General features: G+C 64.2%; 53 protein-coding genes and 1 pseudogene (1 of these 54 running past the window's edge). 22 read left to right on the top strand and 32 right to left on the bottom strand.

The genetic code is table 11. The features are described from left to right. From AC0YKC_RS02565 to fabA, 4 genes are all read right to left on the bottom strand, one after another. On the bottom strand, positions 1–369 hold the 5' end (the start) of the coding sequence (locus tag AC0YKC_RS02565) for a putative bifunctional diguanylate cyclase/phosphodiesterase (RefSeq protein WP_320297734.1). It extends 1,185 nt beyond the left edge of the window; only the first 369 of its 1,554 coding nucleotides appear in the window; it begins with the start codon at positions 367–369; the stop codon falls past the left edge of the window. A 102-nt stretch (positions 370–471) separates the two neighbouring features. Next, the gene (gene fabI / locus AC0YKC_RS02560; RefSeq protein ID WP_095765954.1) at positions 472–1,284 is read right to left on the bottom strand and encodes an enoyl-ACP reductase FabI; all 813 of its coding nucleotides are present in this window, start codon (positions 1,282–1,284) and stop codon (positions 472–474) included. A gap of 31 nt (positions 1,285–1,315) precedes the next feature. Continuing rightward, positions 1,316–2,536, bottom strand: coding sequence for a beta-ketoacyl-ACP synthase I (gene fabB, locus AC0YKC_RS02555; protein ID WP_320297733.1), 1,221 nt, complete (start codon positions 2,534–2,536; stop codon positions 1,316–1,318). Between the two features lie 116 nt (positions 2,537–2,652). Then, complete coding sequence (gene fabA / locus AC0YKC_RS02550; RefSeq protein ID WP_488509766.1) at positions 2,653–3,168, bottom strand: 3-hydroxyacyl-[acyl-carrier-protein] dehydratase FabA; 516 nt, start codon at positions 3,166–3,168, stop codon at positions 2,653–2,655. Positions 3,169–3,414: 246 nt separating this feature from the next. Between fabA and irrA the strand changes: the two genes are divergently transcribed. Continuing rightward, positions 3,415–3,846, top strand: a complete 432-nt coding sequence (gene irrA, locus AC0YKC_RS02545) for an iron response transcriptional regulator IrrA (RefSeq protein ID WP_434725142.1) — start codon at positions 3,415–3,417, stop codon at positions 3,844–3,846. Between the two features lie 10 nt (positions 3,847–3,856). Beyond that, on the top strand, positions 3,857–4,237 hold the full coding sequence (locus tag AC0YKC_RS02540) for a DUF4260 domain-containing protein (RefSeq protein ID WP_434725143.1): 381 nt from the start codon (positions 3,857–3,859) through the stop codon (positions 4,235–4,237). Positions 4,238–4,371: 134 nt separating this feature from the next. On the opposite strand, the gene AC0YKC_RS02535 is transcribed toward AC0YKC_RS02540, so the two are convergent. Then, complete coding sequence (locus AC0YKC_RS02535; protein WP_488509764.1) at positions 4,372–5,187, bottom strand: oxidoreductase; 816 nt, start codon at positions 5,185–5,187, stop codon at positions 4,372–4,374. Between the two features lie 77 nt (positions 5,188–5,264). After that, positions 5,265–6,158: an NAD(P)/FAD-dependent oxidoreductase gene (locus AC0YKC_RS02530; RefSeq protein ID WP_488509762.1), complete on the bottom strand. Its 894-nt coding sequence runs from the start codon at positions 6,156–6,158 to the stop codon at positions 5,265–5,267. A 126-nt stretch (positions 6,159–6,284) separates the two neighbouring features. Between AC0YKC_RS02530 and AC0YKC_RS02525 the strand changes: the two genes are divergently transcribed. Both AC0YKC_RS02525 and AC0YKC_RS02520 read left to right on the top strand, forming a co-directional pair. After that, positions 6,285–6,971: a TetR/AcrR family transcriptional regulator gene (locus AC0YKC_RS02525; protein ID WP_320297728.1), complete on the top strand. Its 687-nt coding sequence runs from the start codon at positions 6,285–6,287 to the stop codon at positions 6,969–6,971. A gap of 80 nt (positions 6,972–7,051) precedes the next feature. Then, positions 7,052–7,211 (top strand): annotated as a pseudogene (locus AC0YKC_RS02520) (IS5/IS1182 family transposase); the annotation flags it as partial. A 98-nt stretch (positions 7,212–7,309) separates the two neighbouring features. Here the strand turns inward: AC0YKC_RS02520 and AC0YKC_RS02515 are convergent. After that, on the bottom strand, positions 7,310–7,867 hold the full coding sequence (locus AC0YKC_RS02515) for an SH3 domain-containing protein (protein WP_320297727.1): 558 nt from the start codon (positions 7,865–7,867) through the stop codon (positions 7,310–7,312). Between the two features lie 270 nt (positions 7,868–8,137). On the opposite strand from AC0YKC_RS02515, the gene AC0YKC_RS02510 reads away from it, so the two are divergent. Then, positions 8,138–9,139, top strand: a complete 1,002-nt coding sequence (locus tag AC0YKC_RS02510; protein ID WP_112100053.1) for a 2-hydroxyacid dehydrogenase — start codon at positions 8,138–8,140, stop codon at positions 9,137–9,139. Between the two features lie 4 nt (positions 9,140–9,143). Here AC0YKC_RS02510 and AC0YKC_RS02505 read toward each other — a convergent pair whose 3' ends face one another. From AC0YKC_RS02505 to AC0YKC_RS02455, 11 genes are all read right to left on the bottom strand, one after another. Continuing rightward, on the bottom strand, positions 9,144–9,557 hold the full coding sequence (locus tag AC0YKC_RS02505) for an aconitase X swivel domain-containing protein (protein ID WP_488509754.1): 414 nt from the start codon (positions 9,555–9,557) through the stop codon (positions 9,144–9,146). After that, positions 9,554–10,807, bottom strand: coding sequence for an aconitase X (locus tag AC0YKC_RS02500; RefSeq protein WP_488509752.1), 1,254 nt, complete (start codon positions 10,805–10,807; stop codon positions 9,554–9,556). Before AC0YKC_RS02500 ends, AC0YKC_RS02505 begins: the two co-directional genes overlap by 4 nt. Further along, a complete protein-coding gene (locus tag AC0YKC_RS02495; protein ID WP_488509750.1) occupies positions 10,804–11,292 on the bottom strand; it encodes a GNAT family N-acetyltransferase in 489 nt (162 codons plus the stop codon). The genes AC0YKC_RS02500 and AC0YKC_RS02495 overlap by 4 nt, the downstream gene beginning before the upstream one ends. Positions 11,293–11,296: 4 nt before the next feature. After that, positions 11,297–12,052, bottom strand: a complete 756-nt coding sequence (locus AC0YKC_RS02490; RefSeq protein ID WP_488509748.1) for a molybdopterin-synthase adenylyltransferase MoeB — start codon at positions 12,050–12,052, stop codon at positions 11,297–11,299. A gap of 31 nt (positions 12,053–12,083) precedes the next feature. Beyond that, positions 12,084–13,244, bottom strand: coding sequence for a DNA replication/repair protein RecF (gene recF, locus AC0YKC_RS02485; RefSeq protein WP_488509746.1), 1,161 nt, complete (start codon positions 13,242–13,244; stop codon positions 12,084–12,086). 28 nt (positions 13,245–13,272) lie between these two features. Continuing rightward, positions 13,273–14,391 carry a DNA polymerase III subunit beta gene (gene dnaN, locus AC0YKC_RS02480; RefSeq protein ID WP_140645319.1) on the bottom strand — a complete coding sequence of 373 codons (1,119 nt, stop codon included), beginning with the start codon at positions 14,389–14,391 and terminating at the stop codon, positions 13,273–13,275. A 201-nt stretch (positions 14,392–14,592) separates the two neighbouring features. Then, positions 14,593–16,068, bottom strand: coding sequence for a chromosomal replication initiator protein DnaA (gene dnaA / locus AC0YKC_RS02475; protein WP_430699286.1), 1,476 nt, complete (start codon positions 16,066–16,068; stop codon positions 14,593–14,595). 912 nt (positions 16,069–16,980) lie between these two features. After that, entirely contained in the window at positions 16,981–17,247 is a 267-nt protein-coding gene (rpsT, locus tag AC0YKC_RS02470) for a 30S ribosomal protein S20 (protein WP_140645317.1), read from the bottom strand. 196 nt (positions 17,248–17,443) lie between these two features. Further along, positions 17,444–18,217, bottom strand: coding sequence for an enoyl-CoA hydratase (locus AC0YKC_RS02465; RefSeq protein WP_434725151.1), 774 nt, complete (start codon positions 18,215–18,217; stop codon positions 17,444–17,446). Between the two features lie 46 nt (positions 18,218–18,263). After that, positions 18,264–19,154, bottom strand: coding sequence for a bifunctional DNA-formamidopyrimidine glycosylase/DNA-(apurinic or apyrimidinic site) lyase (mutM, locus tag AC0YKC_RS02460; RefSeq protein ID WP_488509743.1), 891 nt, complete (start codon positions 19,152–19,154; stop codon positions 18,264–18,266). Further along, on the bottom strand, positions 19,147–20,385 hold the full coding sequence (locus AC0YKC_RS02455) for a phosphopentomutase (protein ID WP_488509740.1): 1,239 nt from the start codon (positions 20,383–20,385) through the stop codon (positions 19,147–19,149). The genes mutM and AC0YKC_RS02455 overlap by 8 nt, the downstream gene beginning before the upstream one ends. A 132-nt stretch (positions 20,386–20,517) precedes the next feature. Between AC0YKC_RS02455 and AC0YKC_RS02450 the strand changes: the two genes are divergently transcribed. Continuing rightward, positions 20,518–21,456, top strand: coding sequence for a phosphate/phosphite/phosphonate ABC transporter substrate-binding protein (locus AC0YKC_RS02450; RefSeq protein ID WP_434725154.1), 939 nt, complete (start codon positions 20,518–20,520; stop codon positions 21,454–21,456). A gap of 4 nt (positions 21,457–21,460) precedes the next feature. Here the strand turns inward: AC0YKC_RS02450 and AC0YKC_RS02445 are convergent, their stop codons facing one another. The 3 genes from AC0YKC_RS02445 to AC0YKC_RS02435 form a co-directional block, all read right to left on the bottom strand. Then, positions 21,461–22,072 carry a TadE/TadG family type IV pilus assembly protein gene (locus AC0YKC_RS02445; RefSeq protein ID WP_320297715.1) on the bottom strand — a complete coding sequence of 204 codons (612 nt, stop codon included), beginning with the start codon at positions 22,070–22,072 and terminating at the stop codon, positions 21,461–21,463. 37 nt (positions 22,073–22,109) lie between these two features. Continuing rightward, on the bottom strand, positions 22,110–22,721 hold the full coding sequence (locus AC0YKC_RS02440; protein ID WP_430699285.1) for a TadE/TadG family type IV pilus assembly protein: 612 nt from the start codon (positions 22,719–22,721) through the stop codon (positions 22,110–22,112). Positions 22,722–22,862: 141 nt separating this feature from the next. Continuing rightward, complete coding sequence (locus AC0YKC_RS02435) at positions 22,863–23,282, bottom strand: pilus assembly protein N-terminal domain-containing protein (protein WP_320297714.1); 420 nt, start codon at positions 23,280–23,282, stop codon at positions 22,863–22,865. Positions 23,283–23,630: 348 nt separating this feature from the next. Here AC0YKC_RS02435 and AC0YKC_RS02430 point away from each other — a divergent pair, with 348 nt between their 5' ends. From AC0YKC_RS02430 to AC0YKC_RS02390, 9 genes are all read left to right on the top strand, one after another. Then, the gene (locus tag AC0YKC_RS02430) at positions 23,631–23,807 is read left to right on the top strand and encodes a Flp family type IVb pilin (protein WP_320297713.1); all 177 of its coding nucleotides are present in this window, start codon (positions 23,631–23,633) and stop codon (positions 23,805–23,807) included. 158 nt (positions 23,808–23,965) lie between these two features. Next, the gene (locus tag AC0YKC_RS02425) at positions 23,966–24,484 is read left to right on the top strand and encodes an A24 family peptidase (protein WP_320297712.1); all 519 of its coding nucleotides are present in this window, start codon (positions 23,966–23,968) and stop codon (positions 24,482–24,484) included. Positions 24,485–24,706: 222 nt separating this feature from the next. Further along, positions 24,707–25,519 (top strand): Flp pilus assembly protein CpaB, encoded by an 813-nt coding sequence (cpaB, locus tag AC0YKC_RS02420; protein ID WP_320297711.1) that lies wholly within the window; start codon positions 24,707–24,709, stop codon positions 25,517–25,519. Then, positions 25,516–27,042, top strand: a complete 1,527-nt coding sequence (locus AC0YKC_RS02415; RefSeq protein WP_320297710.1) for a type II and III secretion system protein family protein — start codon at positions 25,516–25,518, stop codon at positions 27,040–27,042. Before cpaB ends, AC0YKC_RS02415 begins: the two co-directional genes overlap by 4 nt. Positions 27,043–27,056: 14 nt before the next feature. Further along, a complete protein-coding gene (locus AC0YKC_RS02410) occupies positions 27,057–27,794 on the top strand; it encodes a CpaD family pilus assembly protein (protein WP_488509735.1) in 738 nt (245 codons plus the stop codon). A 45-nt stretch (positions 27,795–27,839) separates the two neighbouring features. Continuing rightward, positions 27,840–29,123, top strand: a complete 1,284-nt coding sequence (locus AC0YKC_RS02405; protein WP_320297708.1) for a CpaE/TadZ family protein — start codon at positions 27,840–27,842, stop codon at positions 29,121–29,123. Positions 29,124–29,153: 30 nt separating this feature from the next. Then, positions 29,154–30,653, top strand: coding sequence for a TadA family conjugal transfer-associated ATPase (locus AC0YKC_RS02400; RefSeq protein WP_434725155.1), 1,500 nt, complete (start codon positions 29,154–29,156; stop codon positions 30,651–30,653). 130 nt (positions 30,654–30,783) lie between these two features. Further along, positions 30,784–31,797 carry a type II secretion system F family protein gene (locus tag AC0YKC_RS02395; RefSeq protein WP_434725156.1) on the top strand — a complete coding sequence of 338 codons (1,014 nt, stop codon included), beginning with the start codon at positions 30,784–30,786 and terminating at the stop codon, positions 31,795–31,797. Between the two features lie 13 nt (positions 31,798–31,810). Further along, on the top strand, positions 31,811–32,827 hold the full coding sequence (locus AC0YKC_RS02390) for a type II secretion system F family protein (RefSeq protein ID WP_320297705.1): 1,017 nt from the start codon (positions 31,811–31,813) through the stop codon (positions 32,825–32,827). 86 nt (positions 32,828–32,913) lie between these two features. Here the strand turns inward: AC0YKC_RS02390 and AC0YKC_RS02385 are convergent, their stop codons facing one another. Continuing rightward, the gene (locus AC0YKC_RS02385) at positions 32,914–33,741 is read right to left on the bottom strand and encodes a tetratricopeptide repeat protein (RefSeq protein ID WP_434725157.1); all 828 of its coding nucleotides are present in this window, start codon (positions 33,739–33,741) and stop codon (positions 32,914–32,916) included. 125 nt (positions 33,742–33,866) lie between these two features. Here AC0YKC_RS02385 and AC0YKC_RS02380 point away from each other — a divergent pair, with 125 nt between their 5' ends. The 5 genes from AC0YKC_RS02380 to pdeM all read left to right on the top strand — a co-directional run bounded on the left by AC0YKC_RS02380 (position 33,867) and on the right by pdeM (position 40,145). After that, on the top strand, positions 33,867–35,231 hold the full coding sequence (locus AC0YKC_RS02380) for a leucyl aminopeptidase family protein (RefSeq protein ID WP_320297703.1): 1,365 nt from the start codon (positions 33,867–33,869) through the stop codon (positions 35,229–35,231). A 125-nt stretch (positions 35,232–35,356) separates the two neighbouring features. Continuing rightward, entirely contained in the window at positions 35,357–35,707 is a 351-nt protein-coding gene (locus tag AC0YKC_RS02375) for a MarR family winged helix-turn-helix transcriptional regulator (protein ID WP_320297702.1), read from the top strand. A gap of 48 nt (positions 35,708–35,755) precedes the next feature. Beyond that, a complete protein-coding gene (locus AC0YKC_RS02370; protein WP_488509730.1) occupies positions 35,756–36,613 on the top strand; it encodes a C40 family peptidase in 858 nt (285 codons plus the stop codon). A 264-nt stretch (positions 36,614–36,877) separates the two neighbouring features. After that, positions 36,878–39,409 (top strand): ligase-associated DNA damage response DEXH box helicase, encoded by a 2,532-nt coding sequence (locus tag AC0YKC_RS02365; protein ID WP_488510308.1) that lies wholly within the window; start codon positions 36,878–36,880, stop codon positions 39,407–39,409. A gap of 19 nt (positions 39,410–39,428) precedes the next feature. Next, complete coding sequence (gene pdeM, locus AC0YKC_RS02360) at positions 39,429–40,145, top strand: ligase-associated DNA damage response endonuclease PdeM (RefSeq protein WP_488509728.1); 717 nt, start codon at positions 39,429–39,431, stop codon at positions 40,143–40,145. Positions 40,146–40,148: 3 nt separating this feature from the next. Here pdeM and AC0YKC_RS02355 read toward each other — a convergent pair whose 3' ends face one another. From AC0YKC_RS02355 to AC0YKC_RS02340, 4 genes are read right to left on the bottom strand one after another with little or no spacing between them, the layout of a single operon-like run. Next, positions 40,149–41,087 carry a dimethyl sulfoxide reductase anchor subunit family protein gene (locus AC0YKC_RS02355; RefSeq protein ID WP_488509726.1) on the bottom strand — a complete coding sequence of 313 codons (939 nt, stop codon included), beginning with the start codon at positions 41,085–41,087 and terminating at the stop codon, positions 40,149–40,151. Between the two features lie 2 nt (positions 41,088–41,089). Then, positions 41,090–41,824, bottom strand: a complete 735-nt coding sequence (locus AC0YKC_RS02350; protein ID WP_434725162.1) for a 4Fe-4S dicluster domain-containing protein — start codon at positions 41,822–41,824, stop codon at positions 41,090–41,092. Further along, positions 41,821–44,751, bottom strand: a complete 2,931-nt coding sequence (locus AC0YKC_RS02345) for a molybdopterin oxidoreductase family protein (RefSeq protein ID WP_488509724.1) — start codon at positions 44,749–44,751, stop codon at positions 41,821–41,823. Before AC0YKC_RS02345 ends, AC0YKC_RS02350 begins: the two co-directional genes overlap by 4 nt. After that, positions 44,748–44,906, bottom strand: coding sequence for a hypothetical protein (locus AC0YKC_RS02340; RefSeq protein WP_488509722.1), 159 nt, complete (start codon positions 44,904–44,906; stop codon positions 44,748–44,750). Before AC0YKC_RS02340 ends, AC0YKC_RS02345 begins: the two co-directional genes overlap by 4 nt. A 123-nt stretch (positions 44,907–45,029) precedes the next feature. Between AC0YKC_RS02340 and AC0YKC_RS02335 the strand changes: the two genes are divergently transcribed. Beyond that, positions 45,030–45,917, top strand: coding sequence for a LysR substrate-binding domain-containing protein (locus AC0YKC_RS02335; protein WP_434725165.1), 888 nt, complete (start codon positions 45,030–45,032; stop codon positions 45,915–45,917). Between the two features lie 340 nt (positions 45,918–46,257). Here AC0YKC_RS02335 and AC0YKC_RS02330 read toward each other — a convergent pair whose 3' ends face one another. Both AC0YKC_RS02330 and AC0YKC_RS02325 read right to left on the bottom strand, forming a co-directional pair. After that, complete coding sequence (locus AC0YKC_RS02330; protein ID WP_488509720.1) at positions 46,258–46,383, bottom strand: hypothetical protein; 126 nt, start codon at positions 46,381–46,383, stop codon at positions 46,258–46,260. After that, positions 46,383–47,543 (bottom strand): ferredoxin--NADP reductase, encoded by a 1,161-nt coding sequence (locus AC0YKC_RS02325; RefSeq protein ID WP_488509718.1) that lies wholly within the window; start codon positions 47,541–47,543, stop codon positions 46,383–46,385. The genes AC0YKC_RS02330 and AC0YKC_RS02325 overlap by 1 nt, the downstream gene beginning before the upstream one ends. A gap of 152 nt (positions 47,544–47,695) precedes the next feature. Between AC0YKC_RS02325 and AC0YKC_RS02320 the strand changes: the two genes are divergently transcribed. Then, positions 47,696–48,172 carry a MarR family winged helix-turn-helix transcriptional regulator gene (locus AC0YKC_RS02320; protein ID WP_320297692.1) on the top strand — a complete coding sequence of 159 codons (477 nt, stop codon included), beginning with the start codon at positions 47,696–47,698 and terminating at the stop codon, positions 48,170–48,172. A 479-nt stretch (positions 48,173–48,651) separates the two neighbouring features. On the opposite strand, the gene AC0YKC_RS02315 is transcribed toward AC0YKC_RS02320, so the two are convergent. The 4 genes from AC0YKC_RS02315 to AC0YKC_RS02300 form a co-directional block, all read right to left on the bottom strand. Further along, positions 48,652–49,908 carry an Hsp70 family protein gene (locus AC0YKC_RS02315; protein ID WP_488509715.1) on the bottom strand — a complete coding sequence of 419 codons (1,257 nt, stop codon included), beginning with the start codon at positions 49,906–49,908 and terminating at the stop codon, positions 48,652–48,654. A 191-nt stretch (positions 49,909–50,099) separates the two neighbouring features. Next, on the bottom strand, positions 50,100–50,891 hold the full coding sequence (locus AC0YKC_RS02310) for a TIGR02186 family protein (RefSeq protein WP_320297690.1): 792 nt from the start codon (positions 50,889–50,891) through the stop codon (positions 50,100–50,102). Beyond that, positions 50,891–51,814 (bottom strand): sulfite exporter TauE/SafE family protein, encoded by a 924-nt coding sequence (locus tag AC0YKC_RS02305; protein ID WP_140629510.1) that lies wholly within the window; start codon positions 51,812–51,814, stop codon positions 50,891–50,893. The genes AC0YKC_RS02310 and AC0YKC_RS02305 overlap by 1 nt, the downstream gene beginning before the upstream one ends. A gap of 193 nt (positions 51,815–52,007) precedes the next feature. Next, the gene (locus AC0YKC_RS02300; protein ID WP_488509712.1) at positions 52,008–56,021 is read right to left on the bottom strand and encodes a peptidoglycan-binding protein; all 4,014 of its coding nucleotides are present in this window, start codon (positions 56,019–56,021) and stop codon (positions 52,008–52,010) included. Positions 56,022–56,193: the final 172 nt, after the last annotated feature.

Below are 56,193 nucleotides of genomic sequence, written 5' to 3'. Positions count from 1 at the left end.
GTCGATATCGATGTCGATCAGGAACACCGGCTCGCCGGTTCGGATCGTCCCGGAGGCGGCCTCGGCTATCTTGCCGACCATGGCCTGGCGCGACAAAAGGCCGGTCAACTTGTCGAAATGGGTTTCCTTGACGACATAGGCCACCGATTCATCGACGCCCGCGAAGAACGACAGCGCCGCACCGCCGGCGGCCAAGGCGCAGAGCGCGGCGATGACGCCGGCCATCGTTTCGGCCGGCATACCGGCCATGCCGTCGCCGAAGCCGAACCGCAGCCCCCATAGTCCAAGGATGAAACTGCCCATGCCCGAGCTGGCGATGGTGATCAGCCGGAACAGCGGAGTCCGTTTGGGATTGCTGACTGCAGGCATGCATTGTCCCTAGATTACGGGGCCTTATAGCGGATATCTCCTTAAAATGAGTTTCCGCCAATGCATCCAATTTTACTGGAGCGCTACTATCGCGACTGCAAACTATTCGCGCGTGCCGTCGTTCTGCTTCAGTTCCTCCAGTGCCGGCATCGAAACGATGTGATAGCCGGAATCGACATAGTGGATTTCACCGGTCACGCCCGACGACAGATCGGAGAGCAGGTAAAGTGCCGAGCCGCCGACTTCGTCGATGGTCACGGTCCGCCGCAAAGGCGAATTGCGCTGCTGGTAGGAGAACATGTGGCGGGCGTCGGACACGCCCGAGCCGGCCAGCGTCCGCACCGGCCCGGCCGAGATGCCGTTCACCCTGATGCCGCGCGGGCCGTAGTCGTTGGCAAGGTAGCGCACGCTGGCTTCCAGCCCGGCCTTGGCGACCCCCATGACGTTGTAGTTCGGCATCACCCTGACCGAGCCGGCATAGGTGAGCGTGATCATCGAGCCGCCATTGCCCATCAGCGCGGCGGCGTTGCGGGCGATCTCGGTGAAGGAATAGCAGGAGATCACCATGGTGCGCACGAAATTGTCGCGGCTGGTGTCGGCATAAAGGCCCTTCAGCTCGTTCTTGTCCGAAAAGCCGATGGCGTGCACCACGAAATCCAGCCCGCCCCAGGCCTTGCCGAGGGTCTCGAAGGTCGCGGTGACCGAGGCGCTGTCCTCGACATCGCAGGGCACGATCAGCGAGGCCCCCACCTTCTCGGCAAGCGGCTTGACTCGCCGCCCGAAGGCGTCGCCCTGGTAGGTGAAAGCGAGCTCCGCCCCGTGTTCCGACAGCTTTTTGGCGATGCCCCAGGCAATCGAATGGTCGTTGGCGACACCCATGACAAGCCCGCGCTTGCCCTTCATCAACCCTTCCATGCCTGGCAATCCTTATGAAAAATGCTGGCGTTTATGCGGAATAGCGCTGGAAAATCAGCGTTGCGTTGGTGCCGCCGAAACCGAAGGAGTTGGAGAGCACGGTGTCGATCTTGGCGTTGTCGATACGCTTGCGCACGATCGGCATGCCCTCGAATTCCGGATCGAGCTCCTCGATATGGGCGCTCTCGCCGATGAAGCCGCCCTGCATCATCAGGATCGAATAGATCGATTCCTGCACGCCGGCCGCCCCCAGCGAATGGCCGGTAAGCGACTTGGTCGAGGTGATATAGGGCATCTTGTCGCCGAACACCTCGCGGATGGCGCCCATTTCCCTGGAATCGCCGACCGGCGTCGAAGTGCCGTGGGTGTTGATGTAGTCGACCGGCGAAGACACCGTGGCAAGCGCCTGGCGCATGCAGCGCATCGCGCCTTCGCCCGAAGGCGCAACCATGTCGTAGCCGTCGGAAGTAGCGCCGTAGCCGACGATCTCGGCATAGATCTTGGCGCCGCGCGCCTTGGCGTGTTCCAGCTCCTCCAGCACCAGCACGCCGGCGCCGCCGGCGATGACGAAGCCGTCGCGGTTGACGTCATAGGCGCGCGAGGCGGCCGAGGCATTGTCGTTGAATTTCGACGACATTGCGCCCATGGCGTCGAACAGGTCCGACATGGTCCAGTCGAGGTCCTCGTGGCCGCCGGCAAACATCACGTCCTGCTTGCCCCATTGGATGAGTTCATAGGCATTGCCTATGCAATGCGCGGAGGTCGAGCAGGCCGACGAGATCGAATAATTGACGCCGTGGATCTTGAACCATGTGGCCAGGGTGGCCGACGCCGTCGACGACATGGCTTTCGGCACGGCGAACGGGCCGATGCGCTTGGGGCTGTTGTTCTTGATCGTGGTTTCTGCCGCTTCGACGATGGTGCGGGTCGAAGGCCCGCCGGAACCCATCACGATGCCGGTCCGCTCATTGGTGACGTCGCTTTCGCCTAAGCCGGCATCGGCGATCGCCTGGTCCATGGCGACGTGGTTCCAGGCAGCGCCCTGGCTCAGGAAGCGCATGGCGCGGCGGTCGATCATCGGGGTCGGATCGAGCGTCGGCGCGCCCCAGACCTGGCAGCGGAAGCCGTGTTCGGCGAAGGAATTGGAAAAGCTGATGCCCGATTTGGCATCGTAAAGCGAGCTCTGCACCTCGTTGGCATTGTTGCCGATCGACGACACAATGCCGAGCCCTGTCACTACGACCCGTCTCATTCGCAACTCCTTCCGGCGTATTCGGGCGAAAAACCTAGCCGGTTTTCGCCCTTGATCCTACGCAAATAAACTGACTTGGCGTCCATTGGCTACGCGGACGCCGTGGCGAAAAACGGTCAGGCGGCCGGCTGCTTGGACAGGCCGACCTTCAGATCCGTCGCCGCGTATATGGGTTCGCCATCCGCCTTGAGCCAGCCATCGGCGATGCCGAGCACCAAACGGCCGCGCATCACGCGCTTGAAGTCGACGCCGTATTCAACCTTCTTCACCGATGGCGTCACCATGCCCTTGAACTTCACCTCGCCGGTCGACAGGGCCATGCCCTTGCCGGGCTCGCCCAGCCAGCCGAGATAGAAACCGGTCAGCTGCCACATGGCGTCGAGGCCGAGGCAGCCCGGCATGATCGGGTTGCCGATGAAGTGGCAGGCGAAGAACCACAGGTCCGGCTTGATGTCGAATTCGGCGCGGATGAAGCCCTTGTCGAAGGCGCCGCCGGTCTCGCTGATCTCGGTGATGCGGTCGAACATCAGCATCGGTGGGTAGGGTAGCTGGGCATTGCCCGGCCCGAACAGGTCGCCGCGGGCGCAGGCGAGCAGTTCCTCGTAATCGTAGCTGGACTTTTGACCCGCCATCAAATTTCTGTCCCCGTGTTCTTCGCGGGCGGCAGGGCGCCCTTGTCGTTGGTTTCCTAACACACTCTGTTTGCGGCCGGAAACCGGCGTTTGCGCTTAACCCGTGCGCCTGCCCGGGTCAATGCGCGCTATTGATCGCATTCGGACTACAGAATATATGTCGGCTGATGTCCGGTTTTGGCTTTTGACGTCTTTTTGCCATGCTGGACCTGTTGATGGGCTGGGCAACAAAGCTTCGACGCGAAGATGGATTCGGGCTACCGGAAGGAAAATGTCGCTGTGGACAAGCGGGTTCGCGAAGCCGGCCTGAGGCCGACCCGCCAGCGCATCGCGCTGGCCGACCTGCTGTTCGCCAAGGGCGACCGCCACCTGTCTGCCGAAGAACTGCACGAAGAGGCGATTGCCGCCGGCGTGCCGGTTTCGCTGGCGACGGTCTACAACGCGCTCCACCAATTCACCCAGGCCGGTCTGTTGCGCATCCTGGCGGTCGAAGGCTCGAAAACCTATTTCGACACCAACACCTCCGACCATCATCACTTCTATGTCGAGGGCGAGAACCGGATTTTCGACATCGAGAGCGGACCGGTGACCGTCTCCAACCTGCCGGCGCCGCCGGAAGGCATGGAGATCGCCAATGTCGACATCGTCGTGAGGCTGCGCGCGAAACGCGGCAACTGATCCTGTGGCGATGCGGCCCGTCGACCTGATTGTCCGGTTTGAATGGGTCACAGTCGCCGCCTTGGCCATCGTTTGCTACGCAATGGCCCACTTTTCCTGGTGGTTGTTTGCGCTGTTTATCCTGGCGCCGGACCTGTCGATGCTGGGCTACCTCGCCGGGCCGCGCCTCGGCGCCGTCACCTATAACGCCTTGCATATCCTGATTGCCCCGCTGGTCCTTCTGCTCGCTGGCGCGTTGCTCGCCGGCCCGCTCACGACCGCGGTGGCGCTTATCTGGATAGCGCACATCGCCGTCGACCGTGCCCTCGGCTACGGCCTCAAGCTGTCCACCGGTTTTCAGGATACGCATCTCGGCCGCATTGGCCGCGACCGCAGCGGCGCGACCGGCTAGAGGTGTGTCGAGATTCAGGTCAGGCCGGCATCACCTGAATATCGGCAGGCCCTAGGCCGCGTACCCATAAACCCATGCGCTCTTAACTAAGGCTCTCCCTCCGGCTGCGAAACGAAAGCCGGTTGATCCTTGCATCAGACCGGCAGTCCGAACCGCTTTCGTAGACTCTTGTCGAATGCGGACGCGGGGACGAAACGGCGCAGGAAACTGATCTGACGCGCCGTTTTCCCAGCCGTATAGCGCCTCTTCGGAGCCGGATCGGTCGCAGCCGCCAATACGGTCTGGGCTACCACTTCGGGCGCATCGCCTTTCTCCATCTCCTTCCGTACCGCTCCATTCATGGCTGCGCGCGCCGTCTCATAGATATCCAGGAACTGGTCCGGCTTCGCGAGGTTCTCTTCGAAGGACGTGCGGGTATAGGCGGGCTCGACCAACGATACGCGAATTCCGAACGGGCGCAGTTCATGGTCGAGCGATTCGGAATAGCCTTCAACGGCATGTTTGGTCGACGAATAAAGCGCGAAAAAGGGACCCGGGATGAACCCCTGCACCGAGCTCAAATTAACAATTCTACCCTTTCCTTGGCGTCGCATTGTCGGCAACACCGCATTGGTCACGCGAAAGACGCCGAAGACGTTCACGTCGAAAAGCGCCTGCGCCTGAACCGTCGAGGACTCCTCCGCGGCGCCGAGAAGGCCCATGCCGGCGTTGTTAACGAGCAGGTCGAAGCGGCCGGCCTCGGCAAGGACGCGATCGACCAGTTTCGCCACGGACTCGTCGTCGGTAATGTCACAGGTCAGCATAGTAATACCGTCGGATCTCTCCGTCGCGGCGCGGCGGCTGGTTCCGAACACTCGAAAGCCCGCATTCCGCAAGGCTTTGGCGGTGGCGAGACCGATGCCGGAGGATGCGCCGGTCACCAGGGCGACGCCAGGACTGGTCCTATTCATGAGGGTCACTTCCCTTCTTGCTTAGATTGGAGCACCGCCGCTGGGCTTGGCCAATTGGGACCCGAGAAACTCTGCTCTCAAGTCAGCATCGACTGCTGGGCGAAGATGCCCGCCATCGCGCCTTGCCATGATGCCGTGGTGACCGAGGGTATGAGGGGGTTGGTGAGGTCCCCGGCGGCATAGACGCCGGCCATGCTGGTTTCACGGCGCTCGTCGACCTTGAGGACGATGCCGAGAGGTGTATCGAGCGTGGCGAGGCCCAGCGATTCATGCAGGCTTGCAGATGGCTTGTTGCGCGGATGCGCGAACAGGATGTCGACAGCCACATCGGGGCCGGTATTGAGCCTGACGGTGGCATTATGGTCCCCGTGACGGGCGATTTCGGCGATCCGGCCGTCGACGATAGGTGTGTTGCGACGCTCCAGATCGGCCCGGATATCGGGTGGAATGTCGTGACCATCGGAGAAGACCGTCAACCTGTCGGTCCAATCGTGGAACAGCCTGACCTGATTTAGCGACTGCGGGCCGGACCAGACGAGACCCCAATGCTGGCCGGCGACTTCAAAGCCGTCGCAATAGGGACAGGGCACGATGGACGTGCCCCAGCCTTCGGCGAAGCCCGGCACATCAGGCATCTGGTCGGCAATACCATAGCTCAGGATCAGCCGGCGCGCCTCTAGGCTTTCGCCATTGTCACTGAGAACGGAAAAATCGTCGATGCCGCCGGAGATGCCGTCGGCCCGGGCATTGAACAGCCTGATCGCCGGATAACGCGCCAGCTGCTGCCGCGCCTCGGCCAGGATGTCCAGCGGTGGCTTGTGATCGTGGCCGAGCAGACCATGCGAGCGGCCGGCGAAGCGATTGCGCGGCAGGCCGGTATCAAGAACAGTGACCTTGCGGCGGGCACGGCCTAGCTGCAGGGCGGCGGCGAGACCGGCAAAGCTGCCGCCGATGATGATGACGTCATCCATGGTGATAAGCTCCGTGTTGTGGATGGAGGGGGCGGCTGGTGCTGAAGCCTATCCATTGGCTTGCATATTTTAGGAACTGCGTGGTATCGTAATTCGAGAATTAGGATACTGTCAAGGACTTGAATTGTGGTAACCGAGAAAAACACTCGGGCCCGGCGCGGCCGGCCCGCCAACGAGGCGCTTGGACAAACGATCGTCGACACCGCGGGCGAACTTTTTGCCGAACTGGGTTTTCAAGCGACGACATTGGACAAGGTCGCCCAGCGAGCGAAGATATCCAAGCTCAGCATCTATCGGCACTTCGAGAACAAAGAGGCGCTGTTTGGCGCGGCGTTTGCAGCCCGCTGCCAGCAGTTAATACCACAGGCCCTTTTTGAAGGCGTCGAGGGTTCGGCCGAAGATCAGCTCATGGCGGTGGGATCATCACTGCTTCGCACGCTGTTGCGCCCGGACGTCCGCAATGTCGAAGCGATGGTCATGGCCGACATGACGAGTCAAAAGTCGTTGAGCAAGCTCCATTACGAAGCCGGTCCCGCCCATATCATCGCCCAAGTCGAGGCCCTGTTGCGTCAGTTGCATGCGATGGCGGTTCTGAACGTGCCCGATCCTCTCCGGTCCGCCCGCTTGTTTGCCGCGCTTTTCAAAGGATCCGATCTCCTGATTATCGCACGCTTCGATGAGCCCAGAGCAGAGGACGACAACGAAATCGAATCCTATTGTCGGTCGGCCGTCGCCATGTTTATCGCCGCGCACGGTGGCAACGACCACGCGGGAGGATATTCGCCTGCCTCCAGGTCAAAAAGCAAAATTTGAATCGTGGGTGACCGAGTCGGCCAGCAGGTCAAGGCAGGCCAGCAGATCAGGAAAATTGAGGAGTCGGCGCACGGTCCTATCTCTATCGCGCTCGCAACCAGGTCGAGCTGTTCTTCAACAGGATCAAACAATGTCGTCGGGTGGCGAACGCGCTACGACAGGCTCGCTGCCAATTACCGAGCCTTCGTTCAACTCGCGTCAATCAGGCTATGGCTGCGCCTTAATGAGTCCGCGCTCTAATGCATGTCGCGCAAAAGTGACCTCGGTTTTGCGGCAACGACATGCATCAAACAAAGGCCTAAAGCGCGTCGCCTGTATCCGTTTCAGCGCGACGCGCTTTAGTTCTTGAACTTCTCGCCGGGGTAAGCGCCCCACACCTGCGACTGGGCCATCCAGCCGGTGTGGCCGTCGAAGGTCATCTCGCACCATTGGCCGTCGCATTTCTTGATCGCGCCGATCACGCCCGGCTCGATGATGGCGACGACGCCGGCATCCTTGTCGGGCTCGTAGAGCAGGTTGATTCGCCCGCCCTTGCCGCGCTGCCAGGGCGCGACGATGGCGGTGCGGCGGCCGGAGAGCAGCGACTGGTTGATCCAGCCTTCCGAGCCGTCGGCATCGCGCACGCGGCGCCAGGTGTCGAATTCCTGGATGATTTCCATCGGCAGGCCGGCCTTCAGATACATCCAGTTGACGGAATAGTTGGCGCCGGGGCCGACGCGCGAGTTGACCCGGGCCGGTTTCAGGCTGACGAAACGCGGCAGCGGCAGGCCGCTTGGGCCAAGCGTTATGGTCTGCGCCGGCGCGGCCGCGCTCTGTGCGAACGCCTGCGGCGCGCAGATGAGGGCGCCAAGAAGGGCTGCGCTGAAGGCCAGGCGAAGCGACGCGAAACCAGACACTTTCGTTCCTTTCGGCGCCGGTCCGTCGGGACGGGCGCCCCTTTTTCTTTGTCTTCGGCGGCACTGCTTGTTACAGGAGTGAGCTGATGCCGCGACTGGCTACAAGTTTCGCCGGTCTTGGTTAAAGAGGTCTCAACGAGATCGGATTCGAGAGCATGATCCCGAAAAGTGGGAACCGGTTTTCGGAAAAGATCATGCTCCAAAAAAGAGTAGGATCAGGATGACGATTCAACGAAACGTCATCCTGATCCAGGAAGCTTCGGGGATAAAATGGCAGGCAAAAAACGGCCCCTCGTCGTCATCACGCGCAAGCTGCCCGACCCGGTCGAAACGCGCATGCGCGAACTGTTCGACGCAAGGCTGAATGTCGAGGACCGGCCAATGACGCAGCCGGAGCTGGTCGCGGCGGTCAAGGAAGCCGATGTGCTGGTCCCCACCATCACCGACCATATCGATGCCGCGCTGATCGCCCAGGCCGGCGAAAATCTCAAGCTGATCGCGAATTTCGGCAATGGCGTCGACAAGATCGACGTCGCGGCCGCCGCCAAGAAAGGCATTACCGTCACCAACACGCCGAACGTGCTCACCGAAGACACCGCCGACATGACCATGGCCTTGATGCTCGCCGTGCCGCGCCGGCTGGCCGAGGGCGCCAACGTGCTGACGGGCGAGAAGAAATGGGCCGGCTGGTCGCCGACCTGGATGCTCGGCCGGCGCATCTGGGGCAAACGTCTCGGCATCGTCGGCATGGGCCGCATCGGCACGGCGGTCGCAAGGCGGGCCAAGGCCTTTGGCCTGTCGATCCACTACCACAATCGGCACCGCGTGCTGCCGGCGGTGGAAGAGGAACTGGAGGCGACTTACTGGGAAAGCCTCGACCAGATGCTGGCCCGCATGGACATCATCTCGGTCAACTGCCCGTCGACGCCGGCGACCTTCCACCTGTTGTCCGGTCGTCGCCTCGCGCTGATGCAGCCTTCCGCCTATATCGTCAACACCGCTCGCGGCGACATCATCGACGAGGAATCGCTGATCAAGCTCATCCATGACGGCAAGATCGCCGGCGCCGGCCTCGACGTCTACGAGCACGAGCCGGCGCTGAACGCCAAGCTTTTGAAACTTGCCGCCAAGGGCAAGGTGGTGCTTTTGCCGCATATGGGCTCGGCCACGCTCGAAGGCCGCATCGACATGGGCGAGAAGGTGATCATCAACATCCGCGCCTTCTTCGACGGCCATCGCCCGCCGGACCGCGTCCTGCCGCTGAGAACCTGAAGGTTTAAACGGTGCCGGTCACTGCGCCGTCCGAAGCGACCGTCACGGCGGCTCCGCGGTAGGTATTGAACGCGCCGCGTTCGAGCCGCACCGCCATGGGCGTCTCCCAGCCCATTTCCCGGGCGACGATCAGGCCGAGCAGCAGGATGGCGTCCGGCTCGTGCAGCACCAGGGCGGCCGGCGCGCGGCCGTTATGGACGAGCTCCATCAGCACCGCCGAAGCGGATGACGAGCCGATCGTGCCTGGCAGGAACAGCACCCGGCCGGCAATGACTTCGCCATGCTGCGGGTGGCGGACATCGGCGATGCGGCCAGTCTTGGGGTCGACGCCGCCCCAGAAGCTGATCGGCCCCGTCAGCACCAGCGCCTCGCCTTCGCCCGCTCTGCCCGGCACCAGGATTTCGCCAGTCGCGCTCATGCGGCGATCTCCGTGAAGACCGGCCTGCCGAGGACCGCGCTTTCGACGCAGTCGGCGAGCGAGGCGTAGAGCACCGCATAGCCGGTGTTGCCTGGCGCGTAATGCGCGAACTTGCCCGAATTGGTCATCAACACCCCATTGCCGAGGTCCGGCATGATCGGTGTCACAACCACGCATGTATCGGCGACGATGACGACGCCGCTGGCCTCGAGCCTCTTTCGCCGGCCGTCCAGCTCCAGCAGGGCGAGCGCGTGGCGGCCGGTGCAGGCATAGATCGGCACCGCGAGCCTGCGTCCTGCGATCAGCCGCTCCAGGCTGTCGAACTCGGCGTTGGACAGATGCGGGCTGCCGATCGCCACCGCGTCGATGGTTTTGGCGGCGGCAGCGGTCGACAGGCCGGCGCGCGCCTTGGCCACCATGTCGGGCGTCACGCGGATCATCGCTTCCGGTTCCGGCCCGGCCAGGATGGTTTCGACGTCGGGTGCCTCGGGCGTCACGCCGGCAATATGGAACAGGCCGACCGCGCCCGACGACGCGGCCGCCGCGCCGAAGGCCTTCAACGCGTCCTCGCCGGGATGACTGGTCACGCCGGTGACGACACCGATCGCATTGCCGACCTCGCGGCCATAGAGGCTGCCCAGCACCGGCCACGCGATCTCCGAAGCGAGGAAGGATGGCGACAGACCCGAGACATCGAAGACAAGCCTCGCACGGCGGTTTTCGGGCCGATGCAGGCCATAGTCCGGCGCGCGGCCGACAATCGCGCAGGCGATGTCGAGAAAATCGCCGTAGCGGTTGGTGCGCGCGCCGAGGACCGAGTTGCAGAAGACGACCGCGTTGGACTCGCCCCAGGCCACGTCGCTGCCGAGCGCCGGCCTGTGTCCGGCCTGATAGGGCGCGCAGGTCCAGCTCTGCTCGCAGCCGAGCTTGCGATAGGCCTCCATCATCCGCCGAGCCATGCCGCGTTGCGGCTCCTCGAGGCGAATTCGCGAGCAGCCCATGAGGTCGAGCGCCCCGACATTGAGCGTCGAGCGCACCGCGACCCTCGCGCCGCCTTCGACCAGCCTCTCGGCAAACAACGTGCCGGAATCGCCATGATAGAGCGCGCCGTCGATATGGGTGGAAGCGATCGGGATGAGACGCGGCGCGCCGAGCAGGCGGGCGCTTTCGGCGACGATGCGCATCGCAATTGCCGCGCCGTCCCGGCCGGCGGCGATTGCCTGCTCTTCCGGGCTGAGTGAAAGGCTCACGACAGCACCTTGCGCATGGTGATGGAGGTCGGCCTGTCATAGCCCGCATGCGCCGTGCGCTCGGTCTCGCGAAAGCCGAGCCGGGCGAAGGCTGCATGGTTCGCGGTCAGTTCGATGCGGGTCTGCAGCTCGATCGCATCCTTGCCGCGTTCGCGGGCAAGATCTTCCGCAGCCCGCATCAGCCGGGTTCCGATGCCTTGGCCCTGGAACCCTGGCTCGACCGCGAGCTTGCCGACGTAGAAATCCCGCGCCCTCTCCAGCGCGAACACGCAGCCGACGATCCGGCCGTTCTCCACAGCCAGGAACGCCATCTCCCGCTTTGCCTTCTCGCCAAGGCTGTCGGCGGTCAACAGATGCGCCGATGACGACGGGTCGATGACACCGTCCATATAGGCAAAGGCGCGCCGGATCAGCGCGAGCAAGTCGTCCCAGCGGTCGAAGTCCGCGGCAAGCCCGACTATGGAGATGCCGACGCTCTGGTCCATGCGCTCACACGGCCTTGTAGCGGATGGTGTCGAAGCGGGCCGCGAGCCCATCATAGAGCAGCAGCCGGCCGATGAGCGGCTCGCCCATGCCGGTGATCAGCTTGATCGCCTCCATCGCCTCCAGTGTGCCGATGACGCCCGTCAGCGCACCGACGATGCCGGCAACGGCACAGGACGGCACCAGCCCTTCGGGCGGCGCTTCGGGGAACAGGTCGCGATAGCCCGGATTGCGCTTGCCGTCGGCTCCCGTCTCGAAAGGCTTCAGTACCGTCACGGAGCCGTCGAAGCGCCCGACGGCGGCGGTCACGAGGGGTTTCTTCTCGCCGGCGCAGGCATCGGCGACCGCGTAACGGGTTTCGAAATTGTCGGAGCCGTCGACGACGATGTCGTAGCGCGCGACGAGGGCAGGGGCGTTCGCTTCCGTCAGCCTCAGGAGATGCGATTCCACCGCGACGTTGGGGTTGATGCGCATGATCGCTTCCCGTGCGCTGTCGGTCTTGGCCATGCCGATCGTGTCTGTCCCATGGATCACCTGCCGCTGCAGGTTGGACAGCGAGACCGTGTCGTCATCGACGATGCCGAGCGTGCCGACGCCGGCCGCGGCAAGATATTCGAGCACCGGCGCGCCGAGTCCCCCGGCGCCGATCACCAGCACCCGCGCCCGTTTCAGCTTCTGCTGGCCCGGGCCGCCGATCTCGGGCAGCACGATGTGGCGGGCGTAGCGTTCGAGCTCTTCGTCGGTCAGCGCGGCATTGGTCATGGCAGGACCTTATCGCTGGCACAAGGCGTTGTCAGCCGGTCGGTCCGACGCTGCCGTGATCGACCGTCAGGAACTGCGCCCGGCCCTCGAGGCTGGAAAACAGCGCGGCATCCGTGCCCGTCATGAAGGCCTGGCAGTTCAGCTCCTCCAGGATGGAGAACAGCGCCGCGCGCCGGCCCGCGTCGAGATGCGCGGCGATCTCGTCCAGGAGGAGGATCGGCGTCAGCCCCGACATCTCGCCGGTCAGCCTGGCATGCGACAGCACGATGCCGACCAGCAGCGCCTTCTGCTCGCCGGTCGAACAGAGCTCGGCCGGCATCGACTTCGGCCGGTGCCGCACCACGAGATCGGAACGATGCGGGCCATCCAGCGTGCGGCCGGCGGCACGGTCGCGCTCGCGGCCATTGGCAAGCGCGCGGCGGTAGCGCTCCTCGACATCGACGGCCGGCGCGGCGGCGACCTCGCTTTCCAGGTCACCGGCAAGGCTGATGTCGGCTTGCGGAAACGGCCCGCTGCCGGGCAACCTGTCGATCATGGCGGCGAGCAGCCGCACCAGCTCGGCCCGCGCCGCGGCGATCGCCACTCCGGTCTCGGCCATCTGCGTCTCGATCGCATCGAACCATGCGCCGTCGCGGGAGCCTTCGGTAAGCAGGCGGTTACGGCCGCGCATCGCCTTTTCATAGTCAAGCGCGCGCTGGCCGTGGCCTGGGTCGATCGCCAGCACCAGCCGGTCGAGGAAGCGGCGGCGGTCCGCCGCCGGACCGGGGAACAGCCCGTCCATCGCCGGTGTCAGCCACACGACCCGCAGCCATTCCAGCATATCCTCCGCCGATCGCGCCGGCGCGCCGTTGATCCGCACCTTCCTGCCGCCTTCGCCGGCGGCCTCGCCCCCGGAAATCCCGGTGCCGATCTCGACCTGGCCTTCCGGCCCCTCGATGCGCGCATGCAAGGCGAAGCCGCCGTCGCCGCCTTCGCGCGCCACATCCGCATAGGGCGCGCGGCGCAAGCCACGGCCCGGCGTCAGCAACGAGATCGCTTCCAGGAGATTGGTCTTGCCCGCTCCATTGTCACCCGACAGCACCACGGCGCCGGGTGCGAGCTCGAGCGACAGCGCCGCGTAGTTGCGGAAGTTAGTAAGCGTTAGCTTACTTAGATAGCTTTGCTGCCGAAGCTGTTTCGCATCCGCGGTCACGGTGACATATCAGAGGTCCGTCTCGGACCTACACTCGCATCGGCATCAGCACGTAGAGTGCCGTCTCGTCGGCCATGTCATGGATCAGCGTCGGCGAACCGGCATCGGCCAGCATGAACTTGGCTTCCGAGCCGGTGAGTTGGGCCGCGACGTCGAGCAGGTATTTGGCGTTGAAGCCGATCTCGATCGGATCAGACGAATAGTCCGCCGCCAGTTCCTCCGTGGCGCTGCCCGAATCCGGGTTGTTGACGGCAAGTGTGACTTGACCTTCGTTGATCGAGAGCTTCACCGCGCGGCCGCGTTCGGAGGAAATGGTGGAAACGCGGTCTACCGCCGCAGCGAAGCTCTGGCGGTCGATGATCAGCTTCTTGTCGTTGCCGGTCGGAATGACGCGCTGGTAGTCGGGGAAGGTGCCGTCGATCAGCTTCGAGGTCAAAACGACGCTGCCGATGGTGAAGCGGATCTTGGTGTCCGACAGTTCCGTGGTCACCGCCACGTCCGGGTCGTCGACCAGCTTCTGCAGCTCGCTCACGGTCTTGCGCGGAATGATGATGCCGGGCATGCCTTCGGAGCCTGCCGGCGCGTCGATCTCGGCCCGCGCCAGGCGATGCCCGTCGGTCGCCACCGAGCGCAGCTTCAATTTGCCGCCCACCTCATGCGTGTGCAGGAAGATGCCGTTGAGATAGTAGCGCGTCTCTTCGGTGGAGATGGCGAATTGGGTCTTGTCGATGAGGCCCTTGAGCGCCGCCGATTCCAGCCGGAAGATGTGCGAGAACGAACCGGCCGAAAGCTCCGGGAAATCGGATTGCGGCAGGCACTGCAGACGGAAGCTCGAGCGGCCGGAGGTGACGGTCATCGCGTTGCCGTCCTCGTCCGTCTTCAGCATCACCTCGGCGCCGTCGGAAAGCTTGCGCACGATGTCGTAGAGTAGATGCGCCGGTACCGTCGTCGCGCCGCCGCGCTCGACCTTGGCGGGCGTCGCTTCCGTCACTTCAAGGTCGAGGTCGGTCGCCTTCATCTCGAGGCTGGCGCCCTCGGCGCTGAGCAGCACGTTGGACAGGATCGGTATGGTGTTGCGCCGCTCGACCACGCGGTGCACGTGGTTGAGGGACTTCAGGAGGTTTGACCGTTCCAGGATAACACGCATGACGAAACAGGCTCGCTTCAATGGATGAACGGGTCACCGGCAGGCGGTATCCCGTGAAAGCCCTGAAAGGCCTTCGGAATCTCTGTAAGCTGACAGTAAAAAGCCTGCGAACGCAAGCCCGCGACACCGGTTCCGGCCGGTAGCGCGGGCTTTCTGGGGATAAAGCCCGCGAAGCGCGTCGCCGGCTATTTCCACGCCCCTTCAGGCCTGGTCGTTGATCAGCCTTCTGAGCAGTTCGAGTTCCTGCGCCAGCGTGTTGTCCCCGCCCGAAAGGTCCTCGATCTTGCGCACGGCATGCAGCACGGTCGTGTGGTCGCGGCCGCCGAAGCGGCGCCCGATCTCCGGCAACGAGCGCGGCGTCATCACTTTCGACAGATACATCGCCACCTGCCGCGGCTTGACGATGGTGCGCGTGCGCCGGTTGGACAGAAGCTCCGTCTTCGACACGTTGTAGTGGCGCGCCACGATGCGCTGGATGTCCTCGATGCGTACCCGCTTCGGCTCGCCGGAACGGTAGATGTGGCCGAGGATCTCGTCGATGCGGTCGATGGTGATCTGCGGCTCGAAGGACTGGCGGAACAGAAGCTGGTTGAAGGCGCCTTCAAGCTCGCGCCCGCTGCCGGTCACCGTGCGCGCGACGTGCTCCAGGATCTCGTCCGAAATGTCGAGCGAGGTATCATCGGTCTTGGCGGTGGCACGGCGCAGCTTCAGCATGCCGAGCCGCATGGCGAAATCCGGCGCCGACATTTCCAGCGCCACGCCGCCATTGAGGCGCGAACGCACGCGCGGCTCCAGCGATTCCAGTTCCGACGGCGGCCGGTCGGCCGCGACCACCACCTGCTTGGCGCTGTCGAGCAGCATGTTGATGAGATGGCAGAACTCGTGCTGGATCGACTTGCCCTGCAGGAACTGCATGTCGTCGATGATCAGGAGATCGATGTCGCGCAGCTGCTCTTTCAGCGTCAGCGCGTTGTTGTCGCGGATCGCGGTGGCGAAGCGCCACATGAAATACTCCGCCGTCAGATAGACGACGCGCGACTTCGGGTTGTGCCGAAGCGATTCCGCTGCGATCGCCTGCAACAAGTGCGTCTTGCCGAGCCCGACGGTCGCATGCAGGAAAAGCGGGTTGAAACGCACCGCGCTCGACTGCGATTCCGCCACCGCCTTGGCCGCGGCGAAGGCCACTCTGTTCGACGGTCCTTCGATGAAGGAGGCGAAGGTGTAACGCGGGTCGAGCGGCGACCCCAGCACGTTGTGGCGGAACTCCGGTTCCGCGGACGCGCCCTGGCGGGGCGCCGGCGCCCGCTGTTCCACGCGTCCGGCGCTCGCGGTGCCGTTGGCGAGCGCGGTATGCGCCTGCTTGGTCATCTTGCGCGCCGGCACGATTTCCGGCTCGATAGGGTTGCGCCCCTGGCGCGTCGCGGTGCGCACGACGATCTCGATCTTGAGGATGTCCGGATCCTCGTGCCGCCACAGCTCCGCGATAAGCTCGAGATAATGGCCGTTGATCCAGGACCGCAGGAAAGCCGTGGGCACCGAGATGCGGACAACGCCGCGGGAAGCTTCGGCGACCTTCATGCGGCCGAACCAGCTCGAATAAACCTCGGCTCCGAGACGCGCCTTCAGCTGGGTCTTCACCCGCTCGAACTTCTGTTCCGCGTCGCTGGATGCCGCCACGTCGTGCCCCCCGGCAAAAGTTGCTGGAAATGGAAGCTCGCCCGCTAGCTCCCTCTCGATGCCGCTCTGCATGATCAAAGTCCCTTGTCTCTCGTACCCTTTTCCCGCCGGGGATGCGCCTCCTGCATCCTTGGTCCGGCGACCTCATTTCGCTGCGATGCCGCTGCCGCCGCCGGCAACGATCGCCGCAACACGCGCAAGGGACCAGCTGCCGGCTCCGCACGCCGGCTTCCGACAAAGACAAGGCAACACCGCACCCTCCGGCGAAAACGCCGGCGAGACATCGACTGCCATGTACAATTACGCCAGTCCCCTACCCGCACCGAAGAGACAAACCAAGCCACACGCGGAATTGCTCCACGTCATGAATTCTGCCATTTTGTGCTGGCCGATTCAGGCTGGGTCAGGGGCTGAAGCCCGTCCCTTCGATGGATGGACATTACCGAAATCGTTGTGGATAGGGCAAGGCCACGTCTAACGGTTTTTTAACGAATCTGGTTACCGGACGGGGCTTGAAATCGGGTGCCGCCACGGCACGTTTTGACAAAGCCATTGTGATTCAAACCCTTTTCCGGCGAATATGAAAAAGGCCGCCCGAAACGAAATATTCTGAAATAATTCTCTTGACAGCTACTTCTCCCCCGCCGCTCGACCTTGAGTTGAACAAGCTGTGGATGACCGGCTGTAAGTCTTTGAAAAAACTGCGGATTTTTTGCCAGGCAAATTTGGGCAGGTGCCGCGGGGAGGGCGTGCCGCTATCAATGGCGTTGAATATGCCGGCAAAACATTACTGGCCTTGGAATCGCACCACAAGCAGCGCTCGCGGGCATTTTTTTTAAGTACTTGCCGGCAAACGAAAAAACCCGGCCTGTGCGACCGGGTTCAACGTCGATGGATTAAGGATTGAGTCGGTCAGGCCGACAGCGTCTTGACCCGCTGGGCCAGCCGCGAAACCTTGCGGGAAGCCGTGTTCTTGTGGACGACGCCCTTGGTGGCGGCGCGCATCAATTCCGGCTCCGCCGCCTTGAAGGCTGCCACCGCCGCGGCCTTGTCGCCAGCGGCCAGCGCCTCTTCGACCTGGCGGACATAGGTGCGGACACGCGAGCGGCGGTTCTTGTTGACCGCGGCGCGGCGGGCGATCTTGCGCGTTGCCTTTTTGGCCGAAGATGTATTGGCCATGATGCCTCTCTTCTGATCTGGTGGGCGCCAGCGGGGTGCCGCGGGGCGCAAAAAACAAACGGGCAGCCACAGGGCCGCCTCGGTTGGTGCGGCTTATAGTTCAGCTTTTCCGGCGCGTCAACGCCACTTGTCGGTCTTTTTGGAGGCTGAAAGCGCGTCGGGTCATGGCCAGCTTTCCGTCATTGGGCAGCATGCCCTAGCGGTTGTTGAAATTCGGCTTCCGTTTCTCGACGAACGCGGCCATGCCTTCCTTCTGATCATCGAGCGCGAACAGCGAATGGAACAGGCGGCGCTCGAAGCGCAGCCCTTCGGCGAGCGTCGTCTCGTAGGCGCGGTTGACGGCCTCCTTGGTCATCATGACCGACGGCAGAGAGAACTCGGCGATCTTCGCCGCCGCCTTCAGCGCTTCCTCGGCGAGCTCGGCGACTGGCACCACCCGTGATACCAGTCCGCTGCGCTCGGCTTCGGCCGCGTCCATCATCCGCCCGGTCAGGCACATGTCCATCGCCTTCGACTTGCCGACGAAGCGGGTCAGCCGTTGCGATCCACCCATGCCCGGCATGACGCCGAGCGTGATTTCGGGCTGGCCGAACTTGGCATTGTCGCCGGCGATGATGAAGTCGCACATCATGGCCAGCTCACAGCCGCCGCCGAGCGCATAGCCCGCGACCGCCGCGATGATGGGCTTGCGCGTGCGCGTGAATTCCTCCCAGCCGATGAAGAAGTCCTGCGTGTAGGCGTCGGCGAAGGACATCGCCTGCATTTCCTTGATGTCGGCGCCGGCGGCAAACGCCTTTTCCGAGCCCGTAAGCACCATCGCGCCGATCCCGGGATCGGCATTGAAGGCGCTCGCCGCCGCCACGACCTCCGCAAGGACTTGCGAATTCAGCGCATTGAGAGCCTTGGGCCGGTTCAGCGTGATCAGCCCGACCTTTCCGCGCGTCTCGACGATAATGGTTTCATGGGCCATGGCTCGCTTCCTTTCCGCGGCAGAGATGATCGATACCGTTCCTAGCTTACCGCTGACAGGTCCGGCAATAGAAGGTCGAGCGGCCGCTTTGCACGACGCGCTCGATGTGGCCGCTGCAGCCCGGCTTCGGGCATGGCTCCCCCTCGCGATCGTAGACCGCGAAGGAATGCTGGAAATAGCCGAGCGATCCGTCGGCCTGGACATAGTCGCGCAACGAGGAGCCGCCGGCGGCGATCGCGTCGGCGACGACCGAGCGGATCGCCTCTGCGAGGCGCCCGCTTTGCTCTTTCGCCTTCCTGGCCGACCCGGCGATGGTACCGGCTTCGCGCAATGGCGAGAGGCCGGCGCGCCACAAGGCCTCCGCCACATATATATTGCCTAGTCCGGCGATCAGGCGCTGATCGAGCAGCGCTGCCTTGAGCGGCGATCTGCGATCCTTCAGCAGCGAGGCGAGCAGGGGACCGTCGAGCGCGTTGCCGGTTGGCTCGATGCCTAGCCCGGCCAGCATCGGATGCGTGTCCGGCGCCCCTTCGGCAAACAGCATGAAGCCGAAACGGCGCGGGTCATTGAAGACGACGCGGGAGCGCTCGTCCTTCGGCGAGACGACATCGAACACGACATGGTCGTGCGCGGTGCTTTTCGAGCGCTCGTGGTGGAAGGTGCCGGGGATGTCGCCGCCCTCGGCGGCCTCGACGCGGAACGATCCCGACATGCCGAGATGGCAGATCAGAACCGGGCCGTTCTCGATATGCATCGTCAGATATTTGGCGCGGCGGCCAAGCGCCGTCACGGTCTTGCCGGTAAGCCGCTCCGAAAAACGCTCGGGAAAAGGAAAGCGAAGGTCGGGCCTGCGCGCCTCGACCTTGACGAGCCGCGCCCCTTCCAGGACCGGCTGCAGTCCGCGCCGGACGGTTTCGACTTCGGGCAGCTCAGGCATGGCCGCCTATCGTCGCGAGGAAGGATGTTCCGTGGCGACCGGCGGCCAGGCCGAGGTGGTCCGCGACGGTTTCGCCGATATCGGCGAAGGTCGGCCTGAGCCCGATGTCGCCACCCGTCAGCCCCGGCCCGGTGCCGATCACCGGAATGCGTTCGCGCGTATGGTCGGTGCCGCGCCAGGTCGGATCGTTGCCATGGTCGGCGGTGAGGATCAGAAGGTCGCCCGGCCCGATGCGCGATAGCGCCTCCGGCAGCCGGCGGTCGAACGCCTCGAGCGCGGCGGCATAGCCGGCGACGTCGCGCCGGTGGCCGAACTCGGTATCGAAATCGACGAAATTGGCAAAGACCAGGTCGCCGTCGCCGGCATCGTCCATTGCGCCGAGCGCCTTGTCGAACATCGCCATGTTGCCACCGGCCTTGCGCACTTCCGAAATGCCGCGATGAGCGAAGATGTCGCCGATCTTGCCGACGGCGATGACCTTGCTGCCGCGCCCGGTCAGCCGGTCGAGCAGGGTCGGCTCCGGCGGCGGCACCGCATAGTCGCGGCGGTTGTGGGTGCGCAGGAAGGTGGCTTTTGTCTCGCCCACGAAAGGCCGCGCGATCACGCGCCCGATCTTGAGCGGATCGACCAGCCGACGCACCGCGAGGCAAAGCTCATAAAGCCGCTCCAGGCCGAAATGCGTTTCATGCGCGGCGATCTGCAGCACGGAATCGACCGACGTGTAGCAGATCGGTTTGCCGGTACGGATATGCTCTTCGCCGAGCCGTTCGATGATCTCGGTTCCCGGCGCATGGCAATTGCCGAGGATCCCAGGCACCTTGCCCTCGCGGATGATCGCTTCGGTCAGTTTGGCCGGAAAGGCTGGGACCGTGTCGGGAAAATAGCCCCAGTCGAAACGCACCGGCAGGCCGGCGATCTCCCAGTGGCCGGAGGGCGTGTCCTTGCCGCTCGACACTTCCTGGGCAGCTCCGTGGAAGGAAGAGGCAAGCAACGGCGTGTCGACGTCGAGCTTGAGTCCGGTCGCCGTCTGGGCCGCCCGGCCAAGTCCGAGCGACATCATGTTGGGCACGGCCAGCGGCCCGTTGCGCAGACCCGCCTGGTCGGCATGCCCGCCGACGCAGGTCTGAAAAATATGCCCGAACGTGTCGGCGCCGGCATCGCCATAGCGCTCGGCGTCGGCCGCGCCGCCGATGCCGAAAGAATCGAGAACGAACAGGAACGCGCGCGCCATGGGTATCTTTGTTGTCAGTCTGGGTTGCCAGACATAAGGTTCCCCGGCGGTGTTGGCAAATCGGAAACCAAACCGCAACGGCTTGTCGCCATAGTTGCGGCGAGGCGCGGATGCGGCGGGAGCGGACGAGGTATGGCAAGGCGCGGCAAAACCGCGGCAAGGCAGGCCCTGAAAATATGCGCGGCCGCCCTCGCGGCGTACTGCACCGCCTCCTGGCCGGCACGCGCCGACTGGCGTGACGACATCGGCACCTTCCGCATCGGCATCGTCGCCGAACCGGGCGGCGGCAACACCGTCCCGGGGCTCGCGCGCCTGACCGACGCCTATGCCAATGCGCTCGGCATGAAGGTCGAGTTCGTCGTTGCGCGCGACTACGCGGCGCTGATCGAGGCACAGGCGAGCGGGCGTGTGCAGTATGCGATCTATTCCGCTCTCGCCTATGCCACCGCCTCGGAGCGCTGCGGCTGCGTCGAGCCTCTGGTGGCGCCGGTCGATGCCGACGGCGCCGTCGGCATCCGTTCCATCCTGGTGACGCGCGACGGCAGGCTTCCCGACCTTGCGGCGATCGCTTCGCACCGGATCGCGATAGCGCCGGCCGAAAATGTCGGCGGCGCGTTGCTGCCGCTGGCGGCGTTATCGGCCGAAGGCGTCAAGATCGCACAGGACTCGCCCTTCCTGGCGCGCGCCGCTTCGGCCACCGCGGCCGAGACGATGCTGAGTGGCGGCGAAGCGGACGCGCTGTTCGGCTGGGAACCGGCCGATGCCGAGGGCCGGTCCACCCGTTCCGAGGGCACCGTCGCGCGGTTGGAGGCCGTCGGCATCCCCGAGGCGTCGCTTCGGGTGTTATGGACCTCGGGCCTGTTGCGCTATGGCCCGCACGCTGTCCGCAGCGATCTCGATCCGGAGGCAAAGCGGCGACTGACGGTCTTCCTGACCAATCTCAAGTCCCAGACGCCCGACGTGTACGACCTGGTTGAGGCGACGCATTCCGGCGGTTTCGGGCCGGCCGCGCAGAAGGACTATGCGATGGCCGTGGCGATCGTGCGGCAGGAAACGGCCGGGCAGGAATAGCGTATCAGCAGTCGCTGCAGGGAATCGTCGGACTCCGGCGCGGCCTTAGATAATAGGTTTCGCTCATCGATATGTTGCTGAAGGCCGAGGTCAGCCCGAGCGTCTGCGAATTGCTGGCGGACCAGGTGATGATCGGCTTGTAGCCGAGGTCGCTTTCCACGCGGATCAGGAAAGTGTTGCGGATTATCAGCGCCGACGGGACGGTGGTGATCGTGTTGGCGGCCGCGTCGGCGCTGTAGGTGGTGCCCACCACCTTGCGCGACCAGGCAACCTGCACCTTCGGCGACGCTTCGTCCGTGATCTGTATGCCTGTGATGATGATCGTCGGCAATGAACGGTTATAAGGCTGCAGCGTCGATGTGCCGATCTGCATCATTGCATCGAGGTTCGCCTTCACGACGGTCTGCTGCTGCGTGACGAGATCCGCGACCATGCTGCCGATACGGCTGACCTTCTTGCCGGTCTCGATGGCCTGCGAGGCCTCCATCGTGATGAAATACATGATGAGGAGCACCGGCACGATGAACGCGAACTCGATCGCCGCGACGCCGCGGCGATCGCGGCAGAACCGCTCCACCTTTGCCGAAATCCCCTGGAGTGCCCCCGCACTATGCATATCGTCCTCCACACCGCGGCTTAGCCGTCGAGCAGTCTCAATTGTCGTCGAATGGTTCGTTCTGCCAGGTCACGGACGCGAAATGCAGCGTTTTGCTGTCCTTCAGATTTGCCATCGACTTGGCCAGGAAATCGGTCATTACCGGCCATTTGTAGAACACCCGAAGCATGTTGATGGACTCCGCCAGTCCGGGCGAGACGGTAGGAGACATCGTATTCGCGCCCTGCGTCAGCACAATATCGCCGCTCACGATCTTGAAACCCGCCGTCGCGGCGTCCGCGAAGGTCGAGTATTCGCGCAGATCGACCAGCAGTGGAGCATCTGGCCCGGTATCGGTGCAGTTGTTGGAAACCATGATCTGCAAGCGATTGCAGATCAGTTGCTTGATCGAGGCTTCGGTGACGTTGTTCTGCTGAAGCTGCCCGGTGCGCAACTGACGGGCCACGTCGTCGGTGACGTTGGCCATCACCTCCTGGCCGGCGAACGAAATGCAGCTTTCGAGGATGGCGAAGACGAGAAGCGCGAAAGGGATGGCCAGCATCGCGAATTCCATCGCCGTGCTGCCGCGCCTGTCGCTGAAGAAGCCAGGGCGGGCTTTGGCGCGCGCCTTGCTGTCCATGCCGTTGCCGGATGTGGCATCCTTGCTCATATCAAAGTTCCTGCCGATCCCCTTTGCGGTACCGGCGGCAAGGTTAGCGAAAACCCATTGAGTTCCGGTATGGATGATCGTTAAATTCGCCGGGCAAGCCTTAAGCTGTCTTTAATGCCACTGGGCCTGCCCTCGCAGGGCTCAGTGCCCGGCGCTCATTTCGGTCTCGGAAGCTTTCTCGGCCTCGCTCTTGAACGCGCTCTCGCAATAGGGCGTGCAGGACATGGTCTGGACGTCGGCGCGTCTGTAGATGCGCACCGACGAGGCGGCCTGTCGCACGACGGTCACCTGCTCATCGACGATCGGGCTGCCGTCCGAATCGAGCACGACCAGATTTGTGACACCGAAGCCCTTGCCGGTGAGAACGATGGTCGAGGCGTCCTGCACCGAGGCGTCGGCGATCGCCGGATTGCCGATGACGACCGTGTCGGCCGCGCGTGACAATTTGACGATCTTGGCCTGGTTCATGGTGACTTCTATACCCGCGCCGGCCCTGGCCGGCATGACCAAGGCGGCAGTTGCCAGCAGCGCGGCGACTGGAAACAGCGATCTCGACGTCATTGAAGCGCTCCTGGCGGGCAGATTCTTCAACGGAACATGAACGAGATTGGTGAACCAACGGTTAAGCCGGGCCCGGCCATGATTAAGGATCGGCTCGCTTGGCGGGTCATGCGCCGATGGCGCTTACTGTTTTAGGAATATTGCACAAGCGCCGGTTTCCCCGGGTCCCGAGCTGGTTGGCGATGTTTAGCCCGCGGTTAACCACACAATGCGTTCGCCACCGGAAAGGAATCGGTAAGGCTGTTTATTAAGCCGATCGAAACGGCTTCTCCCTAGATTTGCAGCATCCGATCAACCGCGAAGAGAAGTTGACGGAAGTGCTGTAACACGTGGAGTAGGAGCTCTCGCATGTCTAATCTCATTGCACGTTTCGTGAAGGACGAATCCGGCGCGACCGCCATCGAATACGGTCTGATCGCCGCTCTCATCGCGCTCGCCATCATGGTCGGCGCTACCTCGCTCGGCAGCGCGCTGAACGCCAAGTTCGCCAACATCGCCGCTACCCTCAACAGCGCGGCTCCGTAATAAGGCCGCGTATCGCGCCTTTTCGACACACAGAAAAAGGGCCGCCGGCTGGCGGCCCTTTTTCATGTGGTCGGCCGATTTTGATCGGCCGGCCTCATCGATCGTTAATCCGGCGCGCCTAGGATGCCGCTGGAAACTGCCATGGGCGCGCCGCATCGATGCTTGAAGCCGTGATCTTCGTCGTCTTTCCGTTCTGCATGCTGTTCGCGGCGGTCTCGGACGCCTTGTCGATGACGATCGCCAATCGTGTTCCGGTGCTGTTGGTGGCGACATTCGCGCTTGTCGCGCCGCTCACCGGTATGGACTGGACAACCTATGGCTGGCACTTCGCAGCAGGCGCCCTCGTGCTTGCGGTGACGTTCGGCCTCTTTGCGCTCGGCGGCATGGGCGGCGGCGACGCCAAGCTTCTCGCCGCGACCGCTCTATGGATGGGCCTCAACATCAACCTGATCGGCTATCTGGTGACGTCGGCTTTCATCGGCGGGCTGCTTACCCTCGCAATCCTGGTTTACCGGAAATCGCCGCTCGCCATGTACACCGGCCACAACCGACTTCTGCGCCATTTCGCAGACCAGAGCGTTGGCATTCCCTATGGCATCGCGCTTGGCGCGGGTGGGCTGATCACTTTCCCGGATTCGCCGCTGATGGTCTGGGCGCTGGAGAGGCTCACAACCTGATGCATGTCGCCCACAAGTGCGTGCGCTGCGGTTCTGAGGCAACCATCAAAACAAAGGCGGCCTGGCCGCCTTTTTCGTTAACGGCGGGGCCGTTCAATCGAATTTGAGTAAACCTTAAATTAATCACGATCGTAAGCATTGCATTAACCTTGTTTTGACGATTGCGGCTGCAAAGTCCGGCCTTGCGAGGTGGTTTGCCTTGAGGCGAAGGGTATCGGACGAATGCCAGCATCCCGATTGATTATTCTGGGCGTGGCTGCGGTCGCGGCGGGTGGCGCGGGCTATGTCGCGAAAAACATGGTCGTGGCGCCGCCGCCTCAGGTCGTCGTCGATGCGCCCAAGCAGCCGGCAATCGCATTGCAGGATGTGCTGGTGCTTTCCGGCGACGTGGCGATGGGCAGCCAGCTCGGCACCAATATCAGCTGGGAACAATGGCCGGCCGATGGCGTCAACGCCAATTTCATCACGCGCGCCGCCGAACCTGACGCGATCGAAAAGCTAAAGGGCTCGGTAGCGCGCGTCGCAATGTACACCGGCGAGCCGCTGCGCCGCTCCAAGCTGGTCGGCGAGGGGCAGAGCTTCATGTCGTCGATCCTGCCTTCAGGGATGCGCGCTGTCGCCACCGCGATATCGGCCGACACGTCCGCCGGCGGCTTCATCCTGCCCAACGACTTCGTCGACGTCATCATGACCCGCCGTGCCGACACAGGCAACGGCGGCACCGGCTTCAACACCTCGACCATCCTCAAGAACATCCGCGTGCTGGCCATCGACCAGACCATCCAGGAAGACGAGGAAGGCAAGAAGACCAGGGTCGGCCAGACCGCGACGCTGGAACTGACGCCGCAGCAGGCCGAGATCATCACCGTGGCGCAGCAGATGGCGGACCGGCTCACACTGGCGCTGCGTCCGATCACCGACATCCATGAAAAGAGTACGGACGAGGCCGACTATCTGGTCAACGGCAGCGGCCGGCGCGGAACAGTACGGCTGATCAAGTCCGGTGAGGTTTCCGAGGTGGGAGCAAGGAAATGAGGCTAAACGGTAAACTGCTGCCCTCCCTGGCCGCCGCGGCGATCGGTTTTTTCCTGCTCGGCACCAGCGCCCCGGGACTGGTCGAAGCCAAGGCCGCGAGTGCCGGCGTGTCGGCTTCCATCGCCACGCAGCGCGTCAAGCTCGGCCTCAATAAATCAGTGGTCATCGACCTGCCTAACGACGCCTATGATATCCTCGTCGCCAATCCGGCGGTTGCCGATGCCGTGACCCGCACAGCGCGGCGCATCTACCTGTTTGGCAAGGCGGTCGGCGAAACCAACATCTTCGTTTTCGGCCCCAATGGCGAGCAGATCGTCAGCCTGGATCTGGCCGTCGAGCGCGACGTCGCCGGGCTGGAGGACTATCTGAAGCGCTTCATCCCGTCCTCGCAGATCAAGGTCGAGCTTCTCAACGACAACGTCGTCCTGACGGGCATGGTCGACACGCCTCTCGATTCCAAGCGCGCCGTCGACCTGGCGACCATCTTCGTGTCCGGCGGTGAAGCGACGACGGGTCAATATTCGCAGACCGCCGCCGGCGGCTCGGTCAATGGCGGCGTCGACATCAACAACCCCGACCAGGAGCGCCGGACCTCCAAGATCGTCAACCTCTTGCAGATCGTCGGCGACGATCAGGTGACGCTCAAGGTCACCGTCGCCGAAGTCAGCCGCTCGGTGATGAAGCAGCTCGGCGTCAATATGCTCGCCAGCGGCGCCAGCAACGGCATTTCGTGGGGCGCGCTCAGCGATCCTTACATGGGTCTTGGCAAACCGCTGTCTAATGCGGGCGTCGGTATTAGTTCGTCGGGGCTGCAGTCTTATATCAACGCAATGGAGCAGTCGGGGGTCATGAAGACTCTGGCCGAGCCGACCTTGACCGCCGTGTCAGGTGAAAAGGCGACCTTCAAGGTCGGCGGCGAATACAATATGGTGACCAGTGTTTCCGCCAACGTCTCCAACAGCAATCAGACTGGTCTGCAGAACTACTCGATCTCCAAGATCGAGTACGGCATCGGCCTGGAATTCCAGCCGGTGGTTCTGTCGCCGGGTCGCATAAGCCTGAAAGTCAGAACCTCGGTTTCCGAACCGACAACAGAAGGATCCGCGTCGGCATCCACGGACAATAGGAACATCGGCATGAACGCTTTGTCGCTTCGCAAGCGCCTGGCCGATACGACGGTGGAACTGCCATCCGGTGGTTCGATGATGATAGCAGGCCTGGTGCGAGACGATATCAGGCAAGCTGTCACTGGATTACCCGGCCTGACCAAGATCCCCGTGCTTGGCACGCTCTTTCGCAGCAAGGATTTCGTGCGCAACGAGAGCGAGCTCGTCATCATCATCACGCCCTATCTGTCGCGGCCGGTGGCGCGCAACGACCTGGCCAAGCCGGACGACAACTTCAATGCGCCGAGCGATGGCGCCGGCATGTTCCTCGGCCGCGTCAACCGCGTCTACGGCACCATGCAGACCGATAGACCGCCGGGCCGCTATCACGGCGTCGTTGGCTTCATCTACAAATGAGTGGGAATGCGGATATGTCCAAGTCAGCATCGAAGGTCATGACGGTCCGGACAGCATCCGGTATCGCAAGGATCCGTCGGCAGGTGGTCCCGGCACTGGCGGTCATGCTTGCGGCATCGCTCGCAGGCTGCGCCAACTGGCACCGCGACAGTGTCACGGTCGGCTCGATACCGGACGATTACCGCACGACCCATCCGATCGTCATCGCCGAGAAGAACCAGAAGATCGACCTGCCGGTCGGCGCCGGCGATCGCGGCATGACCGGCGCGCAGCGCGATACGCTGCTCGGTTTTCTCGACGGCTACGACAAGAGCGCCGCGCCGGCGCTGACGATCGCGATGCCGGCCGGGTCCGCCAACGAGGTTGCCGCCCGGGCCGCCGGCCGCGATTTCGCCAGGCTCGCCATGGCGGCGGGCGTCAAGCGCAACCGCATCGTGATGACATCCTATCAGTCGCCTGTGCCCGAGGCGTCCGCGCCGGTGCGTGTCGCTTTCGTCGCGGTGCGGGCCCAGACCGACAAATGCGGACGTTGGCCAGATGATCTGACGGAGACGTCGGAGAACAAGCACTATGCCGACTTCGGCTGCTCCTATCAGAACAACCTCGCGGCCCAGGTGGCCAATCCCAACGATCTGATCGGACCGCGCAAGCAGTCCGACATCGACGCCGAAAATCGCGGCGCGGTGATCGACAAGTACCGCGAGAGGGGTATCTCCGAGGAGTTTCTCAGCAATTCAGAAGTAACCTACTGAGCCGCGCCGGACGACGAAGAGAGCAGTCACGGAAAGAGCATGACGATGAGCAATCTTGCCTACGACACGCCCGCGGAAACCGGCGAACTTTCGCAGCAGGACATCGCCGCCATGCAGGCGCTGCGTCCCGTGCCGCGCATTTCGATCCAGGCCTTCTGCGAGACCGAGGGGGTCGCCAATCCCGTCGCGCGCGCCGGCGAGGATCGGCGGATGGCCAAGGCCCATCTCAAGGTCCATATGGGCGGTGTCCCGACCGCGATCGAGTTCTACCAGTCCGCGCCGACACCGAACCTGATCCTGCTGGAATCGCGCAGCGAGCCGCAGCAGTTGCTCGAACAACTCGGCCAGCTCGCGGAATATTGCGATCCGTCCTCCAAGGTCGTGGTCATCGGCCACTACAATGATGTCGGGCTATACCGGGAGCTTATCCGGTCAGGCATTTCCGAATATGTCATCGCGCCGGTCTCCATGACCGACATCGTCAGCGTCGTGTCGTCGATCTTCGTCGATCCGGAATCGGAGCCGATCGGCCGGTCGATCGCGTTCATCGGCGCCAAGGGCGGCGTCGGCTCGTCGACCATCGCTCACAATGTCGCCTGGGCGATGTCGTCCCTGTTCAAGTCCGAGGTCGTCATCGCCGATCTCGATCTCGCCTTCGGCACTGCCAACATCAATTTCGACCAGGATCCGGCGCAAGGCATCGCCGAGGCGGTGTTTTCGCCCGAGCGGGTCGACGAGGTCTATCTCGACCGCCTGCTCGCGCAATGCGCCGAGCATCTGTCGCTGCTCGCGGCGCCCTCCACGCTCGAGCGCGTCTATGATTTCGATCCGGAGGCCTTCTCGCAGATCATAGAGACGGCGCAGCGTAGCGCGCCGCTGCTGGTCCTCGATATCCCGCACGTCTGGAGCGGGTGGACGAAGAGCACCCTGATCAAGGCGGACGAGATCGTCATCACGGCCACGCCCGAGCTGGCAAATCTCCGCAACACCAAGAACATGGTGGATATGCTGAAGCGGCTGCGTCCGAACGATCCGCCGCCGAAGCTGATCATCAACCAGGCGGGCGTGCCGAAACGGCCCGAGATCGCGGCTTCCGATTTCGCCGAACCGCTCGGCATCACGCCGATGGCCGTGATCAACTTCGAACCGCTGCTGTTCGGCAATGCCGCCAACAACGGCCGCATGCTGAGCGAGATGGACGCCAAGAGCCCGGTCGTCGCCACCATCAACGAAGTAGCGCATGTGCTGACCGGACGCAGTGAAATCAAGGCAAGGAAGAAGGCAGGCCTGGGCTCGATCCTCGGCAAGCTCTCGCGCAACAAGAAGTGACGCTGATTGAGCGGCATCGGGTAGTCGATCATGTTTGGTAAAAGAGGCAAAGACGACGGCAGCCGGGCAACGCCCGAATTCCGTCCGCCGGCATCCGCTGCTCCCGCCGCCGCTCCAACGGCGACGATGACGGCCGAACGACCGGCCGCGCCGCCGTCCAGCACGCCGGCCGCGCCGCCGGCGCGCCGGCCCGTCGAGGCGCCGCCCATGGCGCCGGAGCCGGCAAGAAGGGTCCAGCGCGAGCGCTCGGAGACCTATTACGACACCAAGAGCCAGGTGTTTTCGGCGCTCATCGATACGATCGACCTGTCGCAGCTCGCCAAGCTCGATCCCGAGAGCGCGCGCGAGGAAATCCGCGACATCGTCAACGACATCATTGCGATCAAGAACTTCGCGATGTCCATCTCCGAGCAGGAAGAGCTGCTCGAGGACATCTGCAACGACGTTCTGGGCTATGGACCGCTGGAGCCGTTGCTTGCCCGCGACGACATAGCCGACATCATGGTCAACGGCTCCAAGAACGTCTACATCGAAGTCAATGGCAAGGTCGAACAGACCGGCATCCGTTTCCGCGACAACCAGCAGCTGCTCAACATCTGCCAGCGCATCGTCAGCCAGGTCGGCCGCCGCGTCGACGAATCGAGCCCGATCTGCGATGCGCGCCTGCCCGACGGCTCGCGCGTCAACGTCATCGCGCCACCGCTGTCGATCGACGGCGCCGCGCTCACCATCCGCAAATTCAAGAAGGACAAGCTGACGCTGGACCAGCTGGTCAAGTTCGGCGCCATCTCGCCGCAAGGCGCGGAAGTCCTCAAGATCATAGGCCGCGTCCGCTGCAATATCGTCATTTCGGGCGGCACCGGCTCCGGCAAGACGACGCTGCTCAACTGCCTGACCAACTATATCGACCGCGAGGAGCGCGTTATCACCTGCGAGGATTCGGCGGAGCTGCAGCTGCAGCAGCCGCACGTGGTCCGTCTCGAAACCCGGCCACCCAATCTCGAGGGCGAGGGCGAGGTGACCATGCGCGACCTGGTCAAGAACTGCCTGCGCATGCGTCCGGAGCGGATCATCGTCGGCGAAGTGCGCGGACCGGAAGTGTTCGACCTGCTGCAGGCGATGAATACCGGTCACGACGGCTCGATGGGAACGATCCACTCCAATAGCCCGCGTGAATGCCTCAACCGTATGGAATCGATGATCGCCATGGGCGGCTATACACTGCCGCAGCGCACGGTGCGCGAGATCATCGTCGGCTCGATCGACGTGATCATCCAGGCGGCCCGCCTGCGCGATGGCTCGCGCCGCATCACCCACATCACCGAGGTGGTCGGCATGGAAGGCGATGTCATCATCACCCAGGATCTCGTCCTCTACAACATCAAGGGCGAGGACTCGAGCGGCCGGCTAGTCGGCGAACATGTGTCGACAGGCATCGGCCGCCCGCATTTCTGGGACCGCGCCCGCTATTATGGTGAGGAGCAGCGCCTCGCCAATGCGCTCGAGGCAATGGAGAAGCGCGCTGACTGATGCATCTGGTGGTTGGAAGCAATTCCAGGAAAAGCGTGAAGCTGCTTTCCGTCCGGAACTGCGTCAAAACAAGGAGATAGGGCGGTTCGTCGTTTCTTTGAAACGCCGAAACGCCTAGGGGCCCCGGTCGATGTTCGGAATTGACACCACCGTACTGGCTTTCATCGTGCTCGCCGGCTTCAGCGCCGGCGCGGTGGCCTATGCGTTCCTGTTCACGCGCATCGACAACGAGAAGCAGGCCGGCAAGCGGCTTCAGACCATCAAGACGGCCGAAACCGACCGCTCGGTGGTGAAAGCCACGCGCGACCGCGCCGCGGAAGCGGTCAAGCGGCGCAAAAGTCTTCAGGACTCCCTCAAGCAGCTCGACGAGAAGCAGAAGACCAACGACCGCAACGTCAAGAAACCGCCGCTGAAGGCCCAGATCCGCCAGGCCGGCATGCAGGTTTCGCTCGAACGTTTCTATCTCTACTCCGCCGTCTGCGGCCTCGTGCTCACGGCCCTTCTCTTTTTTATCGGCGCGCCTTTGTGGGCTCTGCCCGGCGCCTTGCTGGCGGGCGGCCTCGGCCTGCCGCGCTGGTTCGTATCGTTTCGCCGCACACGCCGCGTCAAGGCCTTCCTGGAAGAGTTCCCGAACGCGCTCGACATCATCGTGCGCGCGGTCAAGTCCGGCCTGCCGCTCAACGATGCGATCCGCCTGATCGCCAACGAATCGCCCGAACCGGTCCGGTCCGAATTCCGACGCATCGTCGATTCCCAGCAGATGGGCATGTCGGTGCCTGACGCCGCCATGCGCATCTCCGAGACCATGCCGTGCAGCGAGGCCGGCTTCTTCGGCATCGTCATCCAGATCCAGTCGCAGGCCGGCGGCAACCTGTCCGAGGCGCTGGGCAACCTTTCGCGCGTCTTGCGCGACCGCAAGAAGATGAAAGCCAAGGTCCAGGCGCTGTCGATGGAAGCCAAGGCGTCCGCCGTCATCATCGGCGCCTTGCCCTTCGTCGTCGCCTTCCTCGTCTATTTGTCGAGCCCGAACTACATCATGCCGCTGTTCACCACCAACGTCGGCAACCTGATTCTCGGCTGCTCGGGTGTGTGGATGTCGATCGGCATCCTGGTGATGCGCAAGATGATGAACTTCGAAGTGTAGGGGCGCGGATCCGGTGACAGAGCAAGTCGTCAAAACACTCACCGACCCTTCCTTCCTGATCGCGATGCTGGTCGGCATCGCCGTGTTCGCGACCGTCTTCACGCTCATGCCGGCGTTCGGCGGCACGTCGCTCAAGTCGCGCATGAAGAGCGTGGCGCTCGAACGCGACAAACTGCGCGCCGAGCAGCGCCAGCGTCTTGCCAACGAAGCCGACCGCCGCCGCAAGGGCCTGCGCGAGGAACAGTCCATCGGCATGCGCAACATCGTCGACCGCCTGGATCTCAGGCGCGCGCTCGCCGATGAAAGCACGATCCAGAAGCTCAAGGTCGCGGGCTTCCGCGGCCAGAACCCGTTGACGCGCTTCCTCTTCTTCCGCCTCGTCCTGCCATTTGTCGGTTTTGCCCTGGCGGCCGTTTATCTGTTCGTGCTCGGCGGCCTGCCGCAGCAGCCGGCGTTCATCAAGCTGTTCGTCTGTGTCGTTGTCGCCTATGGCGGCTTCTACGCGCCGATCCTCTACGTCAACAACCGCGCGACCAAGCGCAAGCAGTCGATCCAGCAGGCGTGGCCGGACGCGCTCGACCTGATGCTGATCTGTGTCGAATCCGGCATGTCGGTGGAGGCGGCGCTGCGCAAGGTTGCCGACGAGATCGGCGCGCAGTCGGTGGCGCTCGCCGAGGAGTTCGTGCTCACCAACGCCGAGCTGTCCTATCTGCAGGAACGCAAGGTCGCCTATGAGAACCTGGCAAGCCGCACCGGCCTGGAATCGGTGAAGTCGGTGTCGCAGGCCCTGGTCCAGGCCGAACGCTACGGCACGCCGGTGGCGCACGCGCTGCGCGTGCTCGCCTCGGAAAGCCGCGACATGCGCATGAACGCCGCCGAGAAGAAGGCCGCGGCACTTCCGCCGAAGCTCACCGTGCCGATGATCCTGTTCTTCCTGCCGGTTCTGTTCGCCATCATCCTGGGTCCGGCCGGCATCCAGGTCAGCCAGCGCGGCATCTTCGGCGACCAGCACAGCTCCTCGAGCAAGTAGGCGAGCCCGTAAGCATCAATCAAAAAAGCCGCGCGGGGTCCGCGCGGCTTTTCATTGTCGAAGCGGTCGGCGCTTGGCAGCGTCCGTCAGTTCGTGGCGACTTTCGCCTTGCCCTTGTCCTGGTCCTTCAACTGGCTCCAGGCATTCTGCTGGGCGAGCATCTGCCGCAGATAGGCGATGTTGGCCTGCGCCTGCTCGGGCGACAGTTCCTGCGAGGCGATCTTCTCGGCCTCGTCGAAGCGGCCCTGCAGGCCGACGACCAGCGCGAGGTTCTGCCGCACCCGGCTGTCGGCGCCGGGCTGCTGCGCGGCCGAGCGCATATAGGTTTCCGCCGTGCGCAGGTCGCCCTCGAGCACATAGGACATGCCGAGATTGGACAGCACCGAAGGTTCGTTCGGCTTCAGTTCCAGCGCCTTGCGATAATCCTGCCGCGCTTCGTCCTTCTGTCCCATCTGGTCGAGAATGGCGGCTTCCGCCGAGACAAGCTTCCAGTCTGGATATTCGGGCGTCTGCGCGCGCCGCACGGCATCGAGGGCCGGCGCGAACTGGCCGTTGGCGGCAAGCGCCTTGCCGTAGGCCGCAAGGACCTCGCGATCCTTGGGATAGGCGATCGCCAGCTTGCGCATCACCGCCAGCGACTGGTCGGCATCGCCGTCCATCTGCAGCGCCGCCGAGAAATTCATCGCGATGCGCTTGTCGTTCGGATTGCTGGCGTAGGATTGGCCGAGCCTGGACGTGGCGGTACGCAATTCGCCGGACGACATCGTTTCCAGCGGCCTGCTGTCGGAGCGGGAGATGGAGCCGGTGGTGAACTTGCTGGTGCTGCCGCAACCCGCCACGCTGGCCGCCAGCGCCGCAATGAAGGCCGTGGTGATCAGACGCTTGGCTGTAAGGTTCAACGCTTTGGTCGGCATCGGCGCCCGGTCTCCATTCCTGTGCGGCCATTGGCTGGCCGTCTTCCCTCCCGCAGAAATATTCTGTTAACCCTAACGGACCGTTAAGAAGCGCCGACTCAGCTGTTTCGGCCGGAGATCATTGCATGCCTGTCGAACTCGTTGAGCAGAAGCCGGAAGCCGCCTTGCCTGTCTATCTGGTGGCAAAGGGCGCCCTTGAAGCCGCGGCCTTGCCGCCGTCCGCCATCGCTTGGGCGAGGGCCAACGGTTTTTCCGGCGAAGCGGGGCGCACGCTGGTCCTGCCGGGCGAGGGCGGCGGCCTTGCCGGCGCGCTGTTCGGCACAGGCGACGGCGAAAGCGTTCTTGGCCTCGGCGCGCTCGCACGAGCGTTGCCGGAAGGCGACTGGCATTTCGCGTCGAGCCTGGCGCAACCCGAACTCGCCGCGCTCGCGCTTGCGTTGGGCGGCTATGTCTTTACACGCTACGGCAAGAAACCAGGCAAGGCACTGCGCTTTGCGCTGCCCGAAGGTGCCGACGCCGCGCATGTCCGCCGCGTCGCCGACAGCGTGTTCCTGGCACGCGATCTCGTCAACACGCCGACCAGCGACCTGGGTCCGGTCGAGCTGGAGGAAGCCGCCCGAAAACTGGCGGCCGCCCACGGCGCCGATATCTCAGTGATCCATGGCGACGATCTCCTGGCGCGGAATTTCCCGATGATCCACGCGGTTGGCCGGGCCTCGACCGGCGCGCCGCGGCTGGTAGACATGAGCTGGGGGCCGGGCGATGCGCCGAAGGTGACGCTGGTCGGCAAGGGCGTCTGCTTCGATACCGGCGGCCTCGACATCAAGCCGTCCTCGGGCATGCTTCTGATGAAGAAGGACATGGGCGGCGCCGCCAATGTGCTGGGCCTCGCCTCCATGATCATGGCGGCGAAACTCAATGTCCGGCTGCGCGTGCTGATCCCCGCCGTCGAGAACTCGATCGCCGGCAATGCCTTCCGGCCCGGCGACGTGCTCAGGAGCCGCAAGGGCATCACGGTCGAGATCGGCAACACGGACGCCGAAGGCAGGCTGGTCCTGGCCGACGCGCTGGCGCTGGCCGATGAGGAACAGCCCGCTTTGCTGATCGACATGGCGACGCTGACCGGCGCCGCCCGCGTCGCGCTGGGGCCGGATTTGCCGCCTTTCTACACCGCCGACGAGACGCTTGCCGCGGACCTGGCCGCGGCATCCGTCGCGGTCGAGGATCCGCTCTGGCGCATGCCTTTGTGGCGCCCCTACGATGCAAAGCTCTCCTCGAAGATCGCCGACATCAACAATGTGACGACGGACGGCTTTGCCGGATCGATCACCGCGGCCCTTTTCCTCAAGCGCTTCGTCGAGAAGACGCACAGCTGGGCGCATTTCGACATCTTCGCCTGGAACCCGGTCGACCGCCCCTACGGCCTGACCGGCGGCGAGGCGCAAGGCATTCGAGCGCTGGAGCGCGTCATCGCCGGCCGTTTCGGCTAGACCATGATCCCGAACCGCAGGCCAGCGTAGCAAAAAGTGGGGATCGGTTTTCGAACAAGATCATGGTCCAACCAACAAATCTCCACTGAAACGGAACCGAAACAATTTGCCGGCATGCTTCGCGCATGTCGATCTCGATGCGCCCGAGCCAGGCCTTGCGACTGTGGCAGCAGGTGATGCTGGCCCAGGTGCGCGATGGCGCGCCGGATCTGACCATGCGCCAGACGGCGATCCTGTTCACCATCTATCTCGATCCGCCGCCGCACACCGTGCGCGGGCTGGCCGCCAAGCTCAACGTCACCAAGCCGGTCATCACCCGCGCCCTCGACACGATGGGCGCGCTGAAACTGGTCTCGCGCCACCGCGACGAGCTCGACAAGCGCAACGTGCTGATCCGGCGCACGGTGGAAGGCGCGCTCTTTGTCGAGCGCTTCGGCGATGGTATCGTCGCCAGGGCGCACGACCTTCCCATCTGATCTCGGCGCCCCATCTGAGTTCATTGCTGATTTGACTGGATTATCGATTTGACCGCCAGGGATGCCCGCCTTCACGCCTTCCGTTCCGACCTTGCCGATGCAAGGCTGAAGGGCGAGGTCGCCGCCGACCGCTTCGTCACCGGCCGCCCGGCCCGGATCACAGCGTCGGTCGCCGACCTGCGCAAGGCGCCGCGCCCCGATGCCGGAGTGAACACCCAGGCGTTGTTTGGCGACGACGTGCTGGTCTTCGAGGATGCCGAAGGCTGGGCCTGGGTGCAGGCCGAGAGCGACGGTTATGTCGGCTATGTGGCCGACAATCTCCTTGGTCAGCGCGAACATGCGCCAACCCACATCGTCTCCGTGCCGCGCACGTTTCTCTATCCCGGACCGGATCTGCGCTTTCCGACAAGTGGACAGCTGTCGATGGGCTCGACCGTGACGGTGACCGGCTCGGCCGAAACGCGCGGCACGCATTATGCGTTGCTGCCCTCCGGCCAGGCGATCGTCGCCGGCCATCTGCGGCCGATCGCCGAACCGGCAAAGGATTACGTCGCCGTTGCCGAGAGCTTCCTCGGCACGCCCTATCTCTGGGGCGGCGCCTCCGGCTTCGGCATCGACTGCTCCGGGCTGGTGCAGCTTGCGATGCGCATGGCCGGCAGGCGAGTGCTGCGCGACTCCGACATGCAGGCGAGCATCGGCACGCCGTTAGAGCCGGGTCCGGACTTTGCCGGACTTCAACGCGGCGACCTCGTCTTCTGGAAAGGCCACGTCGCTGTTATGACTGACGAAAAGGACATGATCCACGCCAACGGCCACACCATGCTGGTCTCGCGCGAAGGCCTGAAAGAGGCGGTCGACCGCATCGGCTATCTCTATGGCGGCCCGACGGGGTTCAGGAGGCCGTAGCGCCTTCACCTCTCCCCCTGTGGGAGAGGTCGGATTGCCCCGATTTGCTCTTCGCAAATCGGCTGGCAATCCGGGTGAGGGGTAAGCTTGGCGCCAAGCTGGAACACCCCCTCATCCGTCTCGGCGCTGCGCGCCGATCCACCGCCCGGGGGCGAGCCACGGGTCTCGCCCCGTCCTTCGACCCCACAAGGGGAGAAGGAACGCTGATCCCCTTTTGTTCCGATTTTCCTTGGCGATTTCGTGCCGCCGCGCTACCTGTTGCGGGTGACCGAGCAGCCGCGCCTTGCCGAACAGAATGCCGCCGTCCTGCTGCCCGAGCCATTCGTCAAATGGTTCGGCGAGAAGGGCTGGTCGCCGCGCGTCCATCAGCTCGAGCTGCTGGCCAAGGCTCAAAGCGGCCAATCGGTGCTGCTGATCGCCCCGACCGGCGCCGGCAAGACGCTGGCCGGCTTCCTGCCATCGCTGACCGAGCTTGCCAATCGACCCAAGCGCAAACCGGGCCAAGCGCATCGCGGCATCCACACGCTCTACATCTCGCCGCTTAAAGCGCTGGCCGTGGACATCGAGCGCAACCTCGGCAAGCCGGTCGAGGAGATCGGCCTGCCTGTCACCATCGAGACCCGCACCGGCGACACGCCCTCGCACAAGCGCCAGCGGCAGAAACTGGCGCCGCCCGACATCCTGCTCACCACGCCAGAGCAGCTCGCGCTGCTGATCGCCTCGAACGACGCAAGGCGCTTCTTCGAGGATCTGCGCTACGTCGTGCTCGACGAGCTGCATTCGCTTGTCACCTCGAAGCGCGGGCATCTGCTGGCGCTCGGCCTGGCGCGCTTGCGCGCCTTTGTCCCCGGGCTGCAGACCATAGGCCTGTCGGCGACCGTGGCCGAGCCGGATGAATTGCGGCGCTGGCTGGTCAGTCAGGCCTCTCCCGGCGCGATGTCCGAGCTGATTGTCGTTACGGGCGGCGCCAAACCCGAGATATCGATCCTCGATTCGGAAGAGCGGGTGCCCTGGGCCGGGCACTCGGCCCGCTACGCCACGCCTGAGATCTACCGCGAGATCAAGCGGCACAAGACCACGCTGCTCTTCGTCAACACGCGCAGCCAGGCAGAGCTGCTTTTCCAGGAACTTTGGCGCGTCAACGAAGACACTTTGCCGATTGCGCTCCACCACGGCTCGCTGGACGTCGCCCAGCGCCGCCGCGTCGAGAAGGCCATGGGCGAAAACGCGTTGCGCGCCATCGTCGCCACCTCGACGCTGGATCTCGGCATCGACTGGGGCGACGTGGACCTGGTCGTGCATGTCGGTGCGCCGAAAGGCGCCAGCCGTCTGGCGCAGCGCATCGGCCGCGCCAATCACCGCATGGATGAGCCGTCGAAGGCGATCCTGATCCCGGCCAACCGTTTCGAGGTGTTGGAGTGCCGGGCCGCGCTGGACGCCAACTATCTCGGCGCGCAGGACACGCCGCCCTTGGTCAATGGCGGGCTCGACGTGCTGGCCCAGCATGTGCTCGGCTGCGCCTGCGGCGCGCCGTTCCGTGCCGACGCGCTGTTCGAAGAGGTAAGGACGGCCGCGCCTTACGCCACCCTGGACAGGCCGACCTTCGACCGGGTTATCGACTTCGTCGCCACCGGCGGCTACGCCCTGAGAAATTACGAACGCTACGCCCGTATCCGCTTGAACAAGGAAGGCCTTTGGCGGGTTTCAAATCCGGCTGTCGCCCAGCAATACAGGCTCAATGTCGGCACCATCATCGAAGTGCCGGCGCTCAACGTTCGTTACGTCCAGGCCGGCAGCAGGGGGGCAGCCTCGCGCGGCGGCAGGGTGTTGGGAAAGATCGAGGAAGCATTTCTGGAGACTTTGACTCACGGCGACACCTTCATGTTCGCAGGCAAGATCCTACGCTTCGAAGGCATCCGCGAGAACGAGTGCTTCGTCTCGAACGCGCCCGGCAGCGATGCGAAGGTTCCCTACTACGGCGGCGGAAAATTTCCGCTTTCGACCTATCTCGCCGAGCAGGTTCGCGCCATGCTCGACGACCCGCAACGCTGGAAGAAGCTGCCTGAGCAGGTCGCGGATTGGCTGCGGTTCCAGGCGGAGAAGTCTGTGTTGCCGAAACGCGACGACCTGTTGATCGAGACTTTTCCACGCGGCAACCGATATTACCTGGTCGCCTATCCGTTCGAAGGCAGGCTTGCGCATCAGACGCTCGGCATGCTGCTCACGCGCCGTCTGGACCGGGCCGGCGCCAAGCCGGTCGGCTTCGTCGCCACCGATTATGCGCTGGCTATCTGGTCGTTGGCCGACATGGGCTGGATGTTCAAGCACAGGAAACCGTCGCTGGCCACGCTGTTCGATCAGGACATGCTTGGGGATGATCTCGAAGCCTGGTTCGCCGACAGCTGGCTGCTCAAGCGTACCTTCCGCAACTGCGCGCTGATTTCGGGCCTGATCGAAAAGCGCCACCCAGGCAAGGAAAAAAGCGGTCGCCAGGTGACCATCTCGACAGACCTGATCTATGACGTGCTGCGCAGTCATGAACCCGACCATATTCTGCTGCAGGCCACCCGTACGGATGCCGCGACCGGCTTGCTCGATGTCAGCAGACTTGCCGAGATGCTCTCGCGCATCCGCGGTCGAATCATGCATAAGAACCTCGAACAGATATCGCCGCTGGCGGTGCCGATCATGCTCGAAATCGGCAAGATGCCGGTGAATGGCGAGGCGGACGAAACACTGCTGATGGATGCCGCTACCCTCGTCGAAGAGGCCATGGGGCCGGAGATGGCGGGCTGAAAGAGAGAGTCGAGAGGGGATGAATTTTTCGCTGTCGCGTGCAACGCTGATCGCCGAGGCCGACCTTGTCGGCATCGCCGGCGAGCGCGCGGTTTGCGACCGGCGTGGCGTCCTCTATTTCCCCGATCTGCGGCTGCTCGCGGTCTCCGACCTGCATCTCGAAAAAGGTTCGTCCTTCGCCAGGCGCGGCGCGCTGATCCCGCCTTATGATACGGGTGCGACCTTGCTGCGGCTTCAGGCCGTGATCGCAGATTACCAGCCGCGGATCGTCGTCAGCCTGGGCGATTCCTTCCATGACGGCGCCGGCGCCGAGCGGATGCATCAAAGCTTCCGCGAACAGCTGGAAGCGATGATGGCCGGCCGCGACTGGTTCTGGGTCGCCGGCAACCACGATCCCGATGCGCCCGCCGACCTGCCCGGCGAGACGGTGCGCGAACTCGCCATAGGCTCGCTGCTCTTCCGCCATGAGCCGTCGAACCTGCGGGTCGAGGGCGAGATTTCAGGCCATCTCCACCCATGCGCCCGCATCGTCCAGCGCGGCCGCTCGGTCAGGCGGCGCTGCTTTGCCGGCGACGGCGGCCGCATGATCATGCCGGCCTTCGGCGCCTATACCGGCTCGCTCAACGTGCTCGACCACGCCTATGCCGGCCTTTTTCGGCTGGAAACGCTGATGGCCTATATGCTGGGCGCCGAGCGTATCTTCGCGATTTCGGGTTCGATGTTAAGGCCGGGTTAGAGGCTACTCTCGTCCATAGTACAGCATAACCGTATGCTTCGCCTCAGCGAAGAACAGCCAGCGCTCGACCAGTATGCCGGCGAGCTGGGAGATAGCCGCGGCCACCGACACAATCGCCGCGAAGGGCCACGGTAAGGCGAACGTGACGGCAAGCAGGACAGCTGGCGTGCCAAAGGCCATCGCCTGCGTGATCCGCCGCAGCTTGGCGCTATGCTTGCGGGCGATGCGGAAGCCCATTTCCTTGAGCAGGTAGTTCTCTTCCGTGTGCGGCCATTCCATAGAACGCACCGTGCCGCCGGCGAGGCCCGTCGCCGTGTTGGCGGTCGTCGGGATCTCCAGCCGGTCATTGTAGCGCCAGGTCGCGAGCTTCCAGCCCCAGCCGGCGAGCGTGGCAAGCAGAGTGCCGATGAGCATCGCCGTTGAGCCCTGCTTGAACGCCTGAAGCAAGGCGTTGGCGAGAACGCTTCCGGTCATGCCGGCGAAAATAAGATAAGCCGGCAAAGTATAGCGGCTGTGCCACTGCGCAATCGGCTTCAATGAGGCGTAGATCATGCCTGTCGTGCAAACGGTCGTCACCGCGCCTGCCGCCGCCAGCAGCCCGGCAACCGCCACCCAGCCGCCGCTTCGGCCGAGAAACACCCAGCCGATGCCGAACAGCGTGGCCGGGATGAAGGTCGCGACCGAGGCCACGCCTTCGCGCGACAGCCACGAGCTGCGCCATTGCGAGAAGGCGCGCCAGGCGCGCTCGGGCCGGCCGAGATGGCCCGTGGACGACAACAGACCGGCGACGATCAAGCCGAACGCCAGCGCCATGCCGACAGGGCCGAGCCAGAAATCGGCGGGAATGAACCCCAGCCCGCCAAGCAGGCCGAGCAGCGCCAGCAGGCCGTAGCCTGCCCCGGTAGCGGTGGTGAAGAAGACGACCGAGAAAGCAGGATGCATGATCAGTTCGAAAGCATGCGGTCGATCCAGCCGAGGAAACCGCCCTCGGCCCGGATCGGCTCCAGCGCCGGCGCATCCACCCTCGCCGCGCGCTGACCGCGCGCGCGCGGCGGCAGGTATCTGTTGGTCGGCTTGTAGCCAAGCTCCGGCATCAGCGCCACGCCGCCACGCTCCTCGACAAGTTGCGAGATCGCCGAAGCCGGATCGCCGAGATCGCCGAAATGCCGGGCGCTGGTCGGACAGGCGGCGACGCAGGCCGGCACGCGGTCCTCTTCCGCCAGATTGTCGTTGTAGATGCGGTCGACGCAGAGCGTGCATTTCTTCATCACGCCGACATCGGTGTCGAACTCGCGCGCGCCATAAGGGCAGGCCCAGCTGCACAGCTTGCAGCCGATGCATTTATCCTCATCGACCAGCACGATGCCGTCCGAGGCGCGCTTGTAGGAGGCGCCGGTCGGGCAAACGGTGACGCAGGCCGGTGTCTCGCAATGCAGGCAGGAGCGCGGGAAGTTCACCGTGCGGCCGCCCAGCTCCGTCATGTGCTCGTAAGTGTGCACCCGGTTGAACCAGACGCCGTCGACATGCCCGCCATAAGGGTCGATGTCGGTCAGCGGCGCCATGTGGCCGCCGGTGTTCCACTCCTTGCAGGCGGTGACGCAGGCCTGGCAGCCGACGCAGGTGTCGAGGTCGATGACGAGGCCGAGTTTCTTTTCGGTCCGGGCGGGAAGGCAGGTCATTCGGCGGCTTCCCTCTTCATGCGAAACGCGGCGCCGAAGCGGAGCACATCCGGTGAATGCTCGAAATGTGGCGGCCGGGCGAAACGCTCGAATTGCGGCTCGGTGAAGCCGGCTTCCTCAGGCGCGCATTTTGCGATCCGCACGCGCACGTCGAACCATGCCGCCTGTCCGGTGATCGGGTCTGAATTCGAATAGCGCTTGCCGTTGGCGTCGGCGGACGTCTGGTCGCCGATGATGTGGTTGAGCAGGAAGCCGCGATTGCTCTCTGCCGCATCGTCCTTCAGGCCCCAGCTGCCGCGCCGCTTGCCGATCGCGTTCCAGGTCCACACCGTGTCCGGGTTCACGCCGTCGATCAGCTTGATCTGGCCCTTCACCCTTCCGTTGACGCTCTCGATCCACACCCAGTCGTCGTCGGCAAGGCCAAGGGTGGTGGCGGTGTCTGCATGCACAAACAGCCGGTTCTGGCTGGTGATCTGCCTCAGCCAGGCATTTTGCGAGCCCCAGGAATGGTACATGTGCATCGGCCGCTGCGTCAGCGCATGCAGCGGATATCTTTCGAGATCGACGGCGTCTTCCTCGACAGGCGCGTACCAGAACGGCAGCGGGTCCATGTAGGTCTCGATGCGGTTGCGCTCGGCATCGGGTGGCTGCACCGTGCCATGGCCGCGCGCGGCGAGGCGAAAGCGCTGGATCGGCTCCGAGTAAAGCTGGAAGACGATAGGCTCGGCCTTGGGGATGAAACCCATCTCGACGGCGAAATCGAGATAGGCGCGGTTGCCCATTTTGTAATAGCGTTGGTCGTCGGAAAAATCTTGGTGCCAGAAGCCGCCATTGTCGATGTAGCGCTGCAGCTGGTCAGGATTGACGTCGCCTCTGCCGATCGAGCCGCCATCCTTGCCGCGCCAGCCGGCTAAAGGGCCGATGCCTGGCGTGCGCTCGTGGTTGACGATGTAATCGGCATAGTCGCGGTATTTCGCCGAACCGTCCTCCTCGACGAAGCAAGGCAGGCCGAGCCGCGCGCCGAGCTCGATCAGCACCGATTGGAACGGCCGCACGTCGCGATCCGGCTGCACCACCGGATGGCGGATGGCATCGCCCGGACCGTCCGCATGGCTGATCGGCCGGTCGAGCAGGCTGATGCAATCATGCCGCTCGAGATAGGTGGTGTCGGGCAGCACCAGGTCGGCGAAAGCCACCGTCTCCGAATAATAGGCGTCGGAATAGATGATGAATGGGATCTTGTAGGCGCCGGCCCCGTCCTTGTCGGTCAGCATGGCAATCGTCTCGACGGTGTTCATCGACGAGTTCCAAGCCATGTTCGACATGTACATCATCAGCGTGTCGATCGGATAAGGATCGCCGGCCCAGGCATTGCGGATGACCGAATGCATCAGCCCATGCGCGGCCAAAGGCGCTTCCCAGGAATAGGCCTTGTCGATGCGGGTGGGCCGGCCGGCTTCGTCGACAAGAAGATCGTCCGGGCCGCAGACGAAGCCGAGCGGCATGCCGTCGAGCGGCGTCATCGGCCGGACGTTTTTTCCGCATGGCTTCGGCCCCGGCGGCGCCGGACGCGGGTAGGGCGGCTTGAAGCGGAAGCCGCCGGGGACATCGACGGTGCCGAGCAGCACCTGCAAGAGATGGATGGCGCGGCAGGTGTGGAAGCCGTTGGAATGGGCGGAGATGCCGCGCATGGCGTGCATCGACACCGGCCGGCCCTTGATCGTCTCGTGCCGCCGGCCCGCCCAGTCTGTCCAGGCGATCGGCAGCTCGATCGTCTGTTCGAAGGCGACATGCGCCAATTCGGCTGCGATCCGGCGGATCGTCTCGGTGGCAACACCGCAGCGCTCCGCCACCGCGTCCGGCGCGTAGGTCTCGTCTAGATAGCGCTCGGCAATGAGTTGGAACACCGGCACGCAGCGCCGCCCACCGATCTCATAGCTACCGGTCAGCGCCAGCTTCGCTACGGGGTCGGCTGCGTTGGCCGGCCGCTTCGCCACCCTGTCCCAGGCAAGTGGGTTGCCATCCGCGTCGCGAACGAACAACCCGTCGTCGGCGGATCCAGGCGCCTGCACGACAAGCACCGGCGCGTTGGTGTAGCGCAGCAGATAGTCGAGATCGATGCGTCCGGCCTTGAGCAGTTCATGGACCAGCGCCAGCACGAACAGGCCGTCGGTGCCTGGCCGGATGCCGATCCAGTCGTCGGCGATCGCATTGTAGCCGGTCCGGCAGGGGTTGATCGAAACCACCTTGGCGCCGCGCGCCTTGAGCTTGCCGAGGCCGATCTTGATCGGATTGGAATCATGGTCCTCGGCGACACCGAACAGCATGAAGTATCTGGTGTTGTCCCAGTCGGGCTCGCCGAACTCCCAGAACGAGCCGCCGATCGTGTAAAGCCCGCCGGCCGCCATATTGACGGAGCAGAAGCCCCCATGCGCGGCGAAATTGGGTGTGCCGAATTTCGACGCCCACCAGCCGGTCAGCGATTGCGACTGGTCGCGCCCGGTAAAGAAGGCGAGTTTTTTCGGGTCGGTGCGGCGGATCGCCGAGAGGCGCTCGGTGGTGATGGTCAGCGCTTCGTCCCACTCGATCTCGCGGAACTCGCCCGAGCCGCGCGGGCCTGTCCTCAGCAGCGGCTTCTTCAGCCGCGCCGGGCTGTAATGCTGCATGATGCCGGAGCTGCCCTTGCCGCAGATCACGCCGCGGTTCACCGGATGGTCCTTGTTGCCGTTGATGTAGCGGACCTTGCCGTCCTTGATGTGGACGTCGATGCCGCAGCGGCAGGCGCACATGTAGCAGGTGGTCTTGGCGATGCGGTCGGAGACGCTTGGCGAGGTCTCTACGCCGTCGCCCTCATCCGGCGCTCGGCTGTCGGCCAGCGGCCGCTGCGAGGGTGCGGAATTGGCGCCGCGCGGCGCGGCTTTGCTCATGATCCGCGAATGCTCTTGCCGCTCGCCATCTTGGCCTTTGTCTTGGGTCCCGGGCCGCGCATGTAGTGGAGCTCGGGATGATAGCGCTCGCCGGCCAACTGCCGCTTCAGACGGCGGTTCCAATGCGCGAACAGGGATTTGAAGCGCCCGATCATTTCAAACCTTGGCGGCAACGCACCAATTTTTTCCAACTTCCGATAAAAACTTAGAACAAACCCATTAATGCGTCTAACAAGCAGCTCTTGTAATTCCGATCGATTTTGCTTCTTAGTTGGCCCATGACTCTCGACCAGTTACGCATCTTCGTCGCCGTCGCCGAGCACGGCCATATGACCAAGGCCGCCGAGCGGCTCGGCATCTCGCAGTCGGCGGCGTCGGCCGCTATCCGCGCGCTCGAAAGCCAGCATGGCGTGCGGCTGTTCAACCGGGTTGGCCGCAATATCGAATTGGCCCAGACCGGCCACCGCTTCCTGCCGGAGGCGAAGGCGGTCCTGGACCGCGCCGCGGCTGCGCGCGGCGTGCTGGAGGATGTCTCCCAGACCGTAGCCGGCAGCCTGTCGATCGCGGCCAGCCAGACCATCGCCAGCTACTGGCTACCGCGTCGCCTCGCGTCCTTCCATGAAGCCTATCCTGCCGTGAAGCTGAGCGTGACGATCGGCAACACCAGGCAGGTCGAGACCAATGTGCTGGACGGCCGCGCCGATTTCGGCCTGGTCGAAGGCCGCACCGAGTCCGACATCCTGCGCCGCGCCACCGTCGACGAGGATCGCATGATGCTGGTGGTGGCGCGCTCGCATCCCGAGATTCCGATGACCAGGGCGGGCAACCTCGACATCAGGGCATTGCGCTGGATCATCAGGGAGGGCGGGTCGGGCACGCGCGAGGCGCTGGAGGATTTCGCGCACAATCAGGGGGTTCCGCCGGCGGAGCTGCAGATATTCCTCGTCCTGCCCAGCAACGAAGCCGTGCGTCAGGCGGTCGAGGCCGGCGCGGGAGCCACGATCATCTCGGAGCTCGTCGTCGCGCGCTCCCTGGCGGAGGGCAGCCTCAGAGCCGTGCCGGTCGAACTGCCGAAACGCGACTTCGCCATGATCACGCACCGCGACCGCCAGGCGAGCCTTGCCCAGATGGCGCTGAAGGCGCATCTGGGTGGAAAGGTCGGCTGAGCCCAGGGCGCAGCCGGATTGCGTTGTTGGGTTGCAGATCATCGCGGACGTTCGCGATTGGGCCGAAGCCTGCGAACTTCGTCATCCACGGGCGGAGCGACGCGAAGCGGAGCGCAGACCCGAGGATCCATGCCGTTACCCCGGCCGAGGGGTGCTGCGGAGCAGGATTTTGCGCCGTAGCAGCGCTCTGAAGTCACGGAATGGATCCTCGGGTCTGCGCCGCGTCGCTGCGCTCCTTGCTCCGCCCGTGGATGACGAAGAGACGGGCGTTTTGGCCAATCTCCTAGGCATGCCGCCCGCCACTGGATGCACTGCCCCAGCTAATTGCGACAAACAACGCTCACGCGAACTTCCGCCGCGCATCCAGCGCCAGGCCAAGCCCGACCGAGCCGAACATGTCGCCTTCGATGACGGAGGACTGCGGCACCCGCGAGAGGATCCGCCGTTGTTGCGACAGCGTGATCATCAGTATCCGGCAAACACCTCCACGCGGACGTTTTCGGCCTTCACCCCTGCCGCTTTGAGCAGAGTTTCCATCGCCGCAACCATTGCCGGGGGACCGGCGAGACTAAAGACCGGGCTGGCGATGTCGCCGAGATGCCGTTCGATCATTTCGCGCGTGATGAAACCGCGCTCGCCTTGCCAGTCCCCCGCATCGGTCATTGTCGCCACCAGCTTGAAGCCGGGGTTCTCCCGCGCAGTCTGCTCTAGTTCGGAGAGGAACGCGGCGTCTTCTGCGCTTCGATTGCTGTAGAAGAGAATGAGGTTACGGGCGCGCGCGTGCGTGGCGGCGTCACGGATCATGCTGCGAAACGGTGTGATGCCCATTCCGCCCGCAAGGAACACCGCCGGCCGCGCGGCATCGCCATGCAGCGTCAAATCACCGTAGGGGCCTTCTATCTCGACAGCCGATCCGACAGGCAGGCTTGCAAGACCGCGCTTTAAGGCGGAGTCGGTGAGCCTGGTCGCAATCACCAGATCGGCGTCGTCCGGCGCGCTTGCGATGGAAAAGGTCCGCACGCGGCCCTTGCCGTCCGCTTCCTTCAATCCAGGCAAAGTCACATAGACGGCTTGACCGGCTTTGAAGGCAAAGCCCTCCGGCTTCTTCAGGTGGATCGCAAGCGTGCCGCGAGCGACGTTTTCCTTGCCGATGAGGCTGGTCGTATAGGCGACGCCCCGCTTGAGGAAGCTGCCACGCCGCCACTTCGTCAGCTTCATACCGTCCCGTATCGCCAGACCGAGGAGCGTGATGTTTGTTGCGCCGGCGATCAGTTCGAGCGCCTGCACGATGTAGAACGTCGTGTCGAACTCGCCCACCCGTGCCTTCGAGGCGAGAAACAGTGCCGCCGGGATGAGGACGACAATGCCGTTCACCGCTATGAACGGCATACGCTTCAGCTTCGTGCCGACAAGCCCTTGGCGCTGCCCCTTCGACCAGGCGAAGCCCGAACCGCCGGTGGCGGCGAGAGCCGGGATCAGGATGAAGAGACCCCATGGGATAGCCGTCTTCACCGCGACTACGGCCGCTTCGGAGCCGAAGAGTTCGGAAAGCGCAGTTGAGAGCCAGAAGGTCGCGATGGTGAGGACGGCAATCAGGCCCGCAACGGGATGGACGATCTTGAGCATCGCTGCCCCCCTTAACGGCTGACCGCCCACACGCCGAGCACTGAGAAGGGACATAGTGGCTCTCCGTCCAAATTGTCTCTATGGTGTCAATTCGTAGCAATGGACACATAATATCTTGACATGATGATGTCAATAAAGATAGGTGATGACAAATGAACGACGCCATTCGCACCCCGGAAGGCGAAGCCTTGACCGATCTGATCCTCACCGTGTTCCGGGTGAACAACCTGACGCTGACATGGGGCGACCGGCTCGTCGCTCCGCTCGGGCTGACCAGTGCTCGGTGGCAAATTCTCGGCGCAATTGCCTTGGCCGACCGTTTGCAGCCGGTGGCGTGGCTTGCCCGCGATCTCGGCGCAAACCGGCAAAACGTCCAGCGCATCGTCAACGATCTCGCGAAGGAGGGCTTGGTCGAGTTCCAGCCCAATCCGCACCATCGTCGGGCGCACCTCGTCGTGCTGACCGACAAAGGGCAGCGAACCTACGACGCTGCGATTAGGGCTTACGACCCGCGCGCCAACGCGCTCGCAGAAGGGCTCTCGGTTCAAGACATCAAAACCACGCACCGCGTCATGCTGGCGCTGCGGCAAAAACTTGAAGGTGAAAACGATGCTGAAAAGCACGGCTGATCGCTATGGCGCGATCCCCATCACGATCACCGGTTAAGTGCGATCCTCGTCTTTGTAGCGATTGGCCCCGGATTCCAGACAGGCAACGCTATCGACCCGGCAGCCAAGGCCGCGCCCAGATGGCGCTGAAGGCGCATCTCGGCGGGAAGGTCGGCTGACGCCAAGCCGCGTCCCAGGATGAGGATTGTCGCAAAACGCTCGCGATTGGCTGGCACCTCCGAACTTCGTCATTCTGGGGCAAAGCAGTCGCGTAGCGACCCTAGAGTCCATTCCGTTACATCCGCCCGGGAATGCAACGGGGCAGAATTCTGCACGGTTGTGACACTCGGATGTCACGGAATGGATCCTCGGGTCTGCGCCGCGTCGCTGCGCTCCTTGCTCAGCCCGTGGGTGACGAAGAGACGGGCGTTTTGGCCAATCTCCTAGGCATGCCGCCCGCCACTGGATGCACTACCCCAGCTAATTGCGACAAACAACGCTCAAGCGTATTTGCGCTGCGCATCGAGCGCCAGGCCAAGCCCGACCGAGCCGAACATGTCGCCTTCGATGACCGAGGCCTGCGGCACCAGCGACAGGATCCGCCGCTTCGCCAGCTGGATGGCGGTCGAGCCGCCAGTGAGGAACACGGCGGTGATGGCGGAGGCGGCAACGCCGGCATCGGCGATCGTCTGTTGGACCGTCTCGGTCACGCGTTCGATGTCGCCACCGATCGTCTCTTCGAGGCCCGCGCGCGTGATCTCGGCCGCGAAGCGCGCGCCGGGCAGCGACACTTTCACCTGCGCCGAGGGCTGGTCGGTCAGCGCGATCTTCGCCCTTTCGACCAGGCCCGCCATCGCATGACCGTAGCGATGCTCGACGACGTGGATGAAGCGGTCGACGAGGTCGGCACGCTCTGCCTCGTAGCGGATCTGCCGCAGGTCGTTCATCGCCTTGGCCGTGTAGACGAGGTTGATGCGCTGCCAGGTCGCCAGATCGATGAAATAGGCCGCGGGCAGGTTGCGCTTGTGGTCCTTGGTCCGGGTCAGATAGCCGAGCTCGGGCATCACATGGGCGATGCTCAGCAGCCGGTCGAAGTCGGTGCCGCCGATATGGATGCCGCGATTGGCGAGGATGTCGGCCTTGCGGTCGGTCGAGCGCGCGCGCTCCGGCGAGACCCGCACGATCGAGAAATCGGAGGTGCCGCCGCCCATGTCGACGATCAGCGCCAGCTCCTCGCCGGTGACCGTCTGCTCGTAGTCGAGCGCCGCCGCGATCGGCTCGAACTGGAAGGCGATGTGCCTGAAGCCCTGCGCGCGGGCTGCTTTTTCAAGCTCGCCTTGCGCCTTCATATCGGCGGCCGCATCGTCGTCGACGAACTGCACGGGCCGGCCGAGCACCACGTTATCGACCGGACCGCCCGCATCTTCTTCCAGACGCTTCTTCAGATGATCGATGAACAGGCCGATGATGTCGACGAAACCGATCTGGCGCGCCTTGATGCGTGTCTTCTCGTTGGCCAGCGAACTGCCGAGCACGCTCTTCAGCGAGCGCATCAGACGGCCCTCGATGCTGTCGGTGTAGTCACTGATCGCACGGCGGCCGAAATAGGTGTAGCCGTCCTCGAAGTTGAAGAACACGGCGCTGGGCAAGGTCGGTTGCTCGCCTTCCAGCGCCACCAGTCGCGCGCGGCCGTCGCGGATCACGCCCACCGTGGAATTGGACGTGCCGAAATCGATGCCGCCGAATGCCGATCGCATCGCAGCCTCCTGTCGTTGTTTCATAGCGGCAAGCCGACGCATTGCGCGCCGTCATCCGGAAGGCCGGACCGCTCTATCGAAATTGAATGTGTTGCTTGTCCCCAGGGCTGGGAGGCGGCGATGTATCGCAAAACCGGGAAAAGGGAAACCCTCTTTTGACGGGAAATCGGCCCTTCCATTTTCCCGGAAGATCAATCCTTGCGGAAGATGAGGCGCCCGAGCCAACCGGTCAGCATGGCGAGCGATATGGCGAACACGCCATAGAGGAAGGAATAGTCGTGCGCGACACGGAAGATCGACTGCTCGAAGCCGGATTTGCGGATTTCGAGCTGGGCCGAGCTTTCCTTGACGAACATGCCGCTCTTGAACAGGAACGCGCGCGCCTTGTGCGTGCCGACCGGAACATTGGGCGCCAGGCGCACGGTAGCGCGAAACAGGTTCTGCGACAGGAACTGCACGCCGCCGACATTCTCGCTGTAGAGGCCGGTCGCCGCCTTGCGGTCGCGTAGTGCGGCGGTGAACTCCTCGATGGTTGCCGGGCTGTCGGTCTCGTCGGCGGGCTTCATGTAGAGGTTCTGCGCGCCAAGCGAGAGCTGCTTGTACTTGGCAGGCTCGGCGATGTCCTGCAGCGGCCGCGTCGTCGCCACCGAATAGGAGACCGGCACGTTCTCGAACGTCTCGGAGTCCAGGTTGATCCAGACGCCGAGCACCCGGTCCTTGCGCCGCACCACGACGGGCCTCGGCGGCCCTTCGAGCACGACGATCACGTCGTAGCGTCCTTGGCGCGCGACCAACGGATCGGGATTTTCCAGCGATCCGAAGATGGTGAGGTCGGCGCCGGAGAAGCCTGCCGTGATGGAAATGGCGTCGGTCGACAGGCCGATCTGGATGCTTTCGGCGGGCGGCGTCTGCGCCGTCGCCGGGGAAAGGGCAAAGAGCATCGACAACAAGACGGCGGCTGCAAATGCTTGTCGTGCCGCCATCAGTTGAGGCCCGCGGCGGTAAGCGAATAGAGATTGGGCGGCGTCACGAAGAGATCGACGGCAAGGCGTATGGCGACGGCCAGAACCAGCATCGCCAGCAGCGCCCGCAATTGCTCGCCGCGCAGCCTCTGGCCGGCCTTGGCGCCATATTGCGCGCCGGCGACGCCGCCGGCCATGAGCAGGAAGGCCAGGATCACGTCGACCGTCTGGTTGGTCGTGGCATGCACCAGGGTCGTATAGGCCGAGGTGAAGATGATCTGGAACAGCGAGGTGCCGATAACGACGTTGGTCGGCACCTTGAGCAGGTAGATAAGCGCCGGCACCATGATGAAGCCGCCGCCGACGCCCATGATCGACGAAAGGAAGCCGATCCCGGCGCCGAGGCCGAGCACCGGGATGACGCTGACGAACAGCTTCGAGGCGCGGAAGCGCATCTTGAACGGCAGCCGGTGGATCCAGTTGTGCTGTCCGGATTTCTTCAAGACGGGCGCGGCGCCGCTGCGGCTGGCGCGCAGCGCGTTGACGCTCTCGACCAGCATCAGCCCGCCGACGGTGCCGAGCAGCACGACGTAGAGCAGCGAGATGAACAGGTCCAACTGCCCAAGACGGCGCAACAGTGCAAAGACGAAGATGCCTGCCGTCGAGCCGACGATGCCCCCGGCCAGAAGCACGCCGCCCAGCTTGAAATCGAGCGTGCCGCGTTTGAAGTGCGAGAGCGCGCCGGAGAAGGAGGAGGCGATGACCTGGTTGGCGCCGGTGGCCACCGCAATCGCCGGCGGGATGTTGTAGAAGATCAGGAGCGGCGTGATCAGGAAGCCGCCGCCGACCCCGAACATGCCCGACAGGAAGCCCACCGCCGCGCCCATCGCCAGCAGCACGAAGACGTTGACGGAAATTTCCGCGATCGGGAGATAAATGCCCACCCGGCTGTCTCGATCAGTTTGTCTTTCGGCGCATAGTGCCGTCCCCGGACACTAAAGCACCGAAAAGCCAATTTTTTATTGCGCCGGCGCGGCGGCGGGGTTCAAACCCCGCCGCCGCGTCGAAACAAAAACCATCTCAATCAGTTAACAGGCAAATGTGTGGCAAGGCGTCGCGTATGCGACGCGCCTGCCGTTATTTGTGCGCCAGGAGCGCCTTGACGAGCGGCGCGTCGACCTCGCCGGTCGGCTTCATCTTGTTGTCGGTCTGGAAGGCCATGATGGCGTTCTTGGTCTTGCCGCCCATCACGCCGTCGGCACCGCCGGCATCGTAGCCGTTCTTGTTGAGGATCAGCTGGATGTTCTTCACCGCCTTCTTCATGTCGATGCCGGCGGTGGTCTGCGGCGCGCTGTCCTGCCAGGATTCCGGAACGTCGGCAGAGTTGGCGGCCGCGTTGAGCGGCTTGGCCTTCCACAATTCCGTCGCGGCACGCGCCCGCTCAAGCTGCTCGGGCCGCAGCGCATTGGCGATCTCGTCGCGCTTGGCAGCGGCGTCCTTGTCGCCGGTCTTGGCGACGATCGCGAACCACTTGTAGGATTCTTCCAGGTTCTGCTTCATGCCGACGCCCTTGGCGGCCAGGATGCCGAGGTTGAACTGGCTGTCCTTGACACCGAGGTCGGCGGCTTCCTGGAACCAGTGCGTGGCCGATTCATTGTCGGTCACGCCGTCCGCCGCCATGGCGAACAGCACCGCCAGATTGTGCATGGCGCTGGCGTTGCCCTGTTCGGCGGCAAGCTGGTAGTAGGTCTTGGCCTTCTTGATGTCGCGCGCGACGCCGATGCCTTTTTCGTAGAAATTGCCGATCCGGTATTCGGCCGGCGCGAAGCCTAGCTCGGCCGATTGCTCATACCATTTGGCGGCCGCCTTCATGTCTTCCTTCACGCCGCGCGATTCCGCATAGCGCGAGCCGACCTCGAACAGCGCCTTGGCGTCGCCGCCGGCGGCCGCGTCGCGCAGCGCCACCGGACCGATTTCGGAGGGAATGTCGAATTTGGCCGCGGCCGTCTGGCTTGCCGCGGACGGCACCGCGCCTGTCGTGTCGGCGGAGGTAGTCGTCGGCGCGCCCGCCGGGGTGCTCTCGGCTGCGGGACCGGTCGTCTCCGGGGCGTTGGCCATCGGCTGCGTATCGCCATCCGTGTCCGTCGCGGTGGCGGCTGCGGCAGGCTCGGACGGCGTCGCCGAAGCCATCGGCGCGGACGCCGGTTCGGCCGGCATGGCTGCGGCCGCCTCAGGACTTGCAGGGATGGAAGCGGCCGGTGCCGCGTCAATGACGGGCTCCGCCTGCCTGACGGGGTGGGCAGGGGCGCTTTTGGCCTGCGTGGTGTCCGCGTCGGTCTTTTGCGTGTCGGCCTTCGGCGCGGCTGTGGCATCGAGAGAAGCCGTGTCGACCCTCTGCGTGGAGACGATCGGGGCGAGCTGGTTGTTGGCCGTTTCGACGGGATCGGACAAGAAAGCCTTGCCCAGCTGCAGGCCGGCCAGCGCCATCATGATCGCGGCGGCCGCCATCAGGATCGGCTTGCGCCGCGCCTTGAGCAGGTCGCCTATCCTCAGCGCCTTCACCGGGCCGGTCATGGTCGATTGCCGCTTCAGCGTGTCCGCTTCCGCGGCGGCGGCCTGGGCCGCGCGGCGGGCCGCGGCGATGAAATCGGACTTGGCGGCGTCGCCCTCGGTGCGCCGGGTCGGCTGGCCGCCGCGTTCGTCGCGCACGCGCTTCATGATGGCGTTGAGGTCCGGCGCGCCGGAGCCGGGTTCCAAGGGCCGGTTCGCGGCCCTGGGGTCGAGCGGCTCGTCGATGTCGACGCTCGGCACGTCGCCGACCGGCGCCGAGCCGGCAAGCGGCTGCGTGTCCGCTTCCTTCTTGCCCTTGAAGGCGCGCGCTAGGCCGCTGAACATCGATTTCCTGCGGCCGGCCGTCTCGCTCTTGTCGCCGATCGCGTCCGGCCCCAGGGCTGCCAAGGCCGCTTCAGCCGCTGCCTCGGCGGGCGTGCGCTGCTCGCTTGTCTCATCGCGCATGATGGCCGCCGCGCGGCCTTCCAGGCCGGCCATGTCTCCGGTGAGCGGCAGCGGCTGGTCGATGTCCATCGACGGTGCGTCCTGCACCGCGATCTTGCCGCCCCGGCCGCCGCGCTTGCCGGCCGGTTGCGGATCGACCAGTTCGCTGACCGCTTCGCTGGTCTCGCTCGTTTCCAGCGAACCCAACCGGTCGACGATCTTGAGCAGCGTGTCGTGGATCGCCTCGAATGTCCGCGAGTTGCGTTCGTCGGAGCGGCGGGTGAGCGCTTCGAGCGTCTTCAGGTCCTGGGCGAGGCCGGCAACGGCGGTCGCGTTGGTCTGGGCCGTGCTGGACGTCGAATCGGCAAGCGATTTGACGGCGCTCTCGGCCGCCTCGCGCGCCACGCTCAAGATGGAATCGCGCGTGCCGGCCAGCGACTTCTCGATCTCGTTGAGGCGCGGGCTGATATCTTCGAATTCGGGCAGCGGCGTGCCGGGCTTGGAGAGATGTGCCGACAGGCCGGCGACCTGCGCTTCCAGGCTGCGGATCAGGGCAGGATCGATGCCCGCGACCTGCTGCGCGGACGATTCCAGCCGGCTGGAAATGTCCTCGAGCCGACTTTCCAGCCCGCGGATCGCCATGTCGTTGGCGGGATCCGGGATGCGCGTCTCGATGCGCTTGGCCAAAGCGGTGAAGCGGGCGTCGATCGCTTCCATGATGCCGGCGCTGTCGTCCTGGCGCGTGCGCTGGTCGAGCCTGTCCGCCACCTCGTCCAGCCGCCGCTCGAGATCGCGAAACAGGATGTTGCCCTGTTCCATCGCGTCGCCCTGGCGGCGCTCGAGCAGCATCGACAGCGCGTCGAAGCGCTGCTCCAGGCCCTGGAAGATATGTTCGGCATCGGGCATGGCCGGTGCGCGGTCCATCTTGTCGGTTATCAAGGCGATCTGCTGGCCGAGCCGCTCCATGGCCTGCTCGGGCAGGTCGGCGCGGCCAGCCAACTGGTCTACGCGGCTGGACAGAAGGTTGAGGTGATCGAGAACTTCCGCTCCAGGCCGCGACTGCGCGACCTCTTCGATCTGAACCGCCAGCGATGCCATGCGCTTCTCGATCCGGCCGAAGGTTTCGGGGTCGAAGGCATTGGCCTGCGCAGCCACGGTCGAGGCGACGATGGCGCGGGAGATCTCGTCCAGCCGCTCGTCGATCATGGCGAGCGTTTCGCCGCCGCGCGCGGTCTGCTGGCCGGCGAACCGGTCGACCGCGCCGGCAAGCGTGCGCACCTTTTCCTCCAGCGAGCGCAGCGAAAGCGATTCCGGCAGGCTGTTGACGGCGCTGCTGATCTGTTCGAGCCGGTCGGTCAGCACCGAAAGGCCCGGGCCTTCCGCGCGCTTGCGCTGGTCGGCATCGACGCGGTCCTCGAAGGCGCTCCAGCGGCGGTCGAAATCGTCCCAGCGGCGGTCGACCTTCTGCAGGCTTTCCTCGCGCGCCAGCGTGTCCAGCGCACCCTTCACCTGTTCCAGTTCCAGCCGCAGCAGGTTGATGCTGCGATCGTCGCTCTTTTCGGCGAGCGACTGGATGGCGCCCGAAAGCCGTTCGAATTCGAGGCCGAGTTCGGCGCTGCTCTTGTCCGGCATGCCACCCGACGGAGCGCCGCGCTGGCTGTTGGCCTGCATGGCGCGGTCGATGTCCTGGCGGAACGCCTCGAATTCGCGCTGCAGGCCGACGGTCATCTGGTGGCGCAATTCCTCGCGCAGGCCGCGCAGTTCGACGGCGATCTTGCCGACCATGGCGACGCTGTCTTCCTGGCCGCGCACCCGGTCGATGTCGCGCGCGATCGCCTGATAGGCCGGCGCGGGATTTTGCGGGGCGCGATCTTGCGGCCGCGGATTCTGCGGCGCCGGGCTTTGTGGCACCCGCTCCAGGGGCCTTTGCGGGGAATAGGGATCCTCGTACCAGCGCGGTTGGCCATAAGGCTGCGTGCTTGGATAACGCGGCTCGGCCGGCCGCCGCAGGTCGGGGCGATCGGGCATGTCGGCCCGCGTCCGGTCCAGCCGCTGCTCCAGCGTTTCGAGCGAGCGGTTCAGTTCTTCGAGCGAGGGCTGCGGCCGGCGTTGCCTGCCGGCGTTGAGTGTATCGAGATAGGACCGCTTGCTGTTCATCGATGCGCCCGTGTTCAGAATGGCCGGCCAAAGCCGGTTTCCCAAAGTCCTGCCGGGAACGAAGCGAGCCGAGCGGTTTTGCTGCGGAGGAAGACGGGCTTCCCGGGTTTCACCCACGCTTCGAAAAACCGTGAAAAATTCGCTACAGGATAAACACGGGTGACCGACATGC

Source organism: Mesorhizobium sp. CNPSo 4661 (genome assembly GCF_057784215.1).
Note: the sequence above shows the minus strand (reverse complement) of the source record. Positions and strands in the feature narration are given on the sequence as shown.

Bases quoted from the DNA above. Each gene is read 5' to 3' on its own strand.
- AC0YKC_RS02505 (WP_488509754.1), bottom strand. From the start codon at position 9,557: ATGAGCGCGACTGGCGAAATCCTGGTGCCGGGCAGAGCGGGCGAAGGC.
- AC0YKC_RS02490 (WP_488509748.1), bottom strand. From the start codon at position 12,052: ATGACCAATGCCGCGCTGACCGACGAAGAGCTCGAACGCTACGCCCGC.
- AC0YKC_RS02315 (WP_488509715.1), bottom strand. From the start codon at position 49,908: ATGCGATCGGCATTCGGCGGCATCGATTTCGGCACGTCCAATTCCACG.
- AC0YKC_RS02355 (WP_488509726.1), bottom strand. From the start codon at position 41,087: ATGCATCCTGCTTTCTCGGTCGTCTTCTTCACCACCGCTACCGGGGCA.
- AC0YKC_RS02435 (WP_320297714.1), bottom strand. From the start codon at position 23,282: ATGACGTCGAGATCGCTGTTTCCAGTCGCCGCGCTGCTGGCAACTGCC.
- AC0YKC_RS02330 (WP_488509720.1), bottom strand. From the start codon at position 46,383: ATGATCACGCTGTCGCAACAACGGCGGATCCTCTCGCGGGTGCCGCAG.
- AC0YKC_RS02405 (WP_320297708.1), top strand. From the start codon at position 27,840: ATGAGCAATCTTGCCTACGACACGCCCGCGGAAACCGGCGAACTTTCG.
- AC0YKC_RS02320 (WP_320297692.1), top strand. From the start codon at position 47,696: ATGAACGACGCCATTCGCACCCCGGAAGGCGAAGCCTTGACCGATCTG.
- AC0YKC_RS02335 (WP_434725165.1), top strand. From the start codon at position 45,030: ATGACTCTCGACCAGTTACGCATCTTCGTCGCCGTCGCCGAGCACGGC.
- AC0YKC_RS02465 (WP_434725151.1), bottom strand. From the start codon at position 18,217: ATGGCCCATGAAACCATTATCGTCGAGACGCGCGGAAAGGTCGGGCTG.
- AC0YKC_RS02395 (WP_434725156.1), top strand. From the start codon at position 30,784: ATGTTCGGAATTGACACCACCGTACTGGCTTTCATCGTGCTCGCCGGC.
- AC0YKC_RS02530 (WP_488509762.1), bottom strand. From the start codon at position 6,158: ATGGATGACGTCATCATCATCGGCGGCAGCTTTGCCGGTCTCGCCGCC.
- fabB (WP_320297733.1), bottom strand. From the start codon at position 2,536: ATGAGACGGGTCGTAGTGACAGGGCTCGGCATTGTGTCGTCGATCGGC.
- AC0YKC_RS02380 (WP_320297703.1), top strand. From the start codon at position 33,867: ATGCCTGTCGAACTCGTTGAGCAGAAGCCGGAAGCCGCCTTGCCTGTC.
- AC0YKC_RS02540 (WP_434725143.1), top strand. From the start codon at position 3,857: ATGCGGCCCGTCGACCTGATTGTCCGGTTTGAATGGGTCACAGTCGCC.
- cpaB (WP_320297711.1), top strand. From the start codon at position 24,707: ATGCCAGCATCCCGATTGATTATTCTGGGCGTGGCTGCGGTCGCGGCG.
- AC0YKC_RS02400 (WP_434725155.1), top strand. From the start codon at position 29,154: ATGTTTGGTAAAAGAGGCAAAGACGACGGCAGCCGGGCAACGCCCGAA.
- AC0YKC_RS02430 (WP_320297713.1), top strand. From the start codon at position 23,631: ATGTCTAATCTCATTGCACGTTTCGTGAAGGACGAATCCGGCGCGACC.
- AC0YKC_RS02425 (WP_320297712.1), top strand. From the start codon at position 23,966: ATGCTTGAAGCCGTGATCTTCGTCGTCTTTCCGTTCTGCATGCTGTTC.
- mutM (WP_488509743.1), bottom strand. From the start codon at position 19,154: ATGCCTGAGCTGCCCGAAGTCGAAACCGTCCGGCGCGGACTGCAGCCG.
- pdeM (WP_488509728.1), top strand. From the start codon at position 39,429: ATGAATTTTTCGCTGTCGCGTGCAACGCTGATCGCCGAGGCCGACCTT.
- AC0YKC_RS02535 (WP_488509764.1), bottom strand. From the start codon at position 5,187: ATGAATAGGACCAGTCCTGGCGTCGCCCTGGTGACCGGCGCATCCTCC.
- AC0YKC_RS02340 (WP_488509722.1), bottom strand. From the start codon at position 44,906: ATGATCGGGCGCTTCAAATCCCTGTTCGCGCATTGGAACCGCCGTCTG.
- AC0YKC_RS02325 (WP_488509718.1), bottom strand. From the start codon at position 47,543: ATGCTCAAGATCGTCCATCCCGTTGCGGGCCTGATTGCCGTCCTCACC.
- irrA (WP_434725142.1), top strand. From the start codon at position 3,415: ATGGATTCGGGCTACCGGAAGGAAAATGTCGCTGTGGACAAGCGGGTT.
- AC0YKC_RS02350 (WP_434725162.1), bottom strand. From the start codon at position 41,824: ATGACCTGCCTTCCCGCCCGGACCGAAAAGAAACTCGGCCTCGTCATC.
- AC0YKC_RS02495 (WP_488509750.1), bottom strand. From the start codon at position 11,292: ATGGACCAGAGCGTCGGCATCTCCATAGTCGGGCTTGCCGCGGACTTC.
- AC0YKC_RS02510 (WP_112100053.1), top strand. From the start codon at position 8,138: ATGGCAGGCAAAAAACGGCCCCTCGTCGTCATCACGCGCAAGCTGCCC.
- AC0YKC_RS02375 (WP_320297702.1), top strand. From the start codon at position 35,357: ATGTCGATCTCGATGCGCCCGAGCCAGGCCTTGCGACTGTGGCAGCAG.
- AC0YKC_RS02310 (WP_320297690.1), bottom strand. From the start codon at position 50,891: ATGGCGGCACGACAAGCATTTGCAGCCGCCGTCTTGTTGTCGATGCTC.
- AC0YKC_RS02415 (WP_320297710.1), top strand. From the start codon at position 25,516: ATGAGGCTAAACGGTAAACTGCTGCCCTCCCTGGCCGCCGCGGCGATC.
- AC0YKC_RS02410 (WP_488509735.1), top strand. From the start codon at position 27,057: ATGTCCAAGTCAGCATCGAAGGTCATGACGGTCCGGACAGCATCCGGT.
- AC0YKC_RS02440 (WP_430699285.1), bottom strand. From the start codon at position 22,721: ATGAGCAAGGATGCCACATCCGGCAACGGCATGGACAGCAAGGCGCGC.
- fabA (WP_488509766.1), bottom strand. From the start codon at position 3,168: ATGGCGGGTCAAAAGTCCAGCTACGATTACGAGGAACTGCTCGCCTGC.
- AC0YKC_RS02385 (WP_434725157.1), bottom strand. From the start codon at position 33,741: ATGCCGACCAAAGCGTTGAACCTTACAGCCAAGCGTCTGATCACCACG.
- AC0YKC_RS02300 (WP_488509712.1), bottom strand. From the start codon at position 56,021: ATGAACAGCAAGCGGTCCTATCTCGATACACTCAACGCCGGCAGGCAA.
- AC0YKC_RS02445 (WP_320297715.1), bottom strand. From the start codon at position 22,072: ATGCATAGTGCGGGGGCACTCCAGGGGATTTCGGCAAAGGTGGAGCGG.
- rpsT (WP_140645317.1), bottom strand. From the start codon at position 17,247: ATGGCCAATACATCTTCGGCCAAAAAGGCAACGCGCAAGATCGCCCGC.
- AC0YKC_RS02345 (WP_488509724.1), bottom strand. From the start codon at position 44,751: ATGAGCAAAGCCGCGCCGCGCGGCGCCAATTCCGCACCCTCGCAGCGG.
- AC0YKC_RS02450 (WP_434725154.1), top strand. From the start codon at position 20,518: ATGGCAAGGCGCGGCAAAACCGCGGCAAGGCAGGCCCTGAAAATATGC.
- dnaN (WP_140645319.1), bottom strand. From the start codon at position 14,391: ATGCGTGTTATCCTGGAACGGTCAAACCTCCTGAAGTCCCTCAACCAC.
- AC0YKC_RS02455 (WP_488509740.1), bottom strand. From the start codon at position 20,385: ATGGCGCGCGCGTTCCTGTTCGTTCTCGATTCTTTCGGCATCGGCGGC.
- fabI (WP_095765954.1), bottom strand. From the start codon at position 1,284: ATGGAAGGGTTGATGAAGGGCAAGCGCGGGCTTGTCATGGGTGTCGCC.